Raw genomic sequence first — 51928 nt, forward strand, 5'->3', positions numbered from 1 at the left:
TATAAAGCAAAATAATGACTGTTTAGGATGTAAACAAAGGAGAATTACCTTAACTGATTTAAAAAGCAGTTCGACAGAGTATGGAATTTTGCTCGAGGATATTAATAGAACCGAGCATTTCCTGGTTGATATAAGGCAAAAGGAAGAGCGAGAAGCAATTAAACTTGATGATGATCTTTTTTTTCCAGTAAAAGAGAATAATAACTATGATTTCTTTTTATCTTATAAAGATAAAAAAATAGTATTTTATTGTGCTTCTGGACATCGAAGTAAATTGTTTGCTTTAGAGCTTCGGAAATTAGGAGTTGAAGCCTATTATCTTAAAACAAGCCTTGTATAAATGTCTATTCATCCAAAGACTTCTCTTAGAGCTCGGGACTTTAGTGAAACATTAACTATATTAACTCCCTTTAAAAAGCTAGCGGGAATAACAAGGTTAGCAAATTTAACAAATCTAGATTACACCGGATTTCCTGTTTATTCCGCAATAAGGCCTAGAGCAAAATCATTAACTACAAGTCAGGGTAAAGGGTTAACAAAGGAAGCTGCACAATGTTCTGCATTGATGGAATCTATTGAGGTGTATTTTGCCGAAGAAATAGTTCCTGAAGTAACAAATAAGTCCGAGTTAGAATTAGCTAGAGACAAGATGTCGTTCATACCAATAAGCAAACTCGCTAAAACTATTTTATTTTCCAACCCATTGCAAAAAATTAACTGGGTAAATGCTAATTTATTGTTTACGGGTCAATCCGTCCTCGTACCTTTTCCAGAATATTCATTAAATTCTTATTTACCAGAGGTTTTGATTTACTCTCCTGATACAACGGGACTAGCCGGAGGAAATAATTTTAATGAGGCTCTCTTACACGGAGTACTTGAAGTAATTGAAAGGGAAAAAACTTTGAGAGAAAGTAGAATTACTTATGATAATAATGAGTTAATTGGAAAATTATCAGTTTACTTTGATTACGTAATTAATTATCAAGAAAATATCTATAATATACCTTCTTTTGAAGTATTGCTTAGATCAAAAAATCCTTTTGAGAATCAAATATTATTTAAGGGTAATGGATGTCATTTAGATAAAACGATAGCGTTAAATCGAGCTTTTACTGAAGCAATTCAGTCTCGAGTAACTACTATAGCTGGTTCTCGCGATGATTTAGTTGATTCAAAATATAATTCGGAGGCTAGTGAATTCCCTAACTCTACGAATAAAAGTGAATTTACTGAGATAATAAATTACTCAACCCAAACCGTTAATGATGCACTTAATATACTTTATGAAAAAATAAAACAAAACAATCAAGATATATTAGTGTACAAATACTACGATAAAGAAATATGTGTTTTAAAAGTTAAACTAATTTCCTTGGATTTGATTTGCGATGAATGAAACAGCTGTTTTTTTAGAAACTTCTTTATCACATCAAGAGGCAATAAAATTATTACCAAATGCAGATTACTTACCATCGGTAAAAAAAGGAGATGTACTTAAAGCTATACAAAAGGGATATAAGCGACTTGTTATTATTGATGGAAATTTTTCTTGGGCGCCTTCGGTGTGGCATAAAGAAATATTAATTGCTCTAGATTATGGGATAGAGGTTTTCGGAGCTGCCTCAATGGGGGCTATAAGATCTGCAGAGCTTGATGTGTTTGGTATGAGAGGATTTGGCCGGATTTATGAAATGTATAAAAACGAAGAGATTGATGGTGATGATGAAGTTGCTATCGTTTATTCAAAGTACAACAATAGCCAAACAATTCCTATGGTTAATATTCGTGCGACCCTTGAACAAGTGAGTATAGACAATAAAGAGGAGAGCCTTAGGTTAGTACAATCGATTTTTTATGGTGAAAGAACATGGGATAAAATTTCGAAAGTTCTTTCATATGACCTTTATCATTTAATTAAGATAAATTATATAGACCTGAAAAAGGAGGATGCTAAGTTATTATTACTTTATCTAAATGAGCATCAAACTTATGATAAAGACTTAAATACTTGTAGGCAAAAACGGAATTTTACACTTTTTGAAAAAAAATTAATTGAATCTACTTTATCACCTGTCTTGTTTAAATTTGAATTAGAAGGAAAAGAAGGATTTGCTGACCCGCGCCGAGCAAAAAATCTTATTAAATTACTATCAATTCCTAAAACAAAAATAAATTTACTTTATTATCAATCGTTGCTTGTTATGATAGATCAGCAATCATACGATATACCTGAAAAGGAAATCATCTATCAAATTGAATTATTTAGAGAAGAACATAATTTGCTGCGAGGGGCGGAATTTATTAGCTGGGTAAGGGGTAAATACTTATATTATTCAAATCTCATGGAGGTATTTAAAGATTATGTAAAATGCAATAAGTACTTGGTAAGTAGCTACGACTATAATAACTATTTCAATTAAAATTATCTCCTTAAAAAATTCTTTTAAATTTTCCTTATTCCTGCACTTAGGTGAATGCACCTGATCTTAAATAATGATTCAATATCATTAACACTCACAAAACAATTAATTATGAACGTAGAACAAGCAGTATTTGAAATTTTGGAAAGTTGTATTGTGTGTTTGCAAAAAGCAGCTTTAGAAATTGAAGGTTTTGATTTTGATAAACACGCAGAAGCAGCAGCATTTGCATATGCTCTATTAAAGCGGCATCAATTATTCTTAATTTATTCTATTGAGAATGAAACAGTACATTGAAATATGTAACTGATAAAGAATTTTAAAAAATGAATAAATGTATGAGGGATGGAAAAATATTTATATTAACTCGCATACTCATAATAAAGAGCTACTTGAACGTTAAGTTAAAAATCATAAATTTGGGGGTGCAAATAGCACACTTTAAAAGTTATCAGGAACAAGCTAACTAATTTAGGCTTAAATCATATACGTTTTATGGGAGAGCATAGATGCTAAAAAAAATCTTATTTACGGTTGGTGTATTATTTGTCTCAACACTTACTGCTGCAACCTTAAAAATGAACACCGATGCTGTAGGGGAAAAAGCAGCTCACTTCTTAGAACATCTTGATGATACGGTTAGAGCTTTTCCTCGAGCTTTAAGGCATCAGAATCACGTTGAATTTGATGCGCTTCAACTGTCACTTTTACTAAATCAGTCAGCCAATATTGAGCAGAAGCTTGATGTACTCATTGCTGAATTAAGGAAAACAAATCAGCTGCTCGCAGAGAAAAAGTAACGTTATTTATTAATTTTTAAAAGTTTAAAAATTGAGCATAGATTGGGCTCAGGGGATTTTTTTACCCAAAAAAGTGTATTTAACAAAAAATAACCATTATCAGGAGAGAAAGGATGAAAATAAAAACAGCAATTAATACGAATAAAAGCGTTTATTGGCAGTTGTTTATTATGATGGTTTTGGTGGGAGTCAGCCTTTTTTATTCAAATGATAGTCATGCAACAAACCATTTAGGAACACTCAAAACCGATATTGTAGATACTTTTGGTGCGAAATCGGATGTTCCTTATTTTTTGCTGTTAGCAGAAGGTGTTGTTGGGGCTATGGCATACATTAAGTCAAAGAACATTATGGTCTTAGCAGGCGTACCTGTACTAATGATTTTCACACACTTTGCATTGAGCTAATCATGAAAAGCTACAAAACATTTGTATTGTCTGATGAGCCAAAAATTCTTGGTATTCCAGTGACCACGGGCATACCCGTATTACTGTTGACACTGATTGGCCTTATTACAGGCTATGCAACGCAGTTGTTTTTAATTGGTGGCGCAATCAGCATGTTTATGCACTTTAAGTTTGGCGGTCTTCCAATTCGGCAGTTTTATGGAATCGTGTACTGGTCGTTGCCAAGGCTTCTAACTGGGCTAATATTCCGCGCCTCACCCGATTCAGCCAATCGCTTATATATAAGGTGATTAATCATGGATATTAAATTTAGAGATGACGCTATATCGAAAAATAGGTTGGTTTTACGCATCACTTTTATTTGGGCATTAGTAAGCTCCTGTTCCTTATTGGTGGTAACGGTCATGAGTTTTCATGCCTTTAAACATCAGAAAATGCTTTGGCTACCTGTATGTTCACCGACTGATTTTTCCATTAGCGAAACAGATTATTCACCTGGATATTTAAAGGAAATGGCTAAGAAAGTCATTGATTTACGCCTGACTTACAATCCTGAAACCATCGAATCACATTATAAAATGCTAGCCAACCTGACAATGAGCAATTACCAGGAGCAAATTAACAGACTTTTATCGCACGAGATTGCATCTGTTAAGAAAAAAAGCATAAGCAGTGTGTTTTATACCGATAAAGTTTCAGTTGACACAAAGCACCATGAAGCCCTTGTTTCTGGTTTCTTACATCGAACGTCACATGGTCTTGCCTTAGAGCCTAGTTATAGACAATACAAATTAAGTTTTGCTTTTAAAAATGGAGAGCTTAGTCCAATTTCTATCATTGAGGTAAAAAATGAAAAAGCTTAATACAGCCATTTTATGCAGTGTTTTAACAAGCACGCTTTTTGCTAAAGCAATAGCCATTCAAGATGGTGAAGGGGTTGATTTAATACTTTCAAAAACCAACTTTAACCGTCTTTCAGTTAAAGGTGATGAGATTTCAGAGATTCGTTTTCTAGAAGGTGCGTTTACTGTAGAAAAAAATGAAAAAGCAAATCTTGCTGATAACCAAGCTGCAACAGAGTCTATTTACTTACGTCCTACTTTTGAGGATGAATTAACCTTATTTATTGAGACTAGAAAGAAACATCATTTTTTAATTCGGGTGCGTTCTGATGAACAAACTGGAAAAGATATTCAATTGGTATTAGCACCTTCAAATAAGCCTTTACCAAGTCTTGCTAAAGCTCAACCTTCTATCAAAAAGCTAGCCAATATCAAATCTAACAATGCTTCAGAACGAATTGATGAGCTCATTATTGAAGATATGGCAGCGCATAAAACACCAAAAAATTTTGATGAATTAAAGGTCAATGGTCAGCCTTTTTACTTACATAAAACGTTAAAAGTTACACTTGCCAAGTCTTATCAGGGTAATGGGCTTAAAAGTTATATATACCGCGTTGAAAACACCGATAAAAAACCAGTTGAGCTTAAAAAGAATTGGTTTGAGAGCAATAAGAATTTACGAGCCATAAAGTTAAGCGAGTCTGTGTTATCACCCGGGCAATCTGCTTGGTTATACAGTGTCTATAACACTCAGATAAGAGATTTATCATGAAAGAAAAATTAAAAGCGTTACAGACAAAACTTAAGTCAAAACATAAAAACATCAACATGCGAGCCAAAAGAGAGCAGACGATAACCGCTCTTTCAATTGCCTGCGTATGCATATCCTTTTATGGGTTTTATTTATATACCACTAAACATCGTGTAAAGCCTATTTTAGCTAATCAGGAGATAGCCTTTGATGGAGTTTTTGACAGTAAGTTTAGTCAAGACAGTGATGAGGCAGTACTTTTAAAACAACAAAAAGAAATAGATGAATTAACTGCACGCTTTAAAAAAACGGAAGAGAACTTAAAAAGTCCTCCAATTGTTACCTCTTTTAAAGAAGATGAAGAAACTAAAAAATTAGTTCAGGCTCTTAGTGAAAAATTAAACCAATTGGAAAAAGAGAATATACACATTTTTGAAAAGTTGCAGGTTGCAATGCTTAAAGGACAACAAGCAAGTCTTGGCGTAAGGCCACCAACCAAAGAGGAAATGGCAGAAAAATTAAGAAGAAAGGCCCTTAATAAACGGTCCTATTATCAAAATGCAGGACTTGAAACTGTTCGATTTAATTCTTCGAGAAAGGGCTCGTTTGAGCGAAGACCAGATAATTATGTTTGGGCAGGTACATTTGTGTCAGGAATAATGCTAACAGGGGTTATGGGTGATGCTGGAGTCAACGGACAGAAAAATACAGGAACAGTTTTAATACGCTTAGATGAAAACGGTACGATGCCTAATGGAAAAAGGTCACGATTAAAAGATTGTTTTGTTTTAGGCTCAAGTTATGGTGATTTATCGGGTGATTCTGTCGTTATTCATACAGAAACACTCTCTTGTGCCAGCAATGATTTGAATTTTGAAATTAAGGTATATGGTTCGGTTTATGATCAAGACGCCATGCAAGATGTTCGTGGGACGCCCATATTAAAAACTAAGCCCTTATTAGAATACACAGCTGCAGCGGGGCTTATAGCAGGTATTGGTGATGGCCTTTCAAATTATGGCAGTATTCAAAGCATTAATCCTGACGGCTCACTATCTAAAATTTCTCCCTCTTCAATTGGAAGGATGGCTGCAGGAGGCGCAATAATCAATCCCGCTAATAAAGTCTCAGAATATATTATGAAAATCACAGATATCTATCATCCTCTTGTTGTTGCACGGGCAGGTCGTCGGGTTTCGGTTATGTTTATTAAAGGGTTTTGGATTGATAAAGCACATCAAAAGTTTGAGTCAGAAAAAGCAATTGATAATGAACAAGCCCAATTAGAAGAAAAAGCTGTAACCACGACAATCACTAGAGTTAATAGTCATAACGAATTGATTAACTCCAATGTAAATCAGCCTGTATTTGCCAAAATAAATCAAGAAATTGCAGAAAAACAAAAAACGTTGTCATTAGATAAGTCTAATGCCGAACAATCGTTTCTAGCACAAAAAGGTTATGAGCCAAAACCGCTATTTTCTGAATCCAATCCTGGAGATGCACCATGAAATCATATCAATTTTACATACCCTTTATTCTTTTGAGTCTTCTATCTGGATGTGGCAAAACGATTTTCGATCAAGACGCGCGTTGTCCATTTGTTGAAAGGGGAGGATGTCAAAGTATGGAAATAGTTAACAAGATGGTAACAGAAAGACAATTTACTCGAGACGGCCTGTTTGTACAGCAAGCTTGTTTAGACTGTGAGCGTGTTGTTTTAAAAGACCAGCATTCAAGCTTTAGGCAAAGCGTTTATAAATAGGAAAGATTATGTCAAATAGAAATTTTATTAAACAGGGCTGTAATTATTTGACGCAAATTTGGAAGAGCGTATGGGATGCTGAAGACGTCAATGTGCCATTGATTCAGAAACGTATTAAATCAACCCAAGCTTATGATTTAAATGATTGTTCATACCCGTCATTTTCTGATTTGTTACCCTACCGTTATTTTGATAAGGACACTGGAATATTTTTTAACAAACAAAATGCCGGAATTATTTATCAAATTGTTCCATTAACAGGTGCTAATGAAACAATTGCAGAGCAGCTTGATGATATCTTAAGAAGTAAGGTGGCAGATGAATTTACTCTACAGATGTTTTTAGTTAAGCATAATCAGGTAGGCTATCTTATCGATGACTATGCGCACCAATTTGATACTGATGACTTTTCTGAATTGAGACACATCGGCAAAAAACTGCACTCCTTTTATCTTAATGCTGCAAGGCATGGCTTTAAAACCAAAGACCTCTCAAAACCGAGTTTAAAACACACCGAATGTTTTGTTGTTATTGATTGTGTTAAGGATTCCGAATTAGAAATTAAGGCTAAATTATCTAGATTTCGTGTTGCATTTGAAGCAGCGTTATCTTCTGCAAAAATTGGTCATATCCGAGGGAATGTAGAAAGCTTTTTAAGATTAGGAAGATTTTTCCTAGCTCATAATCCTGATGAAATATACCCACAGCGTGTTGATTATCAAGAAGAAGAGCCACTTCATTATCAAATGACGGGTCTTGATTTTGATTGTGAAATTCAAAAAGAAGGACTCTTGCTCACAGGTGCTAACAATAAGGGTAAGAGTTTTGAAACAGCTGTTTCTGTTTTGACTATCGATAAATTACCTGCAAATTATCATCTTTGGTATAATGTAAATAACAATAATTTTATTTTTGAGAAAGGGCAAAACATACCATGTAATCATATTATTTCTGTTATCTATAAGGTTGATAAGCAGGCATCAGCACTCACACGAGCAAACAGAAAAACACGTGATTTAGATAAAAAAGCCAAAAGTGAATATGCCATCCAAGTTGCAGGAACTGAAGAGCAAGCTAAAACTTGGCGTGCCTTTCGTGAAGATTTAGCGTCACATAAAACCAAAGCAGTAAAAATGCTCTATAACGTGATTTTATTTTCAAGACCTCACGAAAAGTCTCGCGATATAGAAGCAGCTCGAACGGTTTTTAGTTACAACCATATTACTTTATCTTTGATTAAACACATGACGATGCCTTATTTTTTGGTATCTATGCCATTTATGTTTACTAATCACTTGGCAAAGGACTTTTCATTGCCACGGATGATGTGGCCTATATCCTCCTGGAATGCTACACAATACATGCCGGTTATTTCAGATTGGCAAGGGCTTTCAAAGGGTATATTAATGCCTACGATGCGTGACCAATTTAATTTATTAAATCCATTTGATGATAGCCTCGGTACTAATTTTAATATGGCCATCACAGGAACTTCAGGAGGTGGTAAAAGCTTTGCTATTCAGATGATGATGCTCAATGTCTTGTTTAATGGCGGTGATGTTTTTGTCATTGATATTGGTGGCAGTTATAAAAAACTGTGCCATACACTTGGGGGTAATTATCTAGAGTATGAAAATCTCGCCATGAATCCATTTACTCATGTTAAAAATATCTTTGATGATATTGATGATATCGTGGATTTATTTGAGCTACTTGCCTGTTCACGAAGTAAAGCTAGTGATGACGATAGAGGTACATTACGTGAAGCGGTCATGGAATCTTTTGATAGACAAGGAAGCCTAACCTGCATTGATGATATTTGCGCTGTATTACAACAATTATTCGAAAACGAACCTGATACCTATCCAACAGCCAGAATCCTTGCCAAAAACTTAAAACGTTATTGTAAGGGTGCTGAACATGGACGTGTGTTTAACAGTCCTTCAAAGCTTAACCCTCATGCCCGAATTATTGTTATTGATTTGAAATCTATTGAAGATAATGCGGCCATTCGAGGCCCAGTTTTGCTTTCAGTTATTTCTCAGATACAGCGTAGAATGTTTGATTCCAATCGTTCACGTCAAAAAATGTGCATTATTGACGAGGCCTGGAAATTCTTTACAGGCGATGTTATTGCAACTCAATTTATTACCAAAGGTTTTAGAACTGGAAGAAGACACAAGGCTTCCTTTGTGACAATTACCCAAGGAATTGCTGATTATTATAAATTTGATGAAGCTCGTGCTGCTTGGGATAACTCAGCGATAAAAATGATCTTTTTACAAGATCAAGCCTCACTTTTAGAGCATAACAAGCAGCATGAAACATTCTCAGAATATGAAATCCAACTTTTAAGAGTGTTCCCAAAGGCTAAAGATGCTGGCTATTCGCAAGTTCTGATTAAAGCTGGTGGTTTATCTTCCTTTCATCGTTTATTTGTCGACCCTTTTACACGCGTGATGCTGTCATCAGATGGTGATGATTATACAGCAGTCGAAAGGTACGTAAGCCAAGGTATGCGCTTTGTTGATGCCGTGTCACGGGTAGCAGAAGAGCAATTGGGAGTAGAGCATGTTTAATTCAATAAGAATTAGTTTTTTTCTGGTTATGGTTTTAATTACCTTCTTAATTTTATGTGTGTTCCTTATGCGAGGAGATAGGAATAATGTGGCCTTTATTGATATGCAGCGAGTCATGTCACAACCAGCCACATTACTTTCAAAAACAAAGGCAACTCATCAAAAGCAACAAGAAATCTTAAAAGTCTATGCGTCTAACCTTTCAGAAGTAATAAGAGATTACGGTAAAAGCCATAAATTGACCATTATCAGTGCAAATGTCTTAAGCAACTATGGTGGCTTAGATATTACGGATGAAATCATAAGCCTAGGGCTCAACAAAGTGAAATATCATGACTAGAAAGAACAGTAGTCTAATGACAATAATCCTGTTGCTTTTACTAGGAATTCAGAGTGTATACGCTAATACGGTAGCACGTTTTGGTGGATTATTTCCCGTTATCGAAAAAGATATCCGTGAAGTTATTCTTAATAAATTATCTGCATTGGAAAACTCAGGCGAACTTAAAAAGCTAAAGAAAGACGTTATTGAGCGTGTTGAAAAGCAAATAGAAAGGCCAAAGCCTTCTAATCTTACAACGACTACAACGCCTGAAGTATTTTACGTCGATCCTTCTATTACTATTAATGAAGATATTTACAGTGTAGATGGCAAACCCATTGCCAAAGCAGGTGAGAGGATTAATCCTTTTAAACGGATTAATTTTACAAAAACATTAATATTTTTTAACGCCGATGACAAAAGACAGATTAATTGGGTAAAAGCTCAATATGGGCAATATTCTCACGTTAAATTTATTTTAACAGGAGGTAGTATAAAAGAGGCGCAATCTTTATTTGGCAGAGTTTATTTTGATTTAAATCAAACCTTATCAAGAAAGCTACATATTAAGCATGTCCCCTCGGTAGTTGTTCAGGATGGTTTTGTTTGGAAAATCACAGAGGGCGCTATCTTATGAAAAGATTAATCTTCATTATTATGTCCTTGGTTGCCTTTAATAGTTGTGCTTCTGTATGTAAAGGCCATTTTGTTAACCCCATAACTGATGTTTGTTGGGATTGTATTTTTCCCTTAACAATAGGAAGTTCTAATGCAGTCAAAGGCAGTTATCCTGATACTGAAAATCCCAAAAATTATATCTGTACTTGTGTCAATAATAATATACCTAGAATTGGTTTAGCTATTGGTTATTGGGAGCCGTTTGCCTTAGTTGATGTAACCAGAAAGCCTTTTTGCATGGTCAATTTAGGTGTTCAATTTGATTTTGGCCATAAAGGTCTTGGAGGCTCACAAATGCCTTCCGAAGATGGGTATGGTGCTTTTTATTATGTCCATTGGTATAAGTATCCTGTCATATACTGGCTTAATATTATTGCCTCATTAGGTTGTGTGCAGAATGATGGTTTTGATTTAGTCTTTCCAAGCGAGCTTGATCCTACGTGGAATGACTCAGAGCTTTCTTTCGTACTAAATCCTGAGGCCACCCTCTTTTCCTCAATGACTGCACGTATGAGTTGTGCTGCAGATGCGAGCAAAACACTTTTTGGCAAAGCCATTGATTCTTTGTTTTGGTGTCAAGGTGCGCAAGGCTCAACTTATCCCTTAACAGGCTTTGTGGCTAATCAGACAAGTCCAATCTCTGCTGCCTTATTATTAGCCGAACGAACGGATTATAAACTACATCGCTTAGGTGCTATTTGGGATTCAGTTGGAAAGAATTCTCCAGCGCTTTGCCAAACTTATGCATCCACCATTATGTCTAAATCCAGATATCGCTACCAAATGACCAATACCATTGCAGAAGCTTCAGATTGTCATCCATTTGGACATACGACTACCAGTTGGGAGATAGGCCATATTCGGCCTGGAGATGGTGATAATTATGGATTCTTAATTTGGCGCAAGCGAAATTGCTGCTTTTTGTGAGGATTAATTATGAAATTTTTATTGGGAATAAGTGCAATTTTAATGGCATGGAGCTTTAACCTTGAAGCTAATGTTAATGATTATATCAATCGGGTCGCTAATGAAAGCGAGCAGCTAAAACAAGCAGTTCCATCTAACCAGATTAACGACATTAAAACGGATTCGTTTGCACAATTGGAAGAATATAAGCCATTGGTCATGAGTGTTCGTAATTCAAAAAATTCAGCTAGCAGGCAAGGCGGAAAACCTGCAGAGGGGGCAATATTATTTATCTCTTTTTCAATGCCTGAGGAAACTATTTTAGCCTTAGCAGACGAAGCAAGAAGCTATGGCATTCCTGTCGTCATTAAAGGACTTATTGACAGCGATTTTAAAAAGACACTAGAAAAAATCATGGCGCTACATGAAAAAGCAAAAGAAACAGGACGCAGTTTTTCAGGATTTTCAATTGATCCTGTTTGGTTTGAGCAATTTGAAATTAACACAGTTCCTGCTTTAGTTGTCACGCGAAGGCCTTCTTGGTGCTTGTATCAAAAGGCCTGCCCCAACCAACCTTTTGACATGGTTTTGGGTAATGCTTACATCAGAAAATCTTTGAAAGTGATAGCAGATAAAGGTGAGCAAGTACCTGAAGTGGCACGTATGATTTTGGAGAAACATCATGTTTAAAGAAATAGTCATACTGCTACTTTTTGTGCCTTTAGTATTCGCAGGTCAAACAGATACAGATTACATGGACTATAAAAACCGCGTACAGGCATTGCGTGCTCAAGCTTTTAATGCTGCAAGAGGTTTTGAACCTAGTAATACTTTAAAAGATTACACGGAAAATCCAGAGCAAAAGAAATATTTTCAGGAAGTTCAAGCACAACACGATCATTTACCAACTATTGCACAACAAGAATTAAGTAAAGATAGGGCAGGCTCAACAGTTTATAAGCATTTTGCTGATAAGCCTTTAGTTGAAATTAATAAAAATTCTGAAGCTATTAAAAAGGCCTTGCTTATTGAAGAGCAGAGCCACGCCATTGTAAATGGTCAATCTAATAATGAAATTCATTGCGAAGGAAAGCCTAAAAATTGTCGTCAAATTAATGAGGAAGAACAATGTATCTATACAAATAATAATAATGAAGATAAGCGTTTTATAGGTTGTGAAGCTCAGAAAGAAAGAGGATGTCAACAAATCTTATCTCAGTGTATTAAACAAAGTGAAAACCACTGTGTGTCTTTTAGGCAAACCTATTTATGTCCAAAAACGCATTGTGATATGCAAGTTGTTTGTGCCAAAAACATTTTTTGTGCAGACGGTGGGTGCGTCAATACACAAGAAAGCAGTAATGCGAATATGGGAAAAAATGTATCAGCACTAGCTGCAGTATCAGCCAGTGGTAGAGAGTATGTAGAGGTAAGAGAGAAATCGCCTGGTAAGAATAGGCCATCTCCCAAACCTCGTCAAAAACCAATTAAAATTTTTCAAGGAAAGGCTGTAAGTTGCAAAATTTATGATTGGAATTTTTTAGATTGCTGTTCCGATAAAGGCTGGGGAGAGAAACTAAATCTCGCTCATTGTCCTCATGAAGATAAAGCATTAGGCGAAGCAAAACTTGCTTATCGCGTCCATTTCTTAGGTAAGTTTTGTGCCAAACATTGGCCTAAGCCCATCAAAGGATGCAAAAAATGGAAAAATACATACTGTGTTTTTGATTCCAAGTTATCAAGAATTATTCATGAAGAAGGCCGTTTAAAACAGTTAAATGCGAATGCCCTAGGTTCAGCTAAATACCCATTATGCGACGGTTTAACTGTTGAAGAACTTAAGCTTATTGATATGGGCCGTATCGATTTTATAGAGCCTGTCTATCCTTATCTTACAGGTAGCCCTGACAAAAAAGCTGGTATTGCCGATGATATATCTTTAAACGCTCCTAACTCAGACTCACTGTTGTCTCAAACATCTGAAAGAATTAAAAAACGCATGGAGCAAAACGTATGAAACTAATTTTTACCTTCCTTTTATTGATACCCCTAATTGTATGTGCAGATATGACAGAGCATAAGGCGCATGGCTTTCATTGGTACAGTACTGAGGCTCAAGAACCAGAAAGGATTATAAAACTTCAAAAACCACCTGCAAAAGAGTCATTAGAGCCTTATGAAGAACTGCTAGCAAAGCGTAAACAAACAATGAATTTACTTGCAGAATCTTTACTCAGGCCTTCTGTTGAAAAAACCACAGCCTATATTTCAGCGCAACAAGAAATGGCCGAACGCCATCAAAAGTTTGTTCAAAATTGGGAGCGAGCATTATTGATGAATCCACAATTGGATCATCGTTTGAATGTCCCAACAGATAACAATGCTATTGCGACTAAAAATGATGAGCAGAAAATCCTGACAGAGGCGATAATTAGTGAAAGTGCGAAACGATTTGGTCTTATTTTTGTCTATCAAGGCAGCAGTACGCTCGCACAACGATTCTCTAGTGTTTTATTGCTGTTTGTCAAAGAACATAATTTCGCCATGATTCCTGTATCAGTTGACGGAGTTATGATTCCAGAAATAACAGGCTCTAAAATTATTCCTCTTGCCTTTTTAGCAAGTAAGCTACCTGTAAAGCAGCAATACTTACCGGCTTTATTTCTCGTTAATTTAAAAACCCAGCAATTATCACCACTATCTTATGGCTTCATTGCTCTATCTGATTTAAAGACACGATTTTTGGATGTGGCGACCGATTTTAAACGATTCAGTTATGCAGGTTTGGGAGTATAGAAATGAAAAAATTTATATTACTTTTAATGATGGTTTTTTGTAGTGCATCTTTTGCAAATCCTGCGCTCGATTCAATTAATTTAATATTGAAGAAAAAAAGTCAAAGCAATACTTATTCAGCAGAAATAAAAGATTTACAAAAGCATTATCAATTTATTTTTATCCATCGCGCTGATTGTCCTCATTGCCATAAATTTGCTCCCATATTAGATGACTTTGCAAATCACTATAAGATACCAGTGCAGGCATACAGTGTGGATGGAGGCAATCTAGCGCCCTTCAAATCAGAGCCATTAACACCTGAATTATTTCGAACATTTTTTTTATCATCTGGGTTTAAGCCAATAGTGCCTGCTCTTTTTCTGCTAAACAATGACACCTTTGAAGCCTATCCTGTTTTATTCGGTGAAGCACAAGCCTATCAACTCTCAGAGCGCATGTATGAATTGCTGGAGCATATCAAGGAGCAGTTTCATGGCTAAATTAAGAAATCTTGTTATAGGGATGCTAGCTGTAAGTCAAATAACAATAGCAAGTCCAAGTTCTGAATTGAATCATTTTTTTAACAACCTTGGTTTTGCCAGTAATGTTACAGGTGCTCACGCTTACCAAACTCAGGCTGCAGGTTATATTTCATCAGGCAGCATGTATGTTCGAAACCAAGTACGTAATATTCAGATCGCTCACGTTGATGTACCTGGATTTCGTACAGGTTGCGGCAGTATCGATATTATTGCTGGTGGGTTTTCCTTTATCAGCACAGATCAGATAACGCAATTTATGCAATCCATCCTTTCAAGTGGTGCAGGCTATGCACTAAACCTAGCACTTGAAACAGAATTACCCGAAGTTGCTCATTCTATGCAGTTTGTTCAGAAGCTTGCTAATGATATCAATAGCTCAAACTTAAATTCATGTGATATTGGTGAAACGCTAGGGGGCGCGCTTTGGCCAAAAAATCGTGCCGAGGGGCAGCGAATTTGTGAAGATATTGGTATGAAGTCCGGTTATTTTGCTGATTGGGCTCGCGCAAGGCACGGATGTTCAACAGGCGGGGAGGTTGAATCACAATTATCAAAGGCGAAAAACGATCCAACTTATAAAGATAGGGTCCCTTATAATAAAAACGTCGTTTGGGATGCATTACAGTTAAATCAATTCTTAAGACAAAATAAAAAACTTGCTGAAGCCTACATGTCAATATCAGGCACTGTGGTTTTTGATAAGCAGGGTGCTTTAACGACTTATCCCTCTTTAATCCATAATCGAGATTTTATCAAAGCCATGCTTTATGGTGGTAAGTTGCCTAGCTATAAATGCAATGATATTCAAAAAGATTCTGCCTGTATTGATGTAAGTTATTCAGAAAATACCAATCAGATTATTGAGGTTAAAGACAGTATTGTTTTTAAAGTACAAGAGCTGATTCAAGGTATACATGACAATATCCGAGCAGGGACTGCTTTAAGCGCAGAGCAGGAAGGCTTAATTAATATGACGCATGATTCAGTATTTCGCTTAATTGCTGCTAATGCCCAAGAAGGTATAAGTATTCAAGGAAGTTATGCGTTAGCACAAAACATAGCTACCGATATTCTGTCTCAATATCTTTCTAACTCCTTATCTATTATTCGCTCATCCTTATCAGGGCATGATATAGGCGCAAATAACCAAGAAAGACTGTTATCGAATTTGCAGGAAGCCCAGCGTTATGTAGAAGATTTTTCTAAAGAGTCACGAGCGCGTTTTAATCAAAGTATGCAAACAAACACACTTATTCATGAAAATGTAAAACAAGCCTTTAGCGCTTTAAGCCCTCTGTTGCAATCAGCATACAAAGAAGGAGTAAGAGTATGAGTTTCGGTGAGGCCATGTTGGCTATTTATACACCGCAAAATGGTGCCTATTTTAAGGAAACATTGGATGCTGTAGCGAGCGTTATGAAAACAGAAACCTTTAGCGACGCTATAGATTCTGTATTAATACTGGCTTTTTGTATGGCAGCATTTATATTTGTGAAGGGTAATAAAGTCCAAGCGCTATTTCGCTACATTTTAACCACTTTCTTTGCGCTATATTGCCTTATTGGTATTACGGTTCCTGTCAATATACAAGATATGCAACGCCCGATGGATGCGCTAACAGTAGATAATGTTCCAATCGGTATTGCGCTTCCAGCCTCAATTATCAGCCGTTTTGGGTATGCTATTACTGTGGTATTTAGTGATGTATTTAGAACGCCCGCTGATTCTGATTATATTAAATCAGGCATGATTTTCGGTTCACGCACCTGGTTAAGCTCCACTAGTGCAAGTTTTAATGGTTCACCTGAACTTTCACATGATGTATCTGCTTTTATTAGGCAATGTATTTTTTCTGCCAAATTATTAGGCAGCAGACAAATTAGCGCCACTGAATTAATCCAAAATAAAAATTTGCAGGAATTATATCTTGGTGATGGCAGTTCCAAGCATTCTCCAATATTTAGAGTTATTTTTAGAGATGGTCAAAATAGAAGTTGTACAGATGCGGCAACTAATTTAAGGGCAAGAATCAATACGGCTGTGGATCAAGAGCTGTCAGCTTTAAGCCGTTTAATGAGCAATGGTGATAAGAGTAAATATGAAGAAGCCTTAGAGGCCGCTCATAAATATTATATGGGGGTGTCTAAAACTTCCGCGCAAATACTCACTCAAAATATGCTTATTAACGCCACGCGAAATGCTGCTCGTGATGCATTCGCTTTTAATGGTGCTGATGCAGATTTAATGAACTATACCAATACAGCAAGTATGCAAAAGATGCACATAGCTGAGGCAAATAGCTTTTGGCTTGCAAGTTATCGGCTACCGTATTATATGACTGTATTTTGGATGCTAACCGTTTGCATATTTCCCTTAGTTTTTTTAATCTCACTTTTCCCTACTACCCAAAATGTATATAAAGTATATTTGCAATCACAAGCCTACCTCTGGACTTGGCCTCCTTTATTTATCATTATCCACTTTTTTGTCTCAATGGCTTCAGCAACTACAACCAATATTTTCAACCAACAGACAGGGGGAGTGAGTTTCTCTAATATCGATTCATTAGCAAATCTACAAAGTTATTTTGCTTATACTGCAGGAGCGTTAGCCGCAAGTGTTCCTTTCCTTGCTTACTATATAACTAAGGGTCTCGCTTCCGTGTTAAGTCAGGCTGCACAACATTTTGGCGGCATTGCCCAATCTCTTTCAACCTCAGAAGCCCAGTCTATTGCTCAAGGCAATGTGTCAATGGCGTCTTATAGTGGTTGGAATATGAATTATGACAATACTAACGCTCACAAATTTGATACTAATCGCTCGTTTGCAGAAGGCAAAATTACGGCCCAACATGACAATGGTGCATTGATTTCAATGTTGCCAAATGGAACATCCGTAGGCAATGTTCAACCAGCGATTAGTAGTGCTGTTGTTGGTATACATGGTTCAGAACGGGTAATCGATAGCTTAAATCAAAGCGCACAGCAATCTTTCCATAACGCAGAGCAGCATCGAGTTGCTGCTGATAAGCATTTACATCAAGCTTTTTCGGGACTTTCTCAATTTAATGATGCAACGTCTATTGATACTAGAAATGGTGCAGGTCTTAGTAAAACTGAAAGCAGCTCTTATCATGAAGATATTAGGCAGATGAAGGACTCCGTTCAGCAATATAATAGTCATCACGATGTATCAAAACATATCTCTCTTGATCAGGCACTTACTGGAAAAATTGATACGGGAGGGTCTGCTTTGGGAATGATTGGCAAACTTGCCTCCGGAGTTTCTGTTGAAGCAAGTGGTAGTTTGCGACATGGAAACCAATACAGCGATAACCTGCAAGACTTTTTTAATTCAAGCGAGGGGAGTGCTTTTTCGAGTGCATTTAATCACATGCAAACAACAGCACACAATCAACATCTTGATGTATCTGATTCCACTAGCCTTTCAGGCTCTGAACAGATTGCTGCTAATATTTCAAAAGGTGCATCTTTAATGTCTCAGGCTAGTGCTGAATTTTCATCAGGGCTTAACTATCAATCTGCAGGTGCCCATGCTAGGGAGGACGCTTTAAGTATTGATGCAAACTTTAATCAAGCTTTACATGATTATGTAGCTCATCGCCATGGCGCCACTGGGGTTGATACCATGCTTAGATCAGATAGCGCAAGCATCCAAAAACAGCAAGCGTATGCTAAAGAGTTTATAAATTCAGAAGTAGGAAAAAGCATGATAAGCGAGAGCGTTCAAAGTCAGCTTAGTACAGCCAAGTCGGCTATTTATAGACAATATCAACAAAATTCAAACAATATAAAAAGCAGTACTACTTCAAATATTGAGAATTCGCATCAGAAAAATTTATCAAACGTTGCCCAGAAAATTGATGGTAATGGAATTGGTTTGACTAAGTTAAACCAGCAAACACAATCCGAAATTGACACGCTTATGCATGGTTATCAATCAAGCTCAGTCACTGATGCGTTTAGACAGCAAGAGAGCGTTACAAAAGATGCAATTAATCACCAAAAGGATAGCCTTTCAAGTATTCATGCAACCCAGAAAAAACAAAGTGAACATCAGGGTTAACTTAATTTAAGGAGTAATACAATGACTAATACTAAAGCTTTTCAGGCATCCTTAAGGGAAGACATTGAAAACCTTCCAAATCTTCAATTGGATAGCGTCTCGCCCAGTAGTTTTTATTTCCCACTCCTTAAAGAATGGTTTCGATATTTTATCATATTGTGCCTTGCAAATGTAGTTGTTGTTTATGGTCTTGCCTATACAAGCTCTTTTTATATCCGAGGCGTACATCACTTGGCACGTGATATTATTCTACCCAATTTCTTCTTTTCCCTTGCTTTGCTCGTATTTTTAAGCCAGTACCACATCTTTAGACTACTCGCTAAAGATAAACTTAAATCGCTTAATTATATCCAAGAGGTCATTAATAAATTGGAACTCGTATTCTTAGCTCTATTTATACTTTTTTATGCATTCTGTCTTCAAACTGAAGGTGATATTGCAGGCACGATTATGGGCGCTTCCGTTTCTGCTTTCGTTTCTGCTTCTTTATGCATGGGATTAGTGGTGATGTTTGGCGCAGCACGTGTGGGTTTACCTGTTATTTTAAGCCTAATATCTAAATTTCTTGAAAAAAAGCAAGATAATCAAGCAGAGTAAGAAGCATATCTTATGAAAACATCCGGTCTACATTTTATTAGAGGCGGCCAGGTTTTTGACTTTAGCATGCGCATGATGTTTCAAGTCTTAAACAGAATTCTGGCTTGGGCAATTTTAGGGTATTTTCTACTTGTTATTGCTCTTCTATACCTAAGTTCGATGAATGAAATTTATCTTATCGCTATAAAGTTGATTAGTAATATTTTGACTCATATGGGTAAGGGCAATATTGTTGTCTGGCATTCAGATAATGCTATGTTAACTGCATATCAGGTCGTAAATTCTAAGCCAATCGCATCTGCGATCATAGTAGCAAAACAAGTTCTTTGGAGTCACTTAATTAAGGTGCTTTATTATTCCGGTATAGTTTATCTATTCATTGTTTGGGCATTTTATTACTTATTTAAAAAACAAGGAGAAAAACTAAGTCAGGATAAATACCTATCAGGAACAAGGCTTGCTAAGAATACCAAAGAGACGATTAAATCACTTAAGAAATCAGGTAAAGAACTCTCTGATATCAAACTTTTAAACTTGCTACCCATGCCCAAACACTCTGAAAAACAGGGAATACTATTTCACGGCTCAACGGGCTCAGGAAAAACTCAAGCCTTAATGCATCTTCTAGAGGAAATCAGAGCAAGCGGTGATCCGGCTATTATTTATGATAAGGAATGCACGATTAAGCCGTATTTTTTTAATTCAGAGAAAGATATTGAATTAAATCCAGTCTCTGTGCTTTGTGCTAATTGGGATATGTGGGAAGAATGTGCCAATCCTTTAGAGCTTGGAACGCTCGCAACCTACCTTATTCCAAAATCTGTACAGGGAAGCGATCCCTTTTGGGTGGATGCTGCACGAACTATATTGACCTCCATGGCTTGGAGAATCAAAGATTGGCCTGACAAAAGCGCCATTGTGCTTTTACAGTTATTGTTGACAACGACCTTAGATGAAATGCGCGGCATTTTGAAAGGAACAGAGTCTGAAAACTTAGTTAGCAAAGAAATCGAAAAAACAGCCATATCGATTAAATCTGTTATGGCTACTTATACAAAAGCATTGCGATTTTTAGAAGGGTTAAATACTAAAGATAAGAAAAAATTTTCAATTAAAAATTGGGTGGCTGATACCTGTCGAGAAGACTATAACAACGGTTGGCTATTTATAACATCGAGGTCACAATACCATAAAGAGATAAAGCCAATTGTGTCCCTTTGGCTTGGTCTTGCTATGCAGGCTGTGCAGTCGCTAGAAGCGAATCATAATCGAAGAATATGGCTTATTATGGATGAGCTGGCGAGTCTTCATAGACTTGAAATGTTATCGGATACCATGGCTGATATTAGAAAATTTGGAGGCTGTGTTGCTATTGGTATTCAGTCTATTGCTCAGCTTGATTTTCTTTATGGTACCCATGAAGCGAGTGCTATTGCTGACTTATTAAATACATCCATTTATTTTAGAAGTCCAAAAGCCAAAGTTGCTAAGTGGGTATCGGATGATTTAGGTGAGCAGGTTATTACAGAAATTAAGGAAAGCCGCTCATACGGCCCTGATTCAGTGCGAGATGGTAATACAGTAGGCACACAAAGAACCACTAGAAAAACTATTGAACCTAGTCAAATTATGACACTTGAAAACCTCGAATGTTATGTACGTTTAGTAGGTAATCATCCTATTACATTTGTTAAAAATAATTATGTTGAGCGTGAAACTATTTGTAAGCCACTTATTGAGCGACAAATTAACTTTGATGCATTAGATAGTATTAATCAGGCGATAATACAAATTCAAAGTGATCGCAATATTGATGAAAGTGTAAGAAAAATCAATCTTTTCGAAAAAGAAGCATTAAGCCTTGCAGAAAGAGAACCAGGTCTTCAGTCTTCGGCAGAAAATGAAACAGAGAATATTGAATCTAGTGAATCTCCTATCGTGATTAAAGAAATATACAACTAAGGATAGGGAGTAAGTATATGCTGACCATTAAGCCTCTTAAGAAAGCTAAAGATGCACAACATTATTATAGTGAAAAGGATAATTATTACCTTACTGACAAAGACACGCTAAAAGATTCTTCTTTGTGGATGGGAAATGGTGCTACGGAGCTCGGTTTAAGGGGAGTTGTTGAACCAAGCCGTTTTTTAAGTTTATTAAATGGTGAGCTTCCTAATGGTAAAGCTTTAGGGATTGTTAAGAATGGTGTTAGGGAGCATCGGGCAGGTACCGATATAACGCTATCTGCCCCAAAATCAGTCTCTATCCTCGCTCTTGTTGGTCAGGATGAGCGTATAATTCGAGCCCATCAAACAGCGGTTCAAACTACTTTTTTAAGAATTGAAGCGATGGCTGCTGAAGCAAGAATTACATTTAACAAGGAAACGGCTTTTGAAAAGACGAATAATCTGACTGCAGCCACCTTTCTCCATACTTCATCGAGAGATCTCGATCCTGATTTACATACTCACATCATTATTATGAACATAACCAAACGCCTTGACGAGCAATGGCGAGCGCTTTCATCAAGAACTAAAGAAGATAGAGAAAATCTAGATCATGGCTTTCGAGAAATTATTTATCAAAACCAGCATTATTTTGGTTTGGTGTATATGTCTACTTTGGCGAAAGAAATAAGGGAGCTTGGTTACGATATAAGGATTAAAGACATTTATGGCAATTTTGAAATAGAAGGCATACCAGAAGAATTAATCAAAGATTTATCAAAACGTAGGGAGGAAATCATTCATGATATGAAAGAAAAGGGCTATTTTAGTGCAAAAGCAGCTGAGATTTCCAATGGTGTGACTAGGAAGAAAAAAGCTGATATTGACAGCATAAGCCTGTTAGCTAAATGGCTTGAAGAAATTAAAACGTATGATGTTAATCTTGACGCGCTAATAACCACATCAAAGAATAAAGAAAATCGAGCTATTTATGGCAATACATTACCACAAATTAAAGAATTTATTAGTCGAGATGTCAAAGAGGCGATACAAGATGCAATAGCTCATTTATCTGAATATAACATGCAGATAAAACATGCAACTTTAGTCAGGCTAGCCTTTAGTTTTGCAGCAGGTAAAATTGATCATAATGAAATTGAACAGGAAATAGATAACCTCCTTCAATCAGGTAAGCTATCTGGGAAGGAATTCGAATATTATACTACCAAGGAGCTCCTTGAAAAGGAAAAGGAGTTTACTAGGGTTTTGCTTGCTAATCCTAAAGATACAATCGCTCTTGAAACTTCAGGTACAGGTAGTGCAGCAGCTATATTATCTCAAAAGCAAAGAATCCAGGTGGTTGATGTTAATGGGTTAGCTAATCAGAAAACGTTAATTCAAGATTTTGTAGATATTGCGGATAGAAATAAAGTTAATGTTTATGTTCTTCATCAAGGTCGCAATCAAGTTGAGATACTAAGCAATGAAATAAAAAGAACAAATAATAGCTTATTTTCATGGCTTATGAACCTATTCAAAGATGATATTGTTCATACGGTTGGAGGATTTAAATATCATTATGGTAAAACGCTTAATACAGATGAGAAAGAAAGTCTTATTATTGTTCATGACGCACAAAAAATTTCAATAGATGATCTAAATTCATTAAATAACATCAGCAGCAGAAGTCGAGGGCGATTAATTTTATTAAATAACATTGAATCAACCTTAGGCTATAGTCCTGGCAACCCTATCAAGACGTTGAAAGAAAATGGCATCAATCATACCTTATGCTTAAGTGCTCGAAAAAATATATCTGTTAACCTCCATTTGAGTAAAAATCCTGAAAATGATTTGATAAAGACCTGGATGGGTTATGACAGAAAAACGCAGATTAATTCAACTATCGTTGCTTTAACGAATAGACAATTATCTGAGTTAAACACACATGTTCGAGAGGAACTCATCCATCGAGGAATAATCGGAAATAAGCAAGAAATTATTGATGTGTTGTCGGCCATAAATTTAACTCAGGCACAAAAACAGCACAGTAAATTCTTTGCAGTAGGCGATAGGATTACATTTAAGGCATTTACAAAAAATCAGACACACTATACGGTCAAAAGTATTGAAGATAGCAAACTCATTTTGGAAAGCGATTCAAACATAGAAAGCAAATTTAATCTTAGAGGAGCAGATGAGTTCATTGTCTCTCGTAAAAAAGGCCTAAATTTGGCAATAGGAGATGTTATTACTAATGATCGTTTAATTATTTTTAAAAATAATCGTATTGAAAAGGGAGGGCGCTTTCAAATACTTGATATGAATGTAAAAAGTATACATCTTAAACATGAAAGCAATATTCTCGTTATCGATAGGGAATCTTTTTCCAGTAACTATTTTTCCTATGGCTATTGCAAGAAATTAAATGGGCTTAAAGGCAAAGAAGAAAATATCCTTATTAGTGCAAAACCACATCAGTTAAATAAGAATTTAAGTGGTGAACTTTCCGAATATGCTAAGAATATCTTACTGTTTACTACTAATCTCAATAAAGCTCAAAATTTTCTCGATAGCGAACAAATTAAATGGACAGCAGCAGATATTCTTAAAAAAACGCCTGATACTATTTATCGTAATGCATCTTACGCAGATAAAATCATAGAAAAAGATATCAAGCTCTTACTCAAAAATATTGAAATCAGAGATTCGTTAGATAGAAAAGAAGTAGCTAAAATGGCTGTATCTTACGCTATAGCTAAATGTGCTGAGAGACAAGCCGCATTTAAGCATAGTGAATTGATGCTGCATGCGTTAAAACACGCGTTAGGTAAGGCTGATTTTAATGATATTTCGCCTATTCTTAAAGAGCGGATCAAAATCTTAGATTTAGTTCATTTAGATACCTGTTGGACAACAAAAGATGCCTTAATTCTGGAAGAAGACATTATACGTGCTAACTTTTCTGAACAAGGAAAAGTAGCACCTATCATGCGCAATTTAAATCAAGTTACTCTCCCTCATAAATTAACCCAAGGACAGCGCCAAGCCATACTACAAGCTATTTCAACTACAGACAGATTTGTTTCTGTTCAAGGTCTTGCAGGCGTGGGTAAAACCACAATGATGCAGCAAATACAGGACATTGCGGTAACGAATGGATTTCAAGTATTAGGACTTGCACCTACACACCAGGCAAAATCTGAGTTGATTAAACAAGGTATTCAAGCCTTAACTATCGATCATTTTTTAACAAATGAAACATCCATTAATGATAAATCACTCCTTATTATTGATGAAGCTTCTATGATAGATAATGTTAAGTATCATGAACTACAAAAGAGAATAATTAGTGGCAATGCTCGTGGTATTTTTACTGGAGATATTACACAGCTACAATCTTTGGCAAGCGGCATACCGCATGAGCTAACTATAAAAACACAGTCTCAAAAAGTTGTTTTCATGGATGAGATCATGCGCCAAAATCCTAATCCAGAGCTTAAAAGAGCAGCAGAATTTGCATCTCGCCGTGAAATTAGAAGGGCTTTCGAAGTGTTAGGTAAGATAGATCCTGAAAAATATATTACTCGAGACAAACCATTCGTGCATAAGCTTAAGTCTTCTATAATAGAGATTCCCTGTGCGCTTAATGAAGAGGGCCAAAAGGACTATAAACCTATCTATAAAGCCATCGCTAATGACTACTTAAGTCGAACAACAAATTGCCAAGAACAAACAATCGTTATTGTTCATGCTCATAAAGACAGAGACACTATTGATACACTTATTAGGCATGGTTTAAAAAGACAAAATCAAATAAGCCAAGATGGCCAAAAAATAAATCGTCTTTTTTCTAAGAGTATGGATAAAGCCGATATGTTGTATATCGAAAATTTTCGTCCTGGTGATATTTTGCGTTTCGGTAAAACATACCACGCTGTCCAAAGAAATGAGTATCTTACTGTATCAGAAGTCAATAAAAATAATAATGAATTGATATGTAAGACAATAGATGGCATAACCCTTAATATTAAACCAAATACGTTAATACACGCAAAAGCCGCTTTATACAGCCATGCCCAATTTGAGCTAGCCTGTGGTGACAAGATTCGGTTGAAACTTAGCAATGAAGAGAAAGGCCATGTTTCTAATCGGCAATATACCGTTGCCTCTATTAAAGACAATATAGTTTGGCTCAAAAATGGGGAAGAACAATTAAAACTTGATACCAAAAACCCATGCGATCAACATTGGGATTATGCTTATACTAATACAGCTTATTCGAGTCAAGGGGCAACAACTAAATTAGCAATTGCGCTAGAGCTTGAAAATAGGGTAGTGGTCACGACACACCGTTCTCATGAAATTGATATTACTCGCGCTTCAGATCAGGTATCTATTTATACTGATAATGCTAAGAATCTTGTAGACAGGCTTGAAAATAAAATCAAGCAACGTCATGTCGATAAAACTTCTGCCATCATTGAAGCCGACTGTTACTTAGAAGATAAAAAACAAACCTTGAAGGTAGGAAAAGGGCTCTTATCACGTCGGGAAACGATAACTAATGAGCGTATGTTTTCAAAAGAAACGAAGAAAGAAATACGTGTGGTAGCTCAAGGAAACAACGTTCATATCGATGCAGATCACATTCTAAGTTGCTTAAATCAGCAAGGTAATAGGCTCGCTATATCTCTCTTAGGTGAGCCTAATACTCACCTATCTAACAATCGAGAATTACGATATGGGTCTAAAGGAAGTCTAAAAATTAACCTAGATAAAGGGCTTTGGTATAATTTTGAAACAGGTGAATCAGGCAATTTTTTTCAACTGATTCAAAATGAATTGCAACTTAAAAATTTTAAAGAAACATTGGATTTTGCTGTTAAATTTACTCATCACATTCCAATTCAGAAATACGTCAAGCACCAAGATGTCTCGAAGGACAGCCTTAAGAATAAGCCTGATAAAAAAATAGGAATGCGTGATAGGGCCTCTGAGCTATATGCTAAATCAAAGCCAATAAAAGGGAGCATCATTGAAAAATACCTCATCGTGCATCGAGGCATTCATCACTTCGAAAACTCAGACCTACGCTACTGTCCTTCAGTTCCATCAAAGAAAGATGGTCAAGGCTGCTATTCACCCGCACTCTTAGCCTTTGCAAAAGATAAAGAAGGCAATATAAACCACGTCCAGGTTACAAGAATCAATCAACAAACAGCGAATAAAGATAAGATGCTTGATATTACCAAACAAACGTATGGCACGATGAACGGTTTTGCAGTGAACCTCAATCATAAAGGAGAAGGGGAGGTTACTTACTTAACAGAAGGGATAGAAACAGGCTTAAGTATTCTTGAAACCAACCCAAAAGCCCGCGTTTATAGCACACTTGGTAAGCAAAATTTTTATACTATTAATACGGACTATTTAAGCAAAGAAGTCATCATGTGCTTTGATAATGATGGTGATAATTCCTTTAAACACCTTAAGGGAAAGGAATCAAATGTATTGATTGATGCGGCAACTAGATTGGTAGATAAAGGATTTAACGTCTTGATATCGCTATCTAAAATTAAAAATCGTGATCTCAATGATGTACTTCTTGACCAGGGGGTAAAGGGGGTCGAAAATGAGCTTAAACTGTTAATATCCGTCGATGAATTTAAAAAACTCTGTGCTGACTTTAATAAAAAAATAAACCTAGATTCTGTAAATAAAGAGATTAACTTAAACGTCGATAAAATCCATAAACCTGATTTTTTAAAGGCTATAAATCAACCAGAACTCGCCAATAAGGGCTTAATTGAAAGGATAAAGTATCTGTCCATAAATAAGAACCTACCAGACCAAGCGCAAGCTGTTCAAGAGCCAAAGGTACATAAAAAGATAGAGATCGCTCGAGAACTATAATTATTAATTATTGACCTGTTTTGTGGCCTTTAAGATATCCTTCAACAATCCGCTCAATTAAAGCAACGGCAGTCTCTGCATCATAAACACCCAGTCTTGATTTTTCTCGATTAAATACAGATGAGAGTATTTCAATTAATAATTCATTGGCTCGAACACTATTTTCTAATAAAAAAGAGGTAATATTGTCTTGCTTTTCTTCAAGAGAATTTAGAAGAACTTGCGCGCCAATTGACAGCATTTCAGCTGCTATCGATTCCTTTGATTTTCCTTTTCGCTGAGAAATATCTTCTATTTTTTCTATAACATCTGCGCCAACATCAATTGTTATTTCCATAGTGAAATGCCTTGCTCTAAAGGTATGGTTTTAAGGCCAATTCCGTTAATTTTAAATTTTACTTCTTTATAAGAAAGTGACTGAAATCCACTAAAGTTATCATTTAAATATTGAAGTGTTGATTGCTTAACAATATTAATATCCTCACTTTTAAATTGATTGGCCATTAACAAACTTTGAAATTGATTTTGAAAAAGAAGATGGGGTATTGAAGCATGTATTTGCTCAATCATTTTTCGAATAACAAGCAAATCTTCTTCTTCGTTTTTATTGGTTTTAATCTCATGATGAAGACAATAAGCTAATAAAAATTTTAATGCTTTGGCAGGAGAAAGCTCATCGTTGCCTCGCTTTTTTAAATCATGCTTGTCGGCTAAATTGTGAAGATACTCCATCTCTTTAGGTGTTAATCTTAAGGTTAAAACATCTTGTTCATTCATAATTTTCTTTTAAGAAGTCTATATCAACTAAATAATACAATAGTATACATTAAGATTACAACTGTATTACAAAAAATTAATATCATTTAATATCAATAAGTTAAAATAATAATTTGTAATACTATTGTAATTATTCATCTTGTTGGGAAAAATGGTAAAAAATAGGTAAATTAAAAAATTATTATATTTTTCAAATGGTTATATTAGGACTTGTCTGGCAATTATCTTGCGTGGTGTGTGTAGAATTAGAATCTTGTTATTTTATTTTTACTTTGTACGGCCTAGTAGCGGCTGTTTTATCTTATTTATTTTTTTACTTTTGAAAGCGCATTTTAATTGCGTGATTGTCATTGAATATGGTTTAAAGGATTTTTAGGAAAATTGTAATTAGTTTATTAATAATTATTATTTATGTTTAAATAAGAGGAACAGTAGGTATTTAATTTTTTTTCATTTTAGAATAAAAAAATAATTTAATCAGTTTTTTTTATCTTTAAGTTATTAAATATCTGCAACTCCAAAGTAGAAATTTTTATACTAAAAAGCGTCTTGAAAATCATCATTAGTAATCCGTTAGTTAAAGTCAATTTTTGTATTCAAATAAAGAAAATATTTAAATAAAAAATTAAGATTATTTATAATAAATTATTGAATTTTCAAGGAGTTATTGATAATATAGAAGGGTAGTTAAGCGTGATATTTAGTTGCGACTAACAGCTAAACATCACTAATCAAAAACACTATTGGAGTAGTGAAATGACTATCTTTAATTTACCAAAACTTCTTTCCCCCATCAAATCCTTTTTCTCTCGTTCAAAGAAAGGACAAGTTTATCTAAGTTCTTTAGAGCGTGCCTATATGGAGCAAGCAGCCGAACTTATGCGATTAAAACATCGTCTAAATAACGCGTAATTTTCTTTTAGATACGATAACAACTTCAAAAGGATTCTCTATGTTAGCTATCTCACCAACACTTATAACAGATAGACACCGTCTTGATTTTTTACCTCATCATTTTGGCCGTTGGCATGGCATTGCTGAGTCGACCCTTTATAAGGTGCTTGCCGAGTTTTGTAATCAATATGAGGGCGCTTACTGGCACTTTTACAAACTTAGCAATCAAGGTCTTTATATGGCGCCTGAGATACCAGGACCCTTAAAGCTCTATATTCCAGGAAATGGCTATCAAGGTGAGGTTAGTGCAGATGCAGCAGGCATTATTGCTACTCTCTATATGCTTAATTATCTTTGTAACCGCAGCCAATCAGAGATGTTTTTACATTTATATGATTTATTACTTGATTATGCCTGTGAGCACTCAGAGAGAAAGAAAATAGTGGCTGCCATTGATTAATGTTAGCTTCCCCGGCTTGGGGGAGCAAAGAAACCTAAAAAACTGGAGAAATGGTAGCATATATGTTACTATAATTATAATGAAAATAAAAATAGAACAATTTATAACAACAGAGGGAATCAACCCTTTTGAAAATTGGTTTAATAAGCTCAATGCCATTGCTGCAGCGAAAGTAACAACAGCACTTTATCGAATGGAAATGGGTAATTTTTCAAACGTAAAGAGTGTGGGTGGTGGTGTGTTTGAATTCAAAATTGATTTTGGTCCAGGATATCGCATTTATTTTGGCCAAGATGGCGACGAGCTTGTAATTTTAGTGGGCGGAAGTACAAAAAGCCAACAAGACAAAGCGATTAAGCAGGCTAAATTGCATTGGCAAGCTTATAAGCAGTTAAAAAAGAGAGGTAATTAAGATGGCCTTAACGAAAGCGTTTAAATCTACCGTTCGAGAAAGAGCGCAACACGATGCGGACTTTCGCCAAGCTTTATTGATAGAGGCAGTCAACGCGCTACTTACAGATGATATTGAGCTCGCTAAATCACTTTTACGCGATTACATTAACGCAACCATTTCTTTTGAGCCTCTAGCCAAGACGATGGATAAAAATAGTAAAAGTTTGCAACGAATGTTTAGCGCGTCAGGTAATCCAACTGCTAAATCATTATTTTCTGTTATTAATATTTTGCAGAAAGAAGAAGGTATTAAATTGACTGTCAATGCCGCACATTAAGGACAAGCATTATATTGCGCTCCAGGGGAATTCGCTAAGTCTGGCTAGCGGGTTAACCAGACTTGCGAATCTTTCTTAAATAAGAAATTTAACTTTCAAGAAACCTTTGCTTATAAAAACCTTACAGGATATTTTCTTTGACCTTGATATATCTATTATAAAGGTCAAAGGAGAGGGATCGAAAACTTAAAGCTAAGAATATAAATTAAATAACTTAATTAATAAATTGAGCTGATTGTTTATCTTCTAAATATTTATCTTCATTCCCACTAGATTTAGGCTTACTATCTAAATTAAATAGAAAACCTCTATATTGTGATTGATAAAAATCTACATTAAACAGCTCTTTTTTAGTAGTTTGTGGTATTGTAAGTTCGTCAGTGACGGCCTTGACAAACAAATCTAGTATTTCCTGACTATCCGACTTAATACCCCAAAGGCCGCAAAAATATGGCTTATTAAGTACGGGATAAATATTTTTTATATTTAATTTTTCAGCTATATAAATTAGCATGTCTTTTGTGTTATTACTTATTTGTTCGTTAGTAATCATGGGATTTTTAGGGTCACTTGTATTTTTTCCCCAATTATTCGCTAATAACTGAACAGTAGCATTTATCGCACTCGAAAGATTCTCGACAAATTTATTACGTGCTTGTGAATCAAAAATATTAGTATGATGAATAACAATATTCCCGGTAAATTCATCTGGCCATGAATACCAAAATGATTTATCTGTCATTTCATTCATACCTGTTCTAACCATATAGTTAAAAATGAATTCCTCTTCCTTATTAATAGCGATTGTTAACGAATACTCTGATTCTAATTCACTTAGAACCCATTGAGTTTCTTGCATCTTCTCTAGTAGTTTCTTTACTTCTTGACCAATTGTTAACATATTTTTGACTCCATATTAAATAGGTATTAAAAATTCTGAATAACTCGATATCAGTTGATGATTACAAAAATTTTTTGGTTAATTATTTATGGGTAATTTAAAGAACTACTAGAGATGCTAAGCATAAACATTATCAGTATCGTCCTCTAATTTAATTAGTTATAAGTACCGCTATAAATCATTGGGTCGCAATTTGATATCAAAGTGCGCATATGATACTCATTTTAATTTTGTAGATGAAGTATTTTTAAATTTTTAAGACAGGTGAATAAATTAATAATCTAAATTAAGTCTGGTTATCGCAGTAATCAGACTTATCTTAGATTATTGATACGCGGATTCAACCATCTAGTGCAACCGCACTTTTTTCATCATCTGTTTTCGCCAAAAATAACATAGTTGGTGTTTGAAAGCCTAATGTTTTTCTCGGTCTGTCATTGAGTTTAGCCATAATTGTTTTTAAGTATTCGTCAGTAATGGATTCAAAGGTTGCGCCTTTTTTTAAGTATTGGCGTACCAATCCGTTGGTATTTTCATTAAGTCCACGTTCCCAAGATGAATAAGGATGAGCGAAGAAAAAATCGGTGTTTAATTGCTTAGCTATTATTTCATGTTTGGCAAATTCGCTACCATTGTCAGCGGTAATGGATAAAACCGAGTTAGGATATCGCTTTAAAGCATCTATCGTGGCTAAGCTTACATTTTCAGCAGTCTTTCTGTTAACCTTTTTAAGGATAGTAAACTTAGTCTTTCGTTCAACGATTGAAACCACGGCATGCTTACGATTCTTGCCAATAATGGTATCAATCTCCCAATCACCTATACGCCCTTTTTCATCCACGACTTTAGGTCTTTCATCAATGAATCGCCTGTTTCTGATTGGCCCTTGACGTTTGGGGCTACCATAGCGTTTACGATACTTCTTTTGTTGGTGTCTTAAATGTTTAAACAGGTTTCCGCCGTGTTTCTTGTTCGCTAAAATAAACTGATAAATCCATTCACCACTTAAATGAAATAATCCCTTACGCTTAGCATAACCGCTGATTTGTTCAGGACTCCATCTTGCTTTAACTTCTCGATAATAAATGCCTTAACCTCCTCCTTGGCTTTAATGTGCTTTGGTTTGTCTCGCTGCCTATCATCAGCGTACTTTTGAGCATAATTTGCTTTATAGGTCCAATAACCTAAGCGTGTTCGAACAAAGGTTAGATTGCGATTAAGCTCCCTACTTATTGTCGATTTATGTACACCTAGTTCAGCTGCTATTTGTTGCTGTGTATAGCCTGCATACACAAAAGCTTGGATCTTACATCGCTTAAGATAGTCCAAATGCTTGTAACCCATTCTAACAACTCCTGTACTAAAGCAGATTGAAGTTTACCCTTTTCATCTGTCTTTTTTATATACAAAAGTTGCACTAATTTGTTGAATCCAAGATAGATACGTAATAGATTTTTTTATACTTATACCCTACTTTATTAATGTTTTTAAAATTAGGGTTTTATTAATAGGTTAAGAGACCAATACCGGAAATTTAAATGATATATTTCGCTCATTAATGGGGCAAAGATTACTTCTCACCCACTAGTATTGTGACAAGGAATTAAATATTTTTGAAATAGGATCAAAGCTCTGACCTGTTATTAGGTCAGTAACTTTCCTCTTTTAATTAATTTGCCATCTATTTATATATGGTTAATCGATTTTTCCGAATTTTAATTGTGTGTATTTGATTTTTTAGCTAAAAGTGAAAGGAAAATGAAATAAACACCATTAATATAGTATAAAATATAAATCAATTGTATAATTTTAATTAATGAACACTTAGGGATGGTAATATTAAGTTTTCGAAATGGCTAACTGAAGTATGATTATCTACTATCTATGGTAATCTTTCTTTCATAAATATTATATATAGGGCTCTACTCTTCTTATGGCTGACAAGATACTCTCTTATAAAACGATTTTACGTATAGATTATCCTCCGTCTTTTAAACTCTTGGACCACTTTGGAAAATTTAGTGAAATTGTATATTCTACCACTCAGAATAAACCATATAGCGAGCCAAATACTGACATAAATTTGACTCAACATTCGGTGGTTACAACAGCCAAATATAAAGAGGATGCATTTAAATTTATTCTTTCATTAAAATCGCTCGTTATTGTTATTGAGCATAGTAAAGGAATTGAAATTTCTGAAATCCCTCAACATCCTACATTAAAATTAGCAGATAAGGTGTTGAATGAGTTTGATCCGGAAATTTTTAATAAAATAAATCGTATAGGTTTTCGGACCTGGGTTATTCTTGTTAAAGAAAAGTTTTCTTTTGATAAAATAAGACAAACATTAATTAAATCTAATTCTTCGCTTGAGCAAGCATTATCTAAAAATTTCAACCATACTGATGATGTAGCAATTACTTTTGAGTCAAAGCACCAAAACAATAGTGATGAATGTAGAATTAGTGTAGGACCTTACCGGGCTTTAGAGTCAAACAGGTATTTTTCATTACCAATAGAGGTAGACGAAGGATTTATGATGGATATCGATGTTTGGCAGAGAAACTGTGAAATACCTAGATTATCTCTAGCAAAAAGCTCTAGGCATTATTTTAAGTTAATTAGTGACAATGCAGATCAAATATGTAAGGCCTTAGGAGAGATGATTAATGGTTAATATAGCTATAAATGAAACGCTTGATCAAAAACTAGAAGATGAGAAGAAAGATCTCTTCGCTACGGCATCTGATAATCCTTTAAGAAATTTTTATAGTTTGAGTACTGAGGATTCACAATTAAAAGTTTTCAATGTTAAACAGGCTGAAGTAAATTCTACTTCCCTTATTTCAGAAGAGGTTGAAGTACTTCATTCCATAAAAGCAGTAATTTATGAGGTTTTAGAAGATAACTTTAAACTTAAAATTGGCGAGGATACGTTTATTAATATACCGAATAGTGTTTTTCCTGATAAATTAGGTATTATAAAATATGGTCAAAATATTATTTATTCTATTAAAAAAAGATCTAATGGTAGAAGGTTTCAAGATATTGAAATTGATTACGAAGCCTCAGAAAACCCATACAAAAATAGAGTTTTACAAGTTTTAGAAAACATTCCCTATAAAGATGAAAGCTAATATTCATTTCTTTGATGTGAAACATGGGGATGCAATAGTTGTTGAGTATATCGTCATGGATTCTTCTCACTGGATTGTAATTGACTGTAACCATGTAAAAAGAAATGATAAATCAATAAATCCAACCCTAGAATTTTTGAGGTTAAATAAAGTAAAAAAGATTGATGCTGTAATTATAACTCATTTACCCTAGCTAAATAACTTGTTTTCTTTAGCTCATTTATCCAGATGTGAAGCGTAGCTGATGGTATACCTAGTTCTTTGGCAAGTATGGCCTATGGAGATGGAGGAAGAGTTTAAAGCTAATTTAATTGCTTCTTGTTTAAATTCTTTTGTATATTTTCTTGTCGACCTTGTCATTAACGATTCTCCCCTTTTAATTGACTCGTAGTTTATCAAACTTACGTGTCTACTAAAGTGGGGCAAGATTATTTATCCCTTAACATTTTATCATTTAAGGTTTTGAGACAAAATTACATTTTAAGGGTGGTATATGAAATTCGGTTATGCTCGCGTCTCCACTCTTACGACAATCTTCCAACGAATGAAATGATTTATCTCTAGAGTTTGGAGAGACTCTAAAGACTACTGTTACTCGCTCCTGCTCAATTTCGACTTGTTTAATTAAAACTTCAAAGATACTGAGCTTTCATTTTCCCAATCAATTAGCTCCAAATTATCTTTAATTTTTTCAAAGAATTTTTCTAAAGTTCTTATTAAAAATCTCAATTCATGCTGCTCATTTTTGTTATTAACTATATTAAATAACTGCTGTTCAATATTGATTAATCGAACTCACGTTGAATAGAATAATTGAGAAATGCCTAACAAGTTAGTAATGAAATAATATCACTCTGTTTTTAATTCCTGGATAGGTTAAATTTTAATTTTTAGCCAAAAAAAGGGCGTAATCGTTTGGCAGCAGCGCGCTGTTCCAGTTGCTCAGAAGTCATTGAGTGATCAAACTTTTTGATGGGGTAATTAGATCGTAGCTGATAGGTACTTGGCATTAAATGAAGTACTTTTGAAGTTTCTTTTAGCAAAGCATTCAGTTGATAGTCTATTAAGGGTGTTTTATTTACTTGGAGATAGAGTTGCTTTGCCTGCCCAAGACCATGAATGATGGCTTGGTGGAAGTGTGAAATGGGACCTCTTAATGCCGCAATGTAATCAAAAATAGGCTCTCCGGCTTGTAGTTTCATAAGTTGCTCTATTTCTGGATCCAACTTCTCAAGTACGTTTAGAAACTGCTTCTGTTTGGTAAGGAGCCTGGACAATTCTCGGGTTATAAGGTGAGGTTTTTGAGGGTTTTTGTTTTTTAATGTAAAAGAGGCATGATTAATTTTATAACGAGCAACAATTTTGGAAAGAGAGCCAGTTAAGATAGCTAAAATATTTAAGATTTGTTTTAAATCTTCATTTCCTACAGCATAGGCTAACCGATCGATATTCACTTTGTCTGTCTGCGAAGCTTGGATTCCAAGAAAATAAAGTAAACTATGATCTAGCTTTAACAAAAAGCTCAAGGCATCTTCGCAGCTTAAACGATACTGCAGTGTTAATTGAATAGTAAGAATTTTATTATCTCCATTCAACGAACCTTCATTCTCAGTATCAGTTGTTACTTGAAGCAGTTTGGTTAGAATAGATTGCGTCTCATTAAGATATAAATTTGCGTCACTAATTAAAAGGTTAATGTTGTTAGAGATGCTATTCATTGATTTTAGTCTTAAGCGTTGAGGTATTTACCCAGTAAATAGGACCTAATTTTCTTTCAAAATTACTTATATTTTCCAATGTTGTTGCAGCAATATTTTGAATTGCTTCTTGTGTAAAAAACCCTTGATGACCTGTGATGAGTACATTAGGAAAAGTTTGCAGTCTACAAAAAACATCATCATTAATAATTTCGTAGGAATGATTTTCGAAAAATAATGACTCCTCTTCTTCATATACATCCATCCCTAAATAACCTAATTTTTTACTTTTTAGAGCCATGATAACTGCCTTTGTGTCCAAAAGTTTGCCTCGACCAGTATTAATAAGCATAGCCCCCTGTTTCATTTTTTCTAAGGCTTGAGAATTGATCATATGGTATGAACTGTCATTCAACGGACAGTGTAAACTGACTATATCTGAAGTTGCTAGTAAGGTATCTAAACTCACATAGGTAACACCAAGCTTTATGCAATCTTCATTTTGTTGTGGGTCAAATGCAAGAATTTTGCAACCAAAACCATAAAGAATATGGGCTAATGCAGAGCCTATTTGCCCTGTACCAACAATACCTACCGTCTTTTGGTATAAGTTAAATCCCATTAGTCCATTGAGGGAAAAATCGCCCTCTCTCACTCTATTGTGGGCATGATGAATTTTTCGATTAAGGCATAAAATTAATGCCACAGTATGTTCTGCTATGGCTTGTGGTGAATAAGAGGGTACCCTACAAACACGAATTCCTTTCTCCTGTGCATAAGTATAATCAACATGGTTATACCCCGCAGAGCGTAAAACAATTAGCTGCACACCCCGCTCAGCAAGCCCATCAATTACTTTGCCATCAATGGAGTCATTCACAAAACAGCATACTGCGTCTGTTGGGGCAACGGCACCAATACTTTCCGAATTCAAATGAAAATCAAAATAATTAATTTCATGATTATGAAGTTGATTTATTTCGTCGAAAATAGCTCGTTCATATTTTTGTGTACTAAAAAAAGAAATTTTCATCATAGTTATAATTTAGGCAAAGGTGGATTTTATCCTATCAGGATAACCTTTTGCCAGTATTTACGTATAGACAGAATCGTTGATAAATACACTATAAAACTCTGGCTTTGAATATACCTAATACAATATTGATAAGACAGGGCGAAATAAGTCTCTGTATACCTCGCCTTGTATTAAGCTTCATAAGCTCCATCAAATTACCTTTCCTTTTTAGGCTCGCTGTATAGGAGGGTTATACTAAAAGTGATAAGAATTTCATCCCCTTTTCACGAGGCTTGAAGTTTAATGGTACGAAAACGTACTTGGTTTATTCAATATTTTTAATAGCTTTTAGAATAATTAGCTCAAGGCTTTTGCTCTCTAATAAAATCTAAATTAACTGTACTATTTTTATAATTAAACAACACATTATCCTTTGACTAAAATTTTAAATATGATCGAAAAAACTTTTTTGGATGATAGCCTTTATTTATAGTCTAGGGAGGAAATTAAATAGGCATTCAAATAAAGTTGCATTTAAAATACATCTTTAATATAATATCTCTGTATTTCGTATACAGGGGCCTACAAATGCCAGTACTTCACAGACCTGCTAAAACCGTGAGTGATAAAATTGCTTTTGCTCTGGTGAAATTTTTTCGATTTTTTGCTGATACCTTTTTCCAGAAACGCTATGGTAACCGGGCCATCGTACTTGAAACGGTCGCTGCAGTACCTGGTATGGTTGGCGCGGCTTTACTCCATTTGCGTTGTCTAAGAAAGATTAAAAATGATGAGGGTTGGATTAAAACGTTATTGGATGAAGCGGAAAATGAAAGGATGCATCTAATTACCTTTATGTATATTGCCAAACCTAATTGGTTTGAACGATTTATTATTTTTATAGCACAGGCTATTTTTGTGGTTTTATACCTCTTTATGTATGTCGTTTCATCAAAAACAGCCCATCGTTTTGTGGGCTACCTTGAGGAAGAAGCTGTCGTCAGTTATACCCATTATTTAGAAGAATTAGATAAAGGTCACATTGAAAATAGTCCCGCACCTGAAATTGCTAAAAATTATTGGGGCCTTGCTTCAGATGCACGCTTACGTGATGTCCTTTTAGTTGTTCGTGAGGATGAGGCTCAACATCGCGATGTAAATCATCAATTGGCTGACAAACTTGCAAAAAATCGTACTCTTTTAACTAAGCTTAAATCAGAAAATAGATAATAAAATTAACTAAAAAATAATTAATGAATTCCAGCCCTATTAGTAGAACTTCAAAAATTAACAACAAAAAATGGTTATCACTTCTTGGTATTTCCTATTCTATCAGCACCCTGCTCTCTTTCAGATTTTTTCACCTTTCTGCCACAAAAAGAGGAACTTTATCATGTTTATTAAAAGACCCTTCTCAGGCTTGCTTGGTCTATTGCTTGCGCAGAACATTGATGTTTAATGTACTGTTTACTTTTGGACATATTTATCCTTTTATTTTTAGGCTAATTTAAATTTTATGTCTTAATTTTTTAATTTATCACTTGATATTCAATAAAATAGACAGTTCACTTTTGTTATACAGAACATCAGCCAGCGTGTATCGTTTTAAAATACCCATAAAGGTAGCTTGAGCTTCATGTAATATGCCCTTTAATTTACATACAGGTGCAATACAGCAGTTAGCCTTGAGTTTATTAAAGCATGGTACTAAATCAAAATGAGGTTCCAATTGGCTAATCAATTGTCCTAGATTAATTGTTTCAGGTTGGATTGCCATTAAAATACCACCATTTTTGCCGCGAGTAGTTTTGATCAATCCGAGCTTGGATAGATTATGGATGATTTTAATCATGTGATTATTTGAAATGCCATAAGTCTCAGTAATGTCTTTAATTGTGCATGACTCTTTTCTAAGGGCGATATAAATTAATGCCCGTAATGAGTAATCTGTAAACTGTGTAAACTGCATAATCAATTCCTACTTGTTAATTGACTTCAATACTTTCTTTTTATAAGATGCATTTAAAATATATCTTTATGGAGTATATCATGTCTAAAACATTATTTGAGCGATTAGGTGGACAAAATGCCGTTAATATTGCTGTTGATATCTTCTATCGTAAAATGTTAACAGACGATAGAGTAAGACATTTTTTTGATGATGTGGATATCGAAAAACAAATCATTAAACAAAAAGGCTTTTTAACCATGGTTTTTGGTGGGCCCAATTACTATGAAGGAAAAGACATGCGGGAAGGTCATCGCCACTTAATTAAACGAGGGTTAAATGATACACATGTTGAAATCGTTATTGAACACTTAGGGGAAACCTTACGAGAAATAGGTGCTAACGAGGAAGATATTCAAAAAGTAGCCTCTATCGCTAATAGCGTACGTGATGATGTATTAGATAGGTAAGACTATGCCCGAACTTTATTATGATAATCAAAGCCTTTCTTCTCTAGAAAACGAATCGGTATTAGATTGTTTGTTGAGACATGATATTAATTACCCTTACTCCTGCCGCGCTGGTATTTGCCAAGCGTGTTTAGTGAAAGCAACAAACACTAAAATAGAGCCAACCTGGCAAGAGGGGCTACCTGATACATTGAAATCCAAGGGGTATTTCCTTGCCTGTCGGGCAAAGCCTACTACTGACCTTTACTTGAAGGCTCCTGATGTTGCAGAGTGCGACCAACAAGCTCTCATCGCGGAAATCACCAAGCTAACTTATAATGTTATTCGAGTAAGGCTATTAGCAGAAAATTTACAAGATTGGATACCTGGGCAATATTTAAACCTTATGAACCCTTATGGTCTATCTCGCAGTTATTCCATTGCTAATATGCCAACTTACGAAGGTTATATTGAAATTCATATCAAACTTAAGGACGATGGTGAGATGAGCCAATGGTTTCAGAAAGCAGCAGCTGTTAATACTATAGTCCAGATTCGAGGTCCCTTTGGAAAGTGCTTCTATATTAACCCTGACAAGGCATCTTTTGATATACTTTTAGTTGGAACGGGGACCGGGCTTGCGCCTTTATTAGCTATCGCTAAAAGCGCTTTAAGTGAGCAACATAATGGCAAGATTACTTTAATTCATGGTGGCTGTCAGGACGATGATATTTATTACGCCGAGGAATTAGAAACATTAGCATCGTGGTACCCAAATTTTGTATATATACCCTGTGTGTTGAAAACGAGTGGACGCTATCTAGAAGCTAATGTTCTTGATAAAACGCAGTATACGTTGACTAATCTCAAAAATATCCACGTTTATATTTGTGGACCAAAAGAAATTACAAGTCAATTAAAAACAAACGTGTTTTTAGCAGGCGTTCCATCAGCAAGGATATACAGTGATTCCTTTTTTTAGCAGAAAAAACGATGTTTAAGTGTTGTAAAAACAGTCTATGTTGCATATAAATTAAATAATAGGGCAATTAAAGAAGGTTTTAATGGATATATTTGAGCTAATCATGCAAAGACGCGCCGTAAGACAATATTCTGAGAAGGCGCTTAATAAAGAAGACATTGAAACTATTCTTAAAGCAGGCCAATATGCACCTAGCCCTTTAAATTCACAGCCCTGGCATTTTACGCTAATAAAAAACAAAGACAGCCTGAAAGTATTGGCTGCAAAAGCGCACCATGCTTCATTTCTTTCACAAGCACAACTTTTAATTATTGTCACAGTAGATACAAAAATTGATATCGATAATTGGTTAAAACAACATAACCAGCATCTTTACAGTGGTGCGGCTGCCATGCAAAACATGTGGTTAGCAGCATGTGCACTTAGTATTGGCTGTTGCTGGGTTACGCTGGATGAAGCGTTCACCAAAGAGCAAATAGCAATCCCTGAAGAACAAACTATTATCGGAGGGCTAGCGTTAGGGCATCATAAAGAGCCGATCAAGGCACACACTAAACAAGACAGAAAATCGTTACCCTTATTAGTTTCCCTGGAAAAATTCAATTCTAAGGAAAACCATTGTGAAAAAGAAAGTTGCTTTACTTGTCTTAAGCTTATTCCAAAATCAGCAGCTAATTCTTTTGAAGGTGATGATTATGTGAGGTATTTTTGCGGTGAAAAATGTTATCAAGCTTGGAAGGAACAAACTCAGAACTGGCTAAACCATGACAGATGACTACGAAGATTCGCCTATGAAATTATCAGGCCGTGTTAGGGTGAAATGGGGAATAAATCAGGATACATGCGCAAATGATTTATTTCATTTTAAAAATAAGCTAAAACCATTACTTGTATTAGTTCCGATTTAATCTGACCTCTCGCTTGCAAGGCTGAGATTTTCCGGTTTTGATAGAAGTGCAAACTTTAAATCAAAACAAAAGGAAAATTTTCATAATAATAGTAACGTTAAAATTATTAAACATAAAGTTGGATTATTAATAAGGACGAAGATTAGTTTTGTATTGGTTCTAAGTTAAAGGTAATTCTGCAATATATAAGGGTGCGTGCGCGTGTGGTTGTTCCGGTGTGACAGGGCGTGCCTCGATTTGGGTGCCATGACGACATTATGTGAAATAAGAATAAGGTCTTTATCAATCTAAAAATTGCAACTTGAAGAGCAGAAAAAATTGACAATCAACTACGTGTTTCTCAAAGATGAAGAAGCTTGCTGCCTCTTTGAAAGGCTTACGGACATCTTAGAATTCCCACCCTCAATTGATTCATCGACGTACAAGGTATTTTGGCCACAAGAGTCTCCCACGTTTCGGCAAATTGCCCTAAAAGGGCAAGTGCATGCCTCCTTATAATAAATTTATGGCTGCAAAAACTCTCTTTGGCTAGCGCTACAAACTTCATTATTTAAAATTAAAACTAATTATAGCAATAGGGTTAATATAGCTGTTATTTTCATCCCTAATTTAAACTAGCTATTTAAATTATTAAAAGTTAGCCATGATATTGTTTTACTTAAAATTAACTATCTCATCATTTGTGACAAAATGCAGACATCGATGGCATGCTTACGAAATTAAGGGCTGTCAGCCCCTATTAATGAATAAAAGAGCATGATTAAGCAAATAACTCACGACATTTAACAAAGAGATTAGGTAAGTTAAATGATTTAAGACGTAAACTCAGGAGAACAAGTCACGAGTTTCGCAGTTTGAAATAAATAGATTAGAATTAGCGGCATAATTTTAATTTAGAAGTTGTGTCAGGATGTCGCGTTATCGATGTACAAAAGAATTGTATAAAGCATTTTTACAAGCAAGCAGTATGCGTTATTCAGGTTTAGCGCTATCAGAAGTAAGTCCTATAGCTTTATCCCATGATAGTATTAGCCGTTGGTTAGCTGATAAAAAATTCCGTCCTCGAGAAATATGGTCACTAGCAAGTCATTATGTACGTGCATCAGAACCTTGTCTATTGATAGCAGATGATACAGTTTTATCCAAGATACACAGTAAAAAAATAGAACTTGTAAATTATCAGTATTCTGGCAATGCCCATGATGTGATTGCAGGAATTGGTCTTATCAATATGCTGTGGCATGGTTTGGATAGTCAAGAATCCGTGCCAATTGATTATCGTATCTATGATAAAGATACGGATGGAAAAACAAAAAACACCCATTTTTGCGACATGTTAAAACTCGCTAAATCACGAGGACTCACTCCCACAGCAGTCGTCATGGATGCTTGGTATTCAAGTTTAGATAACTTGAAATCCATCCGCTCACATGGGTGGATTTGGGTTACACCATTAAGAAAAAACCGAATAGTAAATCGTCATGCTCGATTAGAAACATTAGAAATTCCCGAAGAAGGACTTTCGGTTCATTTACGTGGATATGGTTGGATTTTTGTATTCAAGTTCGTGGCAAAAAATGGCCGCATTGATTACGTGGCGACAAACATGGAAAATCCAACACGTGAGCAAGTAAAACACATCATGGATGCACGTTGGTCGGTCGAAGTTTATCATCGAGAAGTCAAACAAACATGTGGAATTGAGCGTTGTCAGGCACGCACAGGCCGAGCGCAGAGAAACCATATCTTTCTTGCCATTGCTGCTTGGTTTGAGCAACATAAATTACGTATTACTCAAAAAACTACTCTTTATCAACAAAACTGGCATGTAATCAAAAATGCTATTCAGGAGCAGATCAAATTCTTAATGTTTCAACCTACATGAGCCAAGTGCGAAACTCGTGTAGTTGAGAAATATAACAAATAATCGTGGGGGTATGTTTCCCTTTTGTAATACATTTTCATTTTATTAGTACCGTTGGAATTTGACATGTCACTTGAAAAAAAGAAATTTTCCATTTTTGATATGATTACGAACTAAATGAAAATAAAAGAAAAATAGTTAGGGTAGGAGTCGTATCGGAAAGTAGCTAAGCAAAGGTTTCTCTTATCAGTACTTTCATAATTATCACAACGCTTACCTTGCATATTATGCCCTTATTTCTCAATTGCTTGAAAGAAATAACTTTCAAAAATTATAGTCAGTTAATCCTTAAAATAAACTTATGGATTACAGTCATTACAAAAAGTGGGATTAGCTTTTTTTACGTTGTCAGCCCTTGGTTTTTTTTCTTGATGCTCACACGCAACGCAACCCCAAAGTTCAAATCGATACAGGGATGTAGGGGCGTCACATAGGCTGCACAATAAATATTCGGTTGTCGATACAAAACCAAAGCCAGGCGCCTTGCAAACAGAGCAATACGTGAGAATGCGGGTGGCAAGTTTTTCTGCCAATGTAACCAACACAGCCATCCTGGTCGGGTTCATCATGGCGCGCATGTCAGTGGCTATAAGCAATTCTTCCCCCTTGGTAAAGCCTAATTTTATAAGATTACTTAGAAACGAGCGGTCTTGAATACCTTTGCCAAGAATTTCTTTTGATTGATTTACTTGAAGGGTGACGGCATGACTTGGGAAGTGTACAGCGTGTAAAAAGGAATCAATCTCTGTACTGGGATTAAGCGTTAACGTCTTATAATTGGTTCTAGGAGTAATAAGTTGGTCTGCAATAATCCAATCGTTTTTCAAATCAACAAAAACCATGATTTCATGGTCACTGGCCACAAAGGGCAGCGATGGATGCGGCCCAAAGCTTCCTTCACTAGCAAGACTATAAACATAATCAGCAATCAAGGCTGCCGTTTTTGCTTTTAAAATACAGGTTTGATATGCATTGTGGGCTCGAGGAATTTCACCGGTAAAGGTGCCAAATAAATCGGTATCAAAATCTGAAACGCATAATTCACAACCTATTTTATCCTGAAAGACAGGGCCAATAGCCTGTTCTTTTTTATGTTTGGACACCAGTAAAACAGGTTCGTTTCTATAAAGCATGTCTCTTCCCCAAGCTAGTTTTTTTTGGTCAACTTGTTGCCTCAATGAGCTTATTTCACTTATACTTTTTAAGTAAAATAGTCTAATCGTGCCACGGACACATCGGAGACAAACATAACACCTGAATTTTTTTGAAATAAGGTTTTCATGCCCAACGCAATGGTCGCGATGGCTTCCTCAGGCGCCACCGCAATAAACATAACAAGTGCTGCTTTGTCATTAAAAAGAAGCTTGCCTTCATGAAATCCATGATGTCCCTTGCCTGAGATATTACGTAACAAGGTAAATCCAGGCACATTAGCCTCATTCATCATCTTGGCAATCCTCTGCTCATTGTCGCCAGACACAATGACCTCTATTTTTTTCATTGGATGTAAACTAATGCCGCTTTCACGTTTTTCATAAACGTTAATAATACTCATGTCACGCTCCTTTATTGTTCATTAAAGCATATGCCAATGACCTTCTCTATCTAATTGATAAGCAACCTCTTCGGCAGGCTCAATTACAACTAAATTTACCCACCCATTAAAAAATAACGTTTTAAGACTGTCTTGCCGGGCAATAATCGCACTAACCCTGGTTCTTGGTGCATAAACAACTGTTAACAGGCGCTGGGGTTCATGGTAGGCTTCTTCATCTGTTGACTTAACCGATTGCAGGGGTAATCCATGCATTAAATCACTCCCGTTGCCTTGCATCATGCCGAGTAGTCCTGTGACATTCTGGGTGATTTTACTGCCACTTCCGTAAAGGACGTTATCGAGGGTTGAAAAAAGGTATTGCGTATTAATCCATTCGGCCACCACCATAGGCGCTGTTAAAATAGTCTCTAACGCGCTACCTTCTTTGTCTTGCGTCCAATCATAGGAGTGAAGAAAACAGCGGCCGTCCAAATTAATGGGCTTGGTTAACTGGCGAGGGCCGACGATAAAAGCGGCGTTGCGTGCGAGCCCCCATTCAGGCCTTACTTCCGCCCAATCACTACTGCGGGTCAGTGTTGTTTGGATGGAATGTGAGGTCTTTGTTACACCCAATGTTTGGCAACGCGCCTGCGCATTAAGATGCCTGGCAAGATTTAAGTCATCTCTTAACTCATCCAAAAGCGTTTGATGAGCGTGTAGGCCTAAGTCAGCCTCAAAAAGGGTGACTTCATCGGTGGTGGTGTCGTGCTCTGCGGCATAAAAAAACGTATCATCCGGGATAATGATGCCCCGTTTTGCCAGTGTTTCTCGCACGGGTGGATTATTTAATATCGCCGCAAGAATTTTAGCATTTGAGCCACCGTGATTGCCGCCACACGCCCCACAATCCAGTGCGGATGCATAAGGATTATTTTGGGTGCTACTTCGATGGCCACAAAAGACAATTAGTTTGGCGAAGTTCTGGGTTAATCCCATCATTTTTAATACCGCTTCCCCATAAAAGGCTTGCTCAGCCGGAGCAATGCCATAAACTGAGTTGGCACTACTCATCTGGATAATGGGCTTTGTGGGCAACGATGGCATGAATCGATTGCTAATAGACGTGCATGCCTTGTCAGTCAGCCTTGGGGCAAGGGTCTTGGTGAGCATGGTTAGTCCGCACCATGCCCCTAATGTTTCTACGAGCGCGAAGGGGGTTGAAAAATTATATTTTAAACCATAATAGGTCTTTTTAAGTAAGTGAAAACGTGCTTTTCCCTGCTTGGCTTTCTTCACACAAGGCAGTGCCGAGGCAAGTGGTTTTTCCTCAATATCATAACGTGGTTTAAGTAAGACAGGACACGACTCTTTGTAAGTGTTTGAGTTAACGTCATGAATTCGTGCAGGAATTCCAAAAAAACCGGCAAAGCCCAGGGTTTCATAAGCGCCTAAGGGCTCAAGGTGGCGACGAAAGGGTTCAGAGCGCACATCAATGCAAAAGACTAACTGAGCAGCGGGTCTTGTTTTTGAGGGTAGACAATTTTTGACTTGAGGCATGAGCTTTTTAAGAAGCTCATGCTGATAGGCGTGCTCTGACTTTTTTAGTTGCGCCGCCAGCGTATTAATCAAAGCTGCCTCATTTTTTAGGCTTTTTTTTTCCCAACGTGCTTCAGGCCAAAGAGCTACTGTGAGGACTAACCGGACTGCCAGAAAGTCAACCAAGGTGACAGGGCATAAGTCAGGTGTTGTCGAGGTATTCCTCCATAAAGAGCGCCATTTGACATACCCTGCCCAACCAGGTAAATAGGCTAAGTTCTCTTTAATAAAAGATTCCTGATGGTCAACAGTCACACCTAACTTAGTCAAACAAACGACAATGGTCTCTTCAGCATTATCAGGTAACTGAGTTAACCAATCCTTAATTACCTGACTTCCAAGGTGCAAGGAGTAATCATAACTTGCTAAGCGTAAGAACGCGGCATAAAAACCTTGATGACGATTGGGCGCCTCAATGGTTCCTTGCCCCATGTCTAAAAAGACACCACACCATTTAATCAGTTCACGATTCACTACCTCAAGCTTTGGCGCGGCCTGAGTAGAGCCAAATAATCGCTGACCTTCTAAGAGTGCCTCTTCAAAAGGTAAGGACTCAAGTCCTTGCAACGGATTACAGGCAATAAAGGTCTCTAAAGGCCAGACTGGGGCAAGGCATTGAGCGGCATTGTTTACTAGGGCTTGAACATGCGCTTGCTGTTGTTTGGGCGCAGTTAACGTCGACATCGATTGATACTCGCTTATGGTTTGGTGTTTTTTGGCATGATTCGTACTCATAAGAGGACTCCTTAATAGTGATAGTTGTTGCGATGGGCGGTGATGGTTTTGGGATGCGGCTGACTGCCATTTAAGGCGCGCACATACAATTGGCGCCATAACTTAGTTTGTTGCAGAGCACGCGAGTCTTTTAAATTCATACCCAGCCATAAAATAATAAAGAGGGTAAACACAACTAAATGGATTAGGTTTAAAGTCGGTAGTCCTTGTGTCGAATAAGTTGGGAAGAATGATTCAATCAAATGAATGCTCTCTCCGTAAAAGAGACCCACGAACGACACGATAAGGAAGGCTGGAATAATTCGTTTGACCAGTGCGCCTTGTCTAACCAAGGTGTAGGCAAGCTGGGTGCCGGATATAAACGCAAAGCCTACCAGAAAAGTGGTAGGCTGCAGGGTCAATAAAGGTTTTCCACTTGTTAGGGCAAAACTCAAAGCACCTGCTAAGCCCATCAAGCATGACAGCGCAAAGCGAAGCAATGAATGGTGAGAAGCCTTCATTTTTTCTCTGCTCGTGTTTAAAGCTGAGCCAGCATTCAAAAACAAGTAGGCTTTAAATAAACCATGCCAACACAAGTGAGCAACTGCTGCAGGGAAAAGACCTAAACCACACTGCATCATCATAAACCCCATCTGCGCCAGGGTAGAGTTTGCTAACATGCGCTTGATGTCACTTTGTAAGAGTTTCCACACGCTGCCTAAAATTGCTGTGAGTGCGCCAATCAGAAACACAACCTGCAACAGATGTCCTTCGGTTAAGAAAAGAGGCGCAAATCGAACGAGAATAAAACCGCCCCCATTCACTAAGCCCGCATGCATTAAGGCAGATATAGGCGTTGGTGAGTTTAATGAGCTGGTTAACCAGCGGTGAAAAGGCCATTGCGCAGATTGTGTCAGTGCACTGACGAGAAGAAGTACAAGTATGCCGGTTAAAAAGGGCCAGGGGAGTTGGGTGGCTTGAGCATTGATAGCCGTTATCGAGCTACTACCCGTTGCTTGATATAACAAAAGAAAAGACGCGAACAACGCTGCACTACCTAAACCAAGCGTTTTTAATGCTAAGATGCCTGCGTGTTTCGCGGCCGCCCACTCACTTTTATGAATCATTAATGAAACAAGCAAGCAATTGCTACAAGTCCACGCCATCCAAAACAACACCAGATTATCCGCATAGGCCATCACAATAGCACTACAGGTAAGTGCTGCTAATTTGAGAAAGTAAAGACGATAGCGCCTATCGCCTGCCATATAGCGCCGGGAAAATTGATGAACAATGAAACTTACCAATAAAATCAGCGTGCTCATCAATAAAGACAAGCTGTCTGCTTTAAGGCCAAAAGTATTACTTTATTGTCATAGTGAGGGAGGTAAAGGAAGCCCAGACAACTACCCATCAATCCAACGCCAATAAAGGATGAAGATAATTGAGCGCCACGTATTGGACTTTTTTTATAAAACAAGCCGCTGATGATAAAGCCAATAAAGGGGATTAGGACTAAGAATAGAGGATAAAATCTGAGGTACTCACTAAAATAGGACACACAATGCTCCATTAGATTGTCAATTGGTATTGAATAAATGTATTCGAAATGCTAATATAAGAAAAATTAATAATTATTATTTTACAAATTAGGAAATCTAATGTCTTTGGACACCGTGACCTTACAATGTTTTTTGGCACTTGCCGATACAGGCAGTTTTACCAAAGCTGCAGAGCGCGTAGGACGTACCCAATCGGCCGTCAGTCAACAAATCGCGAAGTTAGAAAACATCATTGAAAAACCATTGATTAATCGGGGTCGAAACTTATCGTTGACCACAGATGGCGAGATTTTTTTAAGTTATGCCAAGCGCATCTATGAGTTACATCGGGAATCCTTAGACCGGTTTAAAGAGCCTGAGTTGCAAGGTGAGATTCGTTTTGGTCTGCCTGAAGATTTTGCAAGTATGATTTTATCGGATGTGTTAATTGAGTTTTCTCGCCTGCATCCTCGCGTCATTCTTAATGTCGAATGCGATTTAACCTTAAATCTTATTGAAAATTTTAGGCAGAATAAATTTGATTTAATTCTCGTTAAAGCAACCCCTAACAATGAAATGACTGATGGGGTGAAAGTATGGAGTGAGCCTGTCGAATGGATTGGGAAAAGGAGCTGCTGCCTTCTTTAACTCATAAAGAGGTCATACCGTTAGTGTTGTCACCTAAACCGTGTGTCTATCGAGAAAATGTTATTGAAGCCCTCAATAAAGCCAATATTAATTGGCGCCTTGTTTATAGTAGCCCCAGTTATACGGGTAAAATGGCGGCTGTAAGAGCGGGCCTTGGCATTACAGCGATTCAGCGAACCATGGTCCCGAATTATTTAGAGCGTCTTGATTTTAATTTTTTACCCCTGTTAAATGACATTCATGTGTCTTTATTAAAACGACCAAGTGGCAGTAAAGCGATAGACTCATTAGAGTTTTTTCTGCTTAAAAAATTAAAGCATTAACAAGCTTTTTGATAGGGATATCATAAACCATGATAAAAAACAACGTGTCTCAGTGCTTAATATTTTAGATTACTCAACTCTTTTTTCAATCTTGCTCTTAAGTGTATTTGTGAGCTTATTGTCATTGATTGTACCAATTGCTGCGCAAACCTTGGTCAATCTCCTGGCGTTTGGTAAATTACTACAACCCATCGTCACATTAAGTCTTATTGTTTTAATTTTAATGGCTGGTTTAGGTGCATTGAGTATCTGGCAAGTCATTGTCATTGAAATCATTCAACAAAGATAATGGTTCATGTAAGTCTTGCTTTAACAAGACACTTTACTCACTCTCGTTAGATAATTTCTCTACCCATCATGGTCCTGCACTTGTCAATCGCTATTTTGACTCTTAACGGTTAAAAATCGCTTGCTAGTTTGTTGTTGTATGGCATCAATTTAAGCTTACAAGTGATTTTGGTCTTGTTTTATTGCTTTTTATCACCCAGCGTTTGTCCTGTTTGATTTGTTTATTTTGTTTGGTGTCCTACTGACCGTTTTGGTCCGTATAAAAGGCTTTAATCAGTGCTAAGGACGAATGTGCTCAAAAGCATATCATTGGGCCTGGCTGGAAAATTTTAATTAACCGCTATTTATTTAAGTTTAATCAGTACCGCGTTATGCCATTAGCCAAACTGATAAAAATTAGTTGGATTTTAACTGCAAGAAACAGCATTTTAGACAACTTATAAACATCAAATAGGTTTCTACACGCTATCGGCACTAGCCAGCAGTCTGCTATTAGGGCTAGGGGCTATTTAGTCATAGAAAATCAATTGATTTAGGCCAATTAGTCGCTGCTGAAATTATCTTAGGCGCCCTTATTTATTCATTTAAACGCTTTGGTGTGTTAATGGAAATTATTATGATTTAATGGCCGCTGCAGATAAATTACAGGAAGTACTTCATTTACCTAATGAGCGACCTGAATCTGAACGCCGAGACGTTGAGTTGGGTTTAAGCCCTTAAAACCATTGAGCTGTCTTTTCACGCTGATATCAGCCCGTGTTAATTACCCCTCACGAACCTTTCTTGTTGATTGCTAGCGATAGAGTCAGTCAAGACTTTGTAGACCAGTTATTAGGGTTTAAAGCGCTTACCCTTTTTTCAGTTCATGTCAATGGTGTGCCTGTTAATCGGCAACACTTAATGGCGTTACGCCAATACAGTTTATTAATCAACGAGCCACAATGGTTTTCGGGCAGCACCTATGATAATTTAGTGTTAAATCATCGCCACACTGCTACTGACTACATTCTTTGAAAAACTAAACCAGTTAGCACTTCTTGATAAGATTATGACGCTACCGCAAGGCTTATATACTGTTATCCATGAGTGGCAGTCAACATTTAGTCTTGAAGAACTAATTAAACTGATGATAATCCGAGCGTTGATAACCAAACCTCAACTTCTTATTATCGCGCAAGCGTTCGATCAATTAACCGCTCAAGAGGTGAACGTAGTATTAACGTTACTAATGAACTTAACAGACACCTTAGTCATAATTACCACGCAAAAAAATCAGTTGCCTGAATTAACTAATCGTGTGTGCTTGCATGAAACTTTATGCCCATACCCTAATTCGACAATTGCCAAAACCACGAAAAAATTATGTGGGTGACATTAGCAGGCCTCCTGCCTATTCTTCTTTTTTTAATTTTCATACCTTGGCAGCAATTTGCCTTAGGACATGGCCGAGTCATTGCGTTCTCGCCTACTGAAAGACAGCATACCGTCAATTCACCTGTGACAGGTCGAATAAAAAAATGGTATGTGGATGAAGGGATGCAAGTAAAATCGGGCGACCTAATCGTGGATATTAGTGATAATGACCCCGCACTTTTATCTCGATTAGAGATGGAAAAAAAAGCGCTTGTCTTACGGATAAAAGCAGCCGAGCAAGCACTGGCTGCCAGTAAACATAACCTGGTGCGCCAAAAGAGTTTATATACACAAGGTATTGTGTCCAAACGCCAATATGAGCTTGCCCAAATTGAATATGCCAACTATCAAAATGAACTGGCCAAAGCTAATATTGATAAAGTAAATGTTGATACGCGTATTGCCAGACAAAAACCCAACAAATTAGAGCGCACGCACCTGGTATTGTTTTTAAACGCTTAACAGGTCAAGAAAGTGTGGTGGTCAATGCAGGGCAAGTACTCGTTGAAATCCTGCCCGAAACTAATTCACGCGCGGTTGAGTTGTGGATTGATGGCAATGACATCCCCTTCGTTTGGTTACAGCAAAAAGCACGCCTTCAATTTGAAGGGTGGCCTGCCATTCAATTTCGTGGCTGGCCAGAAATTGCGGTTGGTACCTTTGGTGGTAGAGTCTCATTTTATTGACCCCACGGATAATGG

General features: G+C 36.4%; 47 protein-coding genes and 3 pseudogenes (1 of these 50 running past the window's edge). 39 read left to right on the forward strand and 11 right to left on the reverse strand.

The window, feature by feature from the left end:
• The 24 genes from DYH30_RS15435 to traI form a co-directional block, all read left to right on the forward strand.
• Positions 1–340: the end of a HesA/MoeB/ThiF family protein gene (locus tag DYH30_RS15435; protein WP_115332658.1), read on the forward strand. 680 nt of this gene lie to the left of the window's left edge; only the last 340 of its 1020 coding nucleotides appear in the window; its start codon lies beyond the left edge, outside the window; it ends in the stop codon at positions 338–340.
• Positions 341–1399 carry a YcaO-like family protein gene (locus DYH30_RS15440; protein ID WP_115332659.1) on the forward strand — a complete coding sequence of 353 codons (1059 nt, stop codon included), beginning with the start codon at positions 341–343 and terminating at the stop codon, positions 1397–1399.
• Entirely contained in the window at positions 1392–2423 is a 1032-nt protein-coding gene (locus DYH30_RS15445) for a TfuA-like protein (protein WP_115332660.1), read from the forward strand. Before DYH30_RS15440 ends, DYH30_RS15445 begins: the two co-directional genes overlap by 8 nt.
• A gap of 54 nt (positions 2424–2477) precedes the next feature.
• Positions 2478–2720 carry a hypothetical protein gene (locus tag DYH30_RS15450; protein WP_242604790.1) on the forward strand — a complete coding sequence of 81 codons (243 nt, stop codon included), beginning with the start codon at positions 2478–2480 and terminating at the stop codon, positions 2718–2720.
• Positions 2721–2932: 212 nt separating this feature from the next.
• Positions 2933–3223, forward strand: a complete 291-nt coding sequence (locus DYH30_RS15455; protein ID WP_115332661.1) for a hypothetical protein — start codon at positions 2933–2935, stop codon at positions 3221–3223.
• Positions 3224–3336: 113 nt separating this feature from the next.
• Positions 3337–3630, forward strand: a complete 294-nt coding sequence (locus DYH30_RS15460) for a type IV conjugative transfer system pilin TraA (RefSeq protein WP_115332662.1) — start codon at positions 3337–3339, stop codon at positions 3628–3630.
• Between the two features lie 2 nt (positions 3631–3632).
• Positions 3633–3920: a type IV conjugative transfer system protein TraL gene (gene traL / locus DYH30_RS15465; RefSeq protein WP_242604791.1), complete on the forward strand. Its 288-nt coding sequence runs from the start codon at positions 3633–3635 to the stop codon at positions 3918–3920.
• 6 nt (positions 3921–3926) lie between these two features.
• On the forward strand, positions 3927–4493 hold the full coding sequence (locus DYH30_RS15470; RefSeq protein WP_115332664.1) for a TraE/TraK family type IV conjugative transfer system protein: 567 nt from the start codon (positions 3927–3929) through the stop codon (positions 4491–4493).
• A complete protein-coding gene (traK, locus tag DYH30_RS15475; protein ID WP_115332665.1) occupies positions 4480–5247 on the forward strand; it encodes a type-F conjugative transfer system secretin TraK in 768 nt (255 codons plus the stop codon). Before DYH30_RS15470 ends, traK begins: the two co-directional genes overlap by 14 nt.
• Entirely contained in the window at positions 5244–6737 is a 1494-nt protein-coding gene (locus DYH30_RS15480; RefSeq protein ID WP_115332666.1) for a TraB/TrbI/VirB10 family type IV secretion system protein, read from the forward strand. Before traK ends, DYH30_RS15480 begins: the two co-directional genes overlap by 4 nt.
• A complete protein-coding gene (locus DYH30_RS15485) occupies positions 6734–6991 on the forward strand; it encodes a hypothetical protein (RefSeq protein WP_115332667.1) in 258 nt (85 codons plus the stop codon). The genes DYH30_RS15480 and DYH30_RS15485 overlap by 4 nt, the downstream gene beginning before the upstream one ends.
• A gap of 8 nt (positions 6992–6999) precedes the next feature.
• The gene (gene traC / locus DYH30_RS15490) at positions 7000–9570 is read left to right on the forward strand and encodes a type IV secretion system protein TraC (RefSeq protein ID WP_115332668.1); all 2571 of its coding nucleotides are present in this window, start codon (positions 7000–7002) and stop codon (positions 9568–9570) included.
• Complete coding sequence (locus DYH30_RS15495) at positions 9563–9910, forward strand: OmpH family outer membrane protein (RefSeq protein ID WP_115332669.1); 348 nt, start codon at positions 9563–9565, stop codon at positions 9908–9910. The genes traC and DYH30_RS15495 overlap by 8 nt, the downstream gene beginning before the upstream one ends.
• Positions 9903–10529 carry a type-F conjugative transfer system protein TraW gene (gene traW, locus DYH30_RS15500; RefSeq protein WP_115332670.1) on the forward strand — a complete coding sequence of 209 codons (627 nt, stop codon included), beginning with the start codon at positions 9903–9905 and terminating at the stop codon, positions 10527–10529. The genes DYH30_RS15495 and traW overlap by 8 nt, the downstream gene beginning before the upstream one ends.
• Positions 10526–11497 carry a conjugal transfer pilus assembly protein TraU gene (gene traU / locus DYH30_RS15505; RefSeq protein WP_115332671.1) on the forward strand — a complete coding sequence of 324 codons (972 nt, stop codon included), beginning with the start codon at positions 10526–10528 and terminating at the stop codon, positions 11495–11497. The genes traW and traU overlap by 4 nt, the downstream gene beginning before the upstream one ends.
• 9 nt (positions 11498–11506) lie before the next feature.
• The gene (gene trbC, locus DYH30_RS15510; RefSeq protein ID WP_115332672.1) at positions 11507–12166 is read left to right on the forward strand and encodes a type-F conjugative transfer system pilin assembly protein TrbC; all 660 of its coding nucleotides are present in this window, start codon (positions 11507–11509) and stop codon (positions 12164–12166) included.
• Positions 12159–13493, forward strand: a complete 1335-nt coding sequence (traN, locus tag DYH30_RS15515) for a conjugal transfer protein TraN (RefSeq protein ID WP_115332673.1) — start codon at positions 12159–12161, stop codon at positions 13491–13493. The genes trbC and traN overlap by 8 nt, the downstream gene beginning before the upstream one ends.
• Positions 13490–14272 (forward strand): type-F conjugative transfer system pilin assembly protein TraF, encoded by a 783-nt coding sequence (gene traF, locus DYH30_RS15520; protein ID WP_115332674.1) that lies wholly within the window; start codon positions 13490–13492, stop codon positions 14270–14272. Before traN ends, traF (DYH30_RS15520) begins: the two co-directional genes overlap by 4 nt.
• Positions 14273–14274: 2 nt before the next feature.
• Positions 14275–14754, forward strand: a complete 480-nt coding sequence (gene traF, locus DYH30_RS15525; RefSeq protein ID WP_115332675.1) for a conjugal transfer protein TraF — start codon at positions 14275–14277, stop codon at positions 14752–14754.
• Positions 14747–16129 carry a conjugal transfer protein TraH gene (locus tag DYH30_RS15530; protein WP_115332676.1) on the forward strand — a complete coding sequence of 461 codons (1383 nt, stop codon included), beginning with the start codon at positions 14747–14749 and terminating at the stop codon, positions 16127–16129. Before traF (DYH30_RS15525) ends, DYH30_RS15530 begins: the two co-directional genes overlap by 8 nt.
• Positions 16126–18882 carry a conjugal transfer protein TraG N-terminal domain-containing protein gene (locus tag DYH30_RS15535; protein ID WP_115332677.1) on the forward strand — a complete coding sequence of 919 codons (2757 nt, stop codon included), beginning with the start codon at positions 16126–16128 and terminating at the stop codon, positions 18880–18882. Before DYH30_RS15530 ends, DYH30_RS15535 begins: the two co-directional genes overlap by 4 nt.
• A gap of 21 nt (positions 18883–18903) precedes the next feature.
• Positions 18904–19479, forward strand: a complete 576-nt coding sequence (locus DYH30_RS15540; RefSeq protein WP_115332678.1) for a hypothetical protein — start codon at positions 18904–18906, stop codon at positions 19477–19479.
• 12 nt (positions 19480–19491) lie between these two features.
• A complete protein-coding gene (gene traD, locus DYH30_RS15545) occupies positions 19492–21441 on the forward strand; it encodes a type IV conjugative transfer system coupling protein TraD (RefSeq protein ID WP_115332679.1) in 1950 nt (649 codons plus the stop codon).
• A 17-nt stretch (positions 21442–21458) separates the two neighbouring features.
• Entirely contained in the window at positions 21459–27341 is a 5883-nt protein-coding gene (gene traI, locus DYH30_RS15550) for a conjugative transfer relaxase/helicase TraI (protein WP_115332680.1), read from the forward strand.
• Between the two features lie 7 nt (positions 27342–27348).
• Here traI and DYH30_RS15555 read toward each other — a convergent pair whose 3' ends face one another.
• The gene (locus tag DYH30_RS15555; protein WP_115332681.1) at positions 27349–27678 is read right to left on the reverse strand and encodes a hypothetical protein; all 330 of its coding nucleotides are present in this window, start codon (positions 27676–27678) and stop codon (positions 27349–27351) included.
• Positions 27669–28118, reverse strand: a complete 450-nt coding sequence (locus DYH30_RS15560) for a hypothetical protein (protein ID WP_115332682.1) — start codon at positions 28116–28118, stop codon at positions 27669–27671. The genes DYH30_RS15555 and DYH30_RS15560 overlap by 10 nt, the downstream gene beginning before the upstream one ends.
• A 756-nt stretch (positions 28119–28874) precedes the next feature.
• Between DYH30_RS15560 and DYH30_RS18080 the strand changes: the two genes are divergently transcribed.
• From DYH30_RS18080 to DYH30_RS15575, 4 genes are read left to right on the forward strand one after another with little or no spacing between them, the layout of a single operon-like run.
• Complete coding sequence (locus tag DYH30_RS18080) at positions 28875–29030, forward strand: hypothetical protein (RefSeq protein ID WP_160116232.1); 156 nt, start codon at positions 28875–28877, stop codon at positions 29028–29030.
• Positions 29031–29070: 40 nt separating this feature from the next.
• Entirely contained in the window at positions 29071–29472 is a 402-nt protein-coding gene (locus DYH30_RS15565) for an antirestriction protein (RefSeq protein ID WP_115332683.1), read from the forward strand.
• Positions 29465–29884, forward strand: a complete 420-nt coding sequence (locus DYH30_RS15570) for a type II toxin-antitoxin system RelE/ParE family toxin (RefSeq protein ID WP_244917903.1) — start codon at positions 29465–29467, stop codon at positions 29882–29884. Before DYH30_RS15565 ends, DYH30_RS15570 begins: the two co-directional genes overlap by 8 nt.
• A 1-nt stretch (position 29885) precedes the next feature.
• Positions 29886–30203 (forward strand): transcriptional regulator, encoded by a 318-nt coding sequence (locus DYH30_RS15575; RefSeq protein WP_115332685.1) that lies wholly within the window; start codon positions 29886–29888, stop codon positions 30201–30203.
• A gap of 214 nt (positions 30204–30417) precedes the next feature.
• Here the strand turns inward: DYH30_RS15575 and DYH30_RS15580 are convergent, their stop codons facing one another.
• On the reverse strand, positions 30418–31104 hold the full coding sequence (locus DYH30_RS15580; protein WP_115332686.1) for a hypothetical protein: 687 nt from the start codon (positions 31102–31104) through the stop codon (positions 30418–30420).
• Between the two features lie 340 nt (positions 31105–31444).
• Positions 31445–32448, reverse strand: a pseudogene (locus DYH30_RS15585) (IS30 family transposase).
• A gap of 589 nt (positions 32449–33037) precedes the next feature.
• On the opposite strand from DYH30_RS15585, the gene DYH30_RS15590 reads away from it, so the two are divergent.
• Together DYH30_RS15590 and DYH30_RS15595 are read left to right on the forward strand one after the other, a co-directional pair.
• Positions 33038–33784, forward strand: a complete 747-nt coding sequence (locus DYH30_RS15590) for a hypothetical protein (protein WP_115332687.1) — start codon at positions 33038–33040, stop codon at positions 33782–33784.
• Positions 33777–34244 carry a hypothetical protein gene (locus DYH30_RS15595; protein WP_115332688.1) on the forward strand — a complete coding sequence of 156 codons (468 nt, stop codon included), beginning with the start codon at positions 33777–33779 and terminating at the stop codon, positions 34242–34244. The genes DYH30_RS15590 and DYH30_RS15595 overlap by 8 nt, the downstream gene beginning before the upstream one ends.
• Positions 34245–35134: 890 nt before the next feature.
• On the opposite strand, the gene DYH30_RS15605 is transcribed toward DYH30_RS15595, so the two are convergent.
• The gene (locus tag DYH30_RS15605; RefSeq protein WP_115332690.1) at positions 35135–35962 is read right to left on the reverse strand and encodes a hypothetical protein; all 828 of its coding nucleotides are present in this window, start codon (positions 35960–35962) and stop codon (positions 35135–35137) included.
• On the reverse strand, positions 35955–36977 hold the full coding sequence (locus DYH30_RS15610; RefSeq protein WP_207385814.1) for a 2-hydroxyacid dehydrogenase: 1023 nt from the start codon (positions 36975–36977) through the stop codon (positions 35955–35957). The genes DYH30_RS15605 and DYH30_RS15610 overlap by 8 nt, the downstream gene beginning before the upstream one ends.
• A gap of 567 nt (positions 36978–37544) precedes the next feature.
• Here DYH30_RS15610 and DYH30_RS15615 point away from each other — a divergent pair.
• Positions 37545–38186: an alternative oxidase gene (locus tag DYH30_RS15615; RefSeq protein WP_115332692.1), complete on the forward strand. Its 642-nt coding sequence runs from the start codon at positions 37545–37547 to the stop codon at positions 38184–38186.
• Positions 38187–38493: 307 nt separating this feature from the next.
• On the opposite strand, the gene DYH30_RS15620 is transcribed toward DYH30_RS15615, so the two are convergent.
• Positions 38494–38925, reverse strand: coding sequence for an Rrf2 family transcriptional regulator (locus tag DYH30_RS15620; RefSeq protein WP_115332693.1), 432 nt, complete (start codon positions 38923–38925; stop codon positions 38494–38496).
• Positions 38926–39005: 80 nt separating this feature from the next.
• Here DYH30_RS15620 and DYH30_RS15625 point away from each other — a divergent pair, with 80 nt between their 5' ends.
• The 4 genes from DYH30_RS15625 (at position 39006) to DYH30_RS15640 (ending at position 43128) form a co-directional block, all read left to right on the forward strand.
• A complete protein-coding gene (locus tag DYH30_RS15625; protein WP_165482194.1) occupies positions 39006–39374 on the forward strand; it encodes a group I truncated hemoglobin in 369 nt (122 codons plus the stop codon).
• A gap of 4 nt (positions 39375–39378) precedes the next feature.
• Positions 39379–40335, forward strand: a complete 957-nt coding sequence (locus DYH30_RS15630) for an FAD-binding oxidoreductase (protein ID WP_115332695.1) — start codon at positions 39379–39381, stop codon at positions 40333–40335.
• 82 nt (positions 40336–40417) lie between these two features.
• Positions 40418–41110: a DUF3330 domain-containing protein gene (locus tag DYH30_RS15635; RefSeq protein WP_115332696.1), complete on the forward strand. Its 693-nt coding sequence runs from the start codon at positions 40418–40420 to the stop codon at positions 41108–41110.
• A 1043-nt stretch (positions 41111–42153) separates the two neighbouring features.
• Entirely contained in the window at positions 42154–43128 is a 975-nt protein-coding gene (locus DYH30_RS15640) for an IS701 family transposase (RefSeq protein ID WP_115332697.1), read from the forward strand.
• Positions 43129–43466: 338 nt separating this feature from the next.
• Here the strand turns inward: DYH30_RS15640 and DYH30_RS15645 are convergent, their stop codons facing one another.
• The 4 genes from DYH30_RS15645 to DYH30_RS15660 form a co-directional block, all read right to left on the reverse strand.
• Positions 43467–44300, reverse strand: a complete 834-nt coding sequence (locus tag DYH30_RS15645) for a DUF6671 family protein (RefSeq protein WP_115332698.1) — start codon at positions 44298–44300, stop codon at positions 43467–43469.
• Positions 44301–44368: 68 nt separating this feature from the next.
• On the reverse strand, positions 44369–44722 hold the full coding sequence (locus tag DYH30_RS15650; RefSeq protein WP_115332608.1) for a P-II family nitrogen regulator: 354 nt from the start codon (positions 44720–44722) through the stop codon (positions 44369–44371).
• A 21-nt stretch (positions 44723–44743) separates the two neighbouring features.
• Positions 44744–47035 carry a DUF2309 domain-containing protein gene (locus DYH30_RS15655; RefSeq protein ID WP_242604735.1) on the reverse strand — a complete coding sequence of 764 codons (2292 nt, stop codon included), beginning with the start codon at positions 47033–47035 and terminating at the stop codon, positions 44744–44746.
• Positions 47036–47046: 11 nt separating this feature from the next.
• Positions 47047–48351 carry a proton-conducting transporter transmembrane domain-containing protein gene (locus DYH30_RS15660; RefSeq protein ID WP_147285960.1) on the reverse strand — a complete coding sequence of 435 codons (1305 nt, stop codon included), beginning with the start codon at positions 48349–48351 and terminating at the stop codon, positions 47047–47049.
• 324 nt (positions 48352–48675) lie between these two features.
• On the opposite strand from DYH30_RS15660, the pseudogene DYH30_RS18650 reads away from it, so the two are divergent.
• From DYH30_RS18650 to DYH30_RS18655, 4 genes and pseudogenes are all read left to right on the forward strand, one after another.
• Positions 48676–49526, forward strand: a pseudogene (locus tag DYH30_RS18650) (LysR substrate-binding domain-containing protein).
• A 109-nt stretch (positions 49527–49635) separates the two neighbouring features.
• Positions 49636–49815, forward strand: coding sequence for a hypothetical protein (locus DYH30_RS18385; RefSeq protein ID WP_244917904.1), 180 nt, complete (start codon positions 49636–49638; stop codon positions 49813–49815).
• A gap of 755 nt (positions 49816–50570) precedes the next feature.
• Complete coding sequence (locus tag DYH30_RS18390; protein ID WP_244917905.1) at positions 50571–50828, forward strand: hypothetical protein; 258 nt, start codon at positions 50571–50573, stop codon at positions 50826–50828.
• Positions 50829–51121: 293 nt separating this feature from the next.
• Positions 51122–51928: pseudogene (locus DYH30_RS18655) on the forward strand (efflux RND transporter periplasmic adaptor subunit); the annotation flags it as partial.

This window comes from Legionella busanensis (genome assembly GCF_900461525.1).
Lineage (GTDB): Bacteria > Pseudomonadota > Gammaproteobacteria > Legionellales > Legionellaceae > Legionella_C > Legionella_C busanensis.

Coding starts and splice junctions, on each gene's coding strand:
- traN (WP_115332673.1), top strand. CDS start 12,159: ATGTTTAAAGAAATAGTCATACTGCTACTTTTTGTGCCTTTAGTATTC.
- DYH30_RS15635 (WP_115332696.1), top strand. CDS start 40,418: ATGGATATATTTGAGCTAATCATGCAAAGACGCGCCGTAAGACAATAT.
- traL (WP_242604791.1), top strand. CDS start 3,633: ATGAAAAGCTACAAAACATTTGTATTGTCTGATGAGCCAAAAATTCTT.
- DYH30_RS15540 (WP_115332678.1), top strand. CDS start 18,904: ATGACTAATACTAAAGCTTTTCAGGCATCCTTAAGGGAAGACATTGAA.
- DYH30_RS15575 (WP_115332685.1), top strand. CDS start 29,886: ATGGCCTTAACGAAAGCGTTTAAATCTACCGTTCGAGAAAGAGCGCAA.
- DYH30_RS15565 (WP_115332683.1), top strand. CDS start 29,071: ATGTTAGCTATCTCACCAACACTTATAACAGATAGACACCGTCTTGAT.
- DYH30_RS15470 (WP_115332664.1), top strand. CDS start 3,927: ATGGATATTAAATTTAGAGATGACGCTATATCGAAAAATAGGTTGGTT.
- DYH30_RS15655 (WP_242604735.1), bottom strand. CDS start 47,035: ATGAGTACGAATCATGCCAAAAAACACCAAACCATAAGCGAGTATCAA.
- DYH30_RS15460 (WP_115332662.1), top strand. CDS start 3,337: ATGAAAATAAAAACAGCAATTAATACGAATAAAAGCGTTTATTGGCAG.
- DYH30_RS15605 (WP_115332690.1), bottom strand. CDS start 35,962: ATGAATAGCATCTCTAACAACATTAACCTTTTAATTAGTGACGCAAAT.
- DYH30_RS15445 (WP_115332660.1), top strand. CDS start 1,392: ATGAATGAAACAGCTGTTTTTTTAGAAACTTCTTTATCACATCAAGAG.
- DYH30_RS15560 (WP_115332682.1), bottom strand. CDS start 28,118: ATGAATGAACAAGATGTTTTAACCTTAAGATTAACACCTAAAGAGATG.
- DYH30_RS15455 (WP_115332661.1), top strand. CDS start 2,933: ATGCTAAAAAAAATCTTATTTACGGTTGGTGTATTATTTGTCTCAACA.
- DYH30_RS15495 (WP_115332669.1), top strand. CDS start 9,563: ATGTTTAATTCAATAAGAATTAGTTTTTTTCTGGTTATGGTTTTAATT.
- traW (WP_115332670.1), top strand. CDS start 9,903: ATGACTAGAAAGAACAGTAGTCTAATGACAATAATCCTGTTGCTTTTA.
- traF (WP_115332675.1), top strand. CDS start 14,275: ATGAAAAAATTTATATTACTTTTAATGATGGTTTTTTGTAGTGCATCT.
- DYH30_RS15555 (WP_115332681.1), bottom strand. CDS start 27,678: ATGGAAATAACAATTGATGTTGGCGCAGATGTTATAGAAAAAATAGAA.
- DYH30_RS15485 (WP_115332667.1), top strand. CDS start 6,734: ATGAAATCATATCAATTTTACATACCCTTTATTCTTTTGAGTCTTCTA.
- DYH30_RS15480 (WP_115332666.1), top strand. CDS start 5,244: ATGAAAGAAAAATTAAAAGCGTTACAGACAAAACTTAAGTCAAAACAT.
- traC (WP_115332668.1), top strand. CDS start 7,000: ATGTCAAATAGAAATTTTATTAAACAGGGCTGTAATTATTTGACGCAA.
- DYH30_RS15640 (WP_115332697.1), top strand. CDS start 42,154: ATGTCGCGTTATCGATGTACAAAAGAATTGTATAAAGCATTTTTACAA.
- DYH30_RS15595 (WP_115332688.1), top strand. CDS start 33,777: ATGGTTAATATAGCTATAAATGAAACGCTTGATCAAAAACTAGAAGAT.
- DYH30_RS15630 (WP_115332695.1), top strand. CDS start 39,379: ATGCCCGAACTTTATTATGATAATCAAAGCCTTTCTTCTCTAGAAAAC.
- traI (WP_115332680.1), top strand. CDS start 21,459: ATGCTGACCATTAAGCCTCTTAAGAAAGCTAAAGATGCACAACATTAT.
- DYH30_RS15625 (WP_165482194.1), top strand. CDS start 39,006: ATGTCTAAAACATTATTTGAGCGATTAGGTGGACAAAATGCCGTTAAT.
- traD (WP_115332679.1), top strand. CDS start 19,492: ATGAAAACATCCGGTCTACATTTTATTAGAGGCGGCCAGGTTTTTGAC.
- DYH30_RS15535 (WP_115332677.1), top strand. CDS start 16,126: ATGAGTTTCGGTGAGGCCATGTTGGCTATTTATACACCGCAAAATGGT.
- traF (WP_115332674.1), top strand. CDS start 13,490: ATGAAACTAATTTTTACCTTCCTTTTATTGATACCCCTAATTGTATGT.
- DYH30_RS15610 (WP_207385814.1), bottom strand. CDS start 36,977: ATGATGAAAATTTCTTTTTTTAGTACACAAAAATATGAACGAGCTATT.
- DYH30_RS15580 (WP_115332686.1), bottom strand. CDS start 31,104: ATGTTAACAATTGGTCAAGAAGTAAAGAAACTACTAGAGAAGATGCAA.
- DYH30_RS15440 (WP_115332659.1), top strand. CDS start 341: ATGTCTATTCATCCAAAGACTTCTCTTAGAGCTCGGGACTTTAGTGAA.
- traK (WP_115332665.1), top strand. CDS start 4,480: ATGAAAAAGCTTAATACAGCCATTTTATGCAGTGTTTTAACAAGCACG.
- DYH30_RS15645 (WP_115332698.1), bottom strand. CDS start 44,300: ATGCTTTATAGAAACGAACCTGTTTTACTGGTGTCCAAACATAAAAAA.
- DYH30_RS15530 (WP_115332676.1), top strand. CDS start 14,747: ATGGCTAAATTAAGAAATCTTGTTATAGGGATGCTAGCTGTAAGTCAA.
- DYH30_RS15590 (WP_115332687.1), top strand. CDS start 33,038: ATGGCTGACAAGATACTCTCTTATAAAACGATTTTACGTATAGATTAT.
- trbC (WP_115332672.1), top strand. CDS start 11,507: ATGAAATTTTTATTGGGAATAAGTGCAATTTTAATGGCATGGAGCTTT.
- DYH30_RS18080 (WP_160116232.1), top strand. CDS start 28,875: ATGACTATCTTTAATTTACCAAAACTTCTTTCCCCCATCAAATCCTTT.
- DYH30_RS15650 (WP_115332608.1), bottom strand. CDS start 44,722: ATGAGTATTATTAACGTTTATGAAAAACGTGAAAGCGGCATTAGTTTA.
- DYH30_RS15450 (WP_242604790.1), top strand. CDS start 2,478: ATGCACCTGATCTTAAATAATGATTCAATATCATTAACACTCACAAAA.
- DYH30_RS15615 (WP_115332692.1), top strand. CDS start 37,545: ATGCCAGTACTTCACAGACCTGCTAAAACCGTGAGTGATAAAATTGCT.
- traU (WP_115332671.1), top strand. CDS start 10,526: ATGAAAAGATTAATCTTCATTATTATGTCCTTGGTTGCCTTTAATAGT.
- DYH30_RS15620 (WP_115332693.1), bottom strand. CDS start 38,925: ATGCAGTTTACACAGTTTACAGATTACTCATTACGGGCATTAATTTAT.